This is a genomic window from Lentzea sp. NPDC004789, assembly GCF_053601075.1.
Genome location: NZ_JBSGBE010000019.1, coordinates 1 through 55,890 on the forward strand (window position 1 = coordinate 1; position 55,890 = coordinate 55,890).

The 55,890-nt window shown below is 70.5% G+C and carries 55 protein-coding genes (1 of these 55 only partly in view); 25 read left to right on the plus strand and 30 right to left on the minus strand.

The genetic code is table 11. From position 1 onward, the window contains the following. Window positions 1-522: 522 nt before the first annotated feature. The 3 genes from ACWEIJ_RS34345 to ACWEIJ_RS34355 form a co-directional block, all read right to left on the minus strand. Complete coding sequence (locus tag ACWEIJ_RS34345) at window positions 523-825, minus strand: iron-sulfur cluster biosynthesis protein (protein WP_449841406.1); 303 nt, start codon at window positions 823-825, stop codon at window positions 523-525. Between the two features lie 82 nt (window positions 826-907). Beyond that, window positions 908-1,552: a hypothetical protein gene (locus ACWEIJ_RS34350; protein ID WP_449841407.1), complete on the minus strand. Its 645-nt coding sequence runs from the start codon at window positions 1,550-1,552 to the stop codon at window positions 908-910. Window positions 1,553-1,651: 99 nt separating this feature from the next. Next, window positions 1,652-2,611: a zinc-binding alcohol dehydrogenase family protein gene (locus ACWEIJ_RS34355; RefSeq protein ID WP_449841408.1), complete on the minus strand. Its 960-nt coding sequence runs from the start codon at window positions 2,609-2,611 to the stop codon at window positions 1,652-1,654. A gap of 23 nt (window positions 2,612-2,634) precedes the next feature. Between ACWEIJ_RS34355 and ACWEIJ_RS34360 the strand changes: the two genes are divergently transcribed. The 4 genes from ACWEIJ_RS34360 to ACWEIJ_RS34375 are packed head-to-tail and all read left to right on the plus strand — an operon-like array spanning window position 2,635 to window position 6,603. Beyond that, the gene (locus ACWEIJ_RS34360) at window positions 2,635-3,336 is read left to right on the plus strand and encodes a VIT1/CCC1 transporter family protein (RefSeq protein ID WP_449841409.1); all 702 of its coding nucleotides are present in this window, start codon (window positions 2,635-2,637) and stop codon (window positions 3,334-3,336) included. A 24-nt stretch (window positions 3,337-3,360) separates the two neighbouring features. Then, entirely contained in the window at window positions 3,361-3,603 is a 243-nt protein-coding gene (locus ACWEIJ_RS34365) for a hypothetical protein (protein ID WP_449841410.1), read from the plus strand. Between the two features lie 7 nt (window positions 3,604-3,610). Then, the gene (locus ACWEIJ_RS34370) at window positions 3,611-4,288 is read left to right on the plus strand and encodes an HAD family hydrolase (RefSeq protein WP_449841411.1); all 678 of its coding nucleotides are present in this window, start codon (window positions 3,611-3,613) and stop codon (window positions 4,286-4,288) included. Beyond that, window positions 4,285-6,603, plus strand: coding sequence for a glycoside hydrolase family 65 protein (locus tag ACWEIJ_RS34375; protein WP_449841412.1), 2,319 nt, complete (start codon window positions 4,285-4,287; stop codon window positions 6,601-6,603). Before ACWEIJ_RS34370 ends, ACWEIJ_RS34375 begins: the two co-directional genes overlap by 4 nt. Here the strand turns inward: ACWEIJ_RS34375 and ACWEIJ_RS34380 are convergent. From ACWEIJ_RS34380 to ACWEIJ_RS34390, 3 genes are all read right to left on the minus strand, one after another. Next, the gene (locus tag ACWEIJ_RS34380; protein WP_449841413.1) at window positions 6,600-6,932 is read right to left on the minus strand and encodes a hypothetical protein; all 333 of its coding nucleotides are present in this window, start codon (window positions 6,930-6,932) and stop codon (window positions 6,600-6,602) included. The two genes, ACWEIJ_RS34375 and ACWEIJ_RS34380, sit on opposite strands and share 4 nt — an antisense overlap. Window positions 6,933-6,934: 2 nt before the next feature. Beyond that, window positions 6,935-7,633 carry an SDR family NAD(P)-dependent oxidoreductase gene (locus ACWEIJ_RS34385; protein ID WP_449841414.1) on the minus strand — a complete coding sequence of 233 codons (699 nt, stop codon included), beginning with the start codon at window positions 7,631-7,633 and terminating at the stop codon, window positions 6,935-6,937. 106 nt (window positions 7,634-7,739) lie between these two features. Beyond that, window positions 7,740-8,672 carry a LysR family transcriptional regulator gene (locus ACWEIJ_RS34390; protein ID WP_449841415.1) on the minus strand — a complete coding sequence of 311 codons (933 nt, stop codon included), beginning with the start codon at window positions 8,670-8,672 and terminating at the stop codon, window positions 7,740-7,742. 75 nt (window positions 8,673-8,747) lie between these two features. On the opposite strand from ACWEIJ_RS34390, the gene ACWEIJ_RS34395 reads away from it, so the two are divergent. After that, entirely contained in the window at window positions 8,748-9,038 is a 291-nt protein-coding gene (locus ACWEIJ_RS34395; RefSeq protein ID WP_449841416.1) for a muconolactone Delta-isomerase family protein, read from the plus strand. Between the two features lie 188 nt (window positions 9,039-9,226). On the opposite strand, the gene ACWEIJ_RS34400 is transcribed toward ACWEIJ_RS34395, so the two are convergent. Beyond that, entirely contained in the window at window positions 9,227-10,198 is a 972-nt protein-coding gene (locus ACWEIJ_RS34400) for an alcohol dehydrogenase catalytic domain-containing protein (RefSeq protein ID WP_449841417.1), read from the minus strand. Between the two features lie 134 nt (window positions 10,199-10,332). On the opposite strand from ACWEIJ_RS34400, the gene ACWEIJ_RS34405 reads away from it, so the two are divergent. The 4 genes from ACWEIJ_RS34405 (at window position 10,333) to ACWEIJ_RS34420 (ending at window position 14,603) form a co-directional block, all read left to right on the plus strand. Beyond that, entirely contained in the window at window positions 10,333-11,448 is a 1,116-nt protein-coding gene (locus ACWEIJ_RS34405) for a beta-1,3-glucanase family protein (protein WP_449841418.1), read from the plus strand. Window positions 11,449-11,549: 101 nt separating this feature from the next. Then, complete coding sequence (locus ACWEIJ_RS34410) at window positions 11,550-12,203, plus strand: response regulator transcription factor (protein WP_449841586.1); 654 nt, start codon at window positions 11,550-11,552, stop codon at window positions 12,201-12,203. Beyond that, window positions 12,200-13,516: a HAMP domain-containing sensor histidine kinase gene (locus ACWEIJ_RS34415; RefSeq protein WP_449841419.1), complete on the plus strand. Its 1,317-nt coding sequence runs from the start codon at window positions 12,200-12,202 to the stop codon at window positions 13,514-13,516. The genes ACWEIJ_RS34410 and ACWEIJ_RS34415 overlap by 4 nt, the downstream gene beginning before the upstream one ends. Before the next feature lie 52 nt (window positions 13,517-13,568). Next, a complete protein-coding gene (locus ACWEIJ_RS34420; RefSeq protein ID WP_449841420.1) occupies window positions 13,569-14,603 on the plus strand; it encodes an NAD-dependent epimerase/dehydratase family protein in 1,035 nt (344 codons plus the stop codon). Here ACWEIJ_RS34420 and ACWEIJ_RS34425 read toward each other — a convergent pair. After that, window positions 14,589-15,755, minus strand: a complete 1,167-nt coding sequence (locus ACWEIJ_RS34425) for a hypothetical protein (RefSeq protein WP_449841421.1) — start codon at window positions 15,753-15,755, stop codon at window positions 14,589-14,591. The two genes, ACWEIJ_RS34420 and ACWEIJ_RS34425, sit on opposite strands and share 15 nt — an antisense overlap. A 121-nt stretch (window positions 15,756-15,876) precedes the next feature. Between ACWEIJ_RS34425 and ACWEIJ_RS34430 the strand changes: the two genes are divergently transcribed. The 4 genes from ACWEIJ_RS34430 to ACWEIJ_RS34445 all read left to right on the plus strand — a co-directional run bounded on the left by ACWEIJ_RS34430 (window position 15,877) and on the right by ACWEIJ_RS34445 (window position 18,908). Continuing rightward, window positions 15,877-16,515 carry a glycosyltransferase family 2 protein gene (locus tag ACWEIJ_RS34430; RefSeq protein ID WP_449841422.1) on the plus strand — a complete coding sequence of 213 codons (639 nt, stop codon included), beginning with the start codon at window positions 15,877-15,879 and terminating at the stop codon, window positions 16,513-16,515. Beyond that, entirely contained in the window at window positions 16,512-17,168 is a 657-nt protein-coding gene (locus tag ACWEIJ_RS34435) for a TIGR04282 family arsenosugar biosynthesis glycosyltransferase (RefSeq protein WP_449841423.1), read from the plus strand. Before ACWEIJ_RS34430 ends, ACWEIJ_RS34435 begins: the two co-directional genes overlap by 4 nt. Window positions 17,169-17,277: 109 nt before the next feature. Beyond that, entirely contained in the window at window positions 17,278-17,874 is a 597-nt protein-coding gene (locus tag ACWEIJ_RS34440) for a class I SAM-dependent methyltransferase (RefSeq protein WP_449841424.1), read from the plus strand. Continuing rightward, window positions 17,871-18,908: a molybdopterin-dependent oxidoreductase gene (locus ACWEIJ_RS34445; RefSeq protein WP_449841425.1), complete on the plus strand. Its 1,038-nt coding sequence runs from the start codon at window positions 17,871-17,873 to the stop codon at window positions 18,906-18,908. The genes ACWEIJ_RS34440 and ACWEIJ_RS34445 overlap by 4 nt, the downstream gene beginning before the upstream one ends. A 380-nt stretch (window positions 18,909-19,288) precedes the next feature. Here ACWEIJ_RS34445 and ACWEIJ_RS34450 read toward each other — a convergent pair whose 3' ends face one another. Next, window positions 19,289-20,104 carry a hypothetical protein gene (locus ACWEIJ_RS34450; protein ID WP_449841426.1) on the minus strand — a complete coding sequence of 272 codons (816 nt, stop codon included), beginning with the start codon at window positions 20,102-20,104 and terminating at the stop codon, window positions 19,289-19,291. Beyond that, window positions 20,104-20,964: an ABC transporter ATP-binding protein gene (locus tag ACWEIJ_RS34455; RefSeq protein ID WP_449841427.1), complete on the minus strand. Its 861-nt coding sequence runs from the start codon at window positions 20,962-20,964 to the stop codon at window positions 20,104-20,106. The genes ACWEIJ_RS34450 and ACWEIJ_RS34455 overlap by 1 nt, the downstream gene beginning before the upstream one ends. Window positions 20,965-21,063: 99 nt before the next feature. Between ACWEIJ_RS34455 and ACWEIJ_RS34460 the strand changes: the two genes are divergently transcribed. Further along, on the plus strand, window positions 21,064-22,119 hold the full coding sequence (locus ACWEIJ_RS34460) for a sensor histidine kinase (protein WP_449841428.1): 1,056 nt from the start codon (window positions 21,064-21,066) through the stop codon (window positions 22,117-22,119). Further along, a complete protein-coding gene (locus tag ACWEIJ_RS34465; RefSeq protein WP_355440565.1) occupies window positions 22,116-22,760 on the plus strand; it encodes a response regulator transcription factor in 645 nt (214 codons plus the stop codon). The genes ACWEIJ_RS34460 and ACWEIJ_RS34465 overlap by 4 nt, the downstream gene beginning before the upstream one ends. On the opposite strand, the gene ACWEIJ_RS34470 is transcribed toward ACWEIJ_RS34465, so the two are convergent. Both ACWEIJ_RS34470 and ACWEIJ_RS34475 read right to left on the minus strand, forming a co-directional pair. Next, a complete protein-coding gene (locus ACWEIJ_RS34470; RefSeq protein ID WP_449841429.1) occupies window positions 22,746-23,366 on the minus strand; it encodes a DJ-1/PfpI family protein in 621 nt (206 codons plus the stop codon). The two genes, ACWEIJ_RS34465 and ACWEIJ_RS34470, sit on opposite strands and share 15 nt — an antisense overlap. Further along, entirely contained in the window at window positions 23,366-24,328 is a 963-nt protein-coding gene (locus ACWEIJ_RS34475; protein ID WP_449841430.1) for a GlxA family transcriptional regulator, read from the minus strand. Before ACWEIJ_RS34475 ends, ACWEIJ_RS34470 begins: the two co-directional genes overlap by 1 nt. Before the next feature lie 109 nt (window positions 24,329-24,437). Here ACWEIJ_RS34475 and ACWEIJ_RS34480 point away from each other — a divergent pair, with 109 nt between their 5' ends. Next, window positions 24,438-25,436 carry a GDSL-type esterase/lipase family protein gene (locus ACWEIJ_RS34480; RefSeq protein ID WP_449841431.1) on the plus strand — a complete coding sequence of 333 codons (999 nt, stop codon included), beginning with the start codon at window positions 24,438-24,440 and terminating at the stop codon, window positions 25,434-25,436. On the opposite strand, the gene ACWEIJ_RS34485 is transcribed toward ACWEIJ_RS34480, so the two are convergent. The 4 genes from ACWEIJ_RS34485 to ACWEIJ_RS34500 form a co-directional block, all read right to left on the minus strand. After that, window positions 25,420-26,415: a carboxylesterase family protein gene (locus ACWEIJ_RS34485; protein WP_449841432.1), complete on the minus strand. Its 996-nt coding sequence runs from the start codon at window positions 26,413-26,415 to the stop codon at window positions 25,420-25,422. The two genes, ACWEIJ_RS34480 and ACWEIJ_RS34485, sit on opposite strands and share 17 nt — an antisense overlap. Before the next feature lie 37 nt (window positions 26,416-26,452). After that, entirely contained in the window at window positions 26,453-28,876 is a 2,424-nt protein-coding gene (locus ACWEIJ_RS34490) for a hypothetical protein (RefSeq protein ID WP_449841433.1), read from the minus strand. Between the two features lie 119 nt (window positions 28,877-28,995). Further along, entirely contained in the window at window positions 28,996-29,673 is a 678-nt protein-coding gene (locus ACWEIJ_RS34495; protein WP_449841434.1) for a hypothetical protein, read from the minus strand. Beyond that, window positions 29,673-30,044 (minus strand): YchJ family protein, encoded by a 372-nt coding sequence (locus tag ACWEIJ_RS34500; protein WP_449841435.1) that lies wholly within the window; start codon window positions 30,042-30,044, stop codon window positions 29,673-29,675. The genes ACWEIJ_RS34495 and ACWEIJ_RS34500 overlap by 1 nt, the downstream gene beginning before the upstream one ends. Before the next feature lie 90 nt (window positions 30,045-30,134). On the opposite strand from ACWEIJ_RS34500, the gene ACWEIJ_RS34505 reads away from it, so the two are divergent. Both ACWEIJ_RS34505 and ACWEIJ_RS34510 read left to right on the plus strand, forming a co-directional pair. Further along, complete coding sequence (locus ACWEIJ_RS34505; RefSeq protein WP_449841436.1) at window positions 30,135-30,686, plus strand: DivIVA domain-containing protein; 552 nt, start codon at window positions 30,135-30,137, stop codon at window positions 30,684-30,686. A 295-nt stretch (window positions 30,687-30,981) separates the two neighbouring features. Next, a complete protein-coding gene (locus ACWEIJ_RS34510; protein ID WP_449841437.1) occupies window positions 30,982-31,620 on the plus strand; it encodes an MHYT domain-containing protein in 639 nt (212 codons plus the stop codon). A gap of 22 nt (window positions 31,621-31,642) precedes the next feature. Here ACWEIJ_RS34510 and ACWEIJ_RS34515 read toward each other — a convergent pair whose 3' ends face one another. Further along, on the minus strand, window positions 31,643-34,123 hold the full coding sequence (locus tag ACWEIJ_RS34515) for a DNA gyrase/topoisomerase IV subunit A (protein WP_449841438.1): 2,481 nt from the start codon (window positions 34,121-34,123) through the stop codon (window positions 31,643-31,645). A 22-nt stretch (window positions 34,124-34,145) separates the two neighbouring features. Continuing rightward, entirely contained in the window at window positions 34,146-36,197 is a 2,052-nt protein-coding gene (locus tag ACWEIJ_RS34520; protein ID WP_449841439.1) for a DNA gyrase/topoisomerase IV subunit B, read from the minus strand. A 456-nt stretch (window positions 36,198-36,653) separates the two neighbouring features. Here ACWEIJ_RS34520 and ACWEIJ_RS34525 point away from each other — a divergent pair, with 456 nt between their 5' ends. The 4 genes from ACWEIJ_RS34525 to ACWEIJ_RS34540 are packed head-to-tail and all read left to right on the plus strand — an operon-like array spanning window position 36,654 to window position 41,223. After that, entirely contained in the window at window positions 36,654-36,869 is a 216-nt protein-coding gene (locus ACWEIJ_RS34525; RefSeq protein WP_449841440.1) for a hypothetical protein, read from the plus strand. 30 nt (window positions 36,870-36,899) lie between these two features. Further along, window positions 36,900-38,498: a DUF4331 domain-containing protein gene (locus ACWEIJ_RS34530; RefSeq protein ID WP_449841441.1), complete on the plus strand. Its 1,599-nt coding sequence runs from the start codon at window positions 36,900-36,902 to the stop codon at window positions 38,496-38,498. Window positions 38,499-38,506: 8 nt separating this feature from the next. Further along, window positions 38,507-39,793 carry a tetratricopeptide repeat protein gene (locus ACWEIJ_RS34535; protein ID WP_449841442.1) on the plus strand — a complete coding sequence of 429 codons (1,287 nt, stop codon included), beginning with the start codon at window positions 38,507-38,509 and terminating at the stop codon, window positions 39,791-39,793. Next, window positions 39,790-41,223 (plus strand): nickel/cobalt transporter, encoded by a 1,434-nt coding sequence (locus ACWEIJ_RS34540; RefSeq protein WP_449841443.1) that lies wholly within the window; start codon window positions 39,790-39,792, stop codon window positions 41,221-41,223. Before ACWEIJ_RS34535 ends, ACWEIJ_RS34540 begins: the two co-directional genes overlap by 4 nt. 65 nt (window positions 41,224-41,288) lie before the next feature. On the opposite strand, the gene ACWEIJ_RS34545 is transcribed toward ACWEIJ_RS34540, so the two are convergent. The 3 genes from ACWEIJ_RS34545 to ACWEIJ_RS34555 all read right to left on the minus strand — a co-directional run bounded on the left by ACWEIJ_RS34545 (window position 41,289) and on the right by ACWEIJ_RS34555 (window position 44,420). Next, window positions 41,289-42,053: an anti-sigma factor family protein gene (locus ACWEIJ_RS34545; RefSeq protein ID WP_449841444.1), complete on the minus strand. Its 765-nt coding sequence runs from the start codon at window positions 42,051-42,053 to the stop codon at window positions 41,289-41,291. A 172-nt stretch (window positions 42,054-42,225) separates the two neighbouring features. Beyond that, window positions 42,226-42,963, minus strand: a complete 738-nt coding sequence (locus ACWEIJ_RS34550; protein WP_449841445.1) for a lipopolysaccharide core heptose(II) kinase RfaY — start codon at window positions 42,961-42,963, stop codon at window positions 42,226-42,228. A gap of 29 nt (window positions 42,964-42,992) precedes the next feature. Continuing rightward, window positions 42,993-44,420: a carboxylesterase/lipase family protein gene (locus ACWEIJ_RS34555; protein WP_449841446.1), complete on the minus strand. Its 1,428-nt coding sequence runs from the start codon at window positions 44,418-44,420 to the stop codon at window positions 42,993-42,995. 110 nt (window positions 44,421-44,530) lie between these two features. On the opposite strand from ACWEIJ_RS34555, the gene ACWEIJ_RS34560 reads away from it, so the two are divergent. Continuing rightward, window positions 44,531-45,643: an MFS transporter gene (locus tag ACWEIJ_RS34560; protein ID WP_449841447.1), complete on the plus strand. Its 1,113-nt coding sequence runs from the start codon at window positions 44,531-44,533 to the stop codon at window positions 45,641-45,643. A gap of 5 nt (window positions 45,644-45,648) precedes the next feature. Next, window positions 45,649-45,864: a hypothetical protein gene (locus ACWEIJ_RS34565; protein WP_449841448.1), complete on the plus strand. Its 216-nt coding sequence runs from the start codon at window positions 45,649-45,651 to the stop codon at window positions 45,862-45,864. Here the strand turns inward: ACWEIJ_RS34565 and ACWEIJ_RS34570 are convergent. The 9 genes from ACWEIJ_RS34570 to ACWEIJ_RS34610 form a co-directional block, all read right to left on the minus strand. Then, window positions 45,858-46,871: an MFS transporter gene (locus ACWEIJ_RS34570; protein WP_449841449.1), complete on the minus strand. Its 1,014-nt coding sequence runs from the start codon at window positions 46,869-46,871 to the stop codon at window positions 45,858-45,860. The two genes, ACWEIJ_RS34565 and ACWEIJ_RS34570, sit on opposite strands and share 7 nt — an antisense overlap. A 154-nt stretch (window positions 46,872-47,025) precedes the next feature. Next, entirely contained in the window at window positions 47,026-48,360 is a 1,335-nt protein-coding gene (locus ACWEIJ_RS34575; RefSeq protein ID WP_449841450.1) for a cellulose binding domain-containing protein, read from the minus strand. A gap of 144 nt (window positions 48,361-48,504) precedes the next feature. Next, complete coding sequence (locus ACWEIJ_RS34580; RefSeq protein WP_449841451.1) at window positions 48,505-48,813, minus strand: hypothetical protein; 309 nt, start codon at window positions 48,811-48,813, stop codon at window positions 48,505-48,507. A gap of 4 nt (window positions 48,814-48,817) precedes the next feature. Further along, on the minus strand, window positions 48,818-50,071 hold the full coding sequence (locus ACWEIJ_RS34585) for a choice-of-anchor P family protein (protein WP_449841452.1): 1,254 nt from the start codon (window positions 50,069-50,071) through the stop codon (window positions 48,818-48,820). Further along, window positions 50,068-50,721 carry an ABC transporter ATP-binding protein gene (locus ACWEIJ_RS34590; RefSeq protein ID WP_449841453.1) on the minus strand — a complete coding sequence of 218 codons (654 nt, stop codon included), beginning with the start codon at window positions 50,719-50,721 and terminating at the stop codon, window positions 50,068-50,070. The genes ACWEIJ_RS34585 and ACWEIJ_RS34590 overlap by 4 nt, the downstream gene beginning before the upstream one ends. Further along, window positions 50,718-51,410 carry an ABC transporter ATP-binding protein gene (locus ACWEIJ_RS34595; protein ID WP_449841454.1) on the minus strand — a complete coding sequence of 231 codons (693 nt, stop codon included), beginning with the start codon at window positions 51,408-51,410 and terminating at the stop codon, window positions 50,718-50,720. Before ACWEIJ_RS34595 ends, ACWEIJ_RS34590 begins: the two co-directional genes overlap by 4 nt. Next, complete coding sequence (locus ACWEIJ_RS34600) at window positions 51,407-53,224, minus strand: branched-chain amino acid ABC transporter permease (protein ID WP_449841455.1); 1,818 nt, start codon at window positions 53,222-53,224, stop codon at window positions 51,407-51,409. Before ACWEIJ_RS34600 ends, ACWEIJ_RS34595 begins: the two co-directional genes overlap by 4 nt. Before the next feature lie 61 nt (window positions 53,225-53,285). Further along, window positions 53,286-54,686 carry an ABC transporter substrate-binding protein gene (locus tag ACWEIJ_RS34605; protein WP_449841456.1) on the minus strand — a complete coding sequence of 467 codons (1,401 nt, stop codon included), beginning with the start codon at window positions 54,684-54,686 and terminating at the stop codon, window positions 53,286-53,288. 175 nt (window positions 54,687-54,861) lie between these two features. Then, window positions 54,862-55,620, minus strand: a complete 759-nt coding sequence (locus tag ACWEIJ_RS34610; protein WP_449841457.1) for an SGNH/GDSL hydrolase family protein — start codon at window positions 55,618-55,620, stop codon at window positions 54,862-54,864. A gap of 127 nt (window positions 55,621-55,747) precedes the next feature. Here ACWEIJ_RS34610 and ACWEIJ_RS34615 point away from each other — a divergent pair, with 127 nt between their 5' ends. Then, window positions 55,748-55,890: the 5' portion of a DUF4142 domain-containing protein gene (locus tag ACWEIJ_RS34615; RefSeq protein WP_449841458.1), read on the plus strand. The gene runs 757 nt beyond the window's last position; 143 of the gene's 900 nt are visible here — the first part of the coding sequence; the start codon lies at window positions 55,748-55,750; its stop codon lies off the right edge, out of view.

Here is a 55,890-nt window from a genome sequence, read left to right on the forward strand (position 1 = left end):
TTCAGCCCGGCTTTTGAAGGCCGACCAGCACCTCGCAAGGGCCCCGAAGTCAAGCCCCAATCGCTATCGTCGCGAAGCGGCGATGACGCAACCAACACCCGTCACCGCCCTAGAACGCAACCACCCCGGCGGAATGCGGTGAGCAGCCCAGCCAGGATCCGGCAAAGCGCCGTTGCCAGCCGACGACGTGGTGGGCCGACCGCAGAGCTGCAGCAACAGGCAGATCGCCCCGCCCGGCCGCAGAGCCGTCATCGGCCAGCCGCAATCACGGCATCACTCGACCCGGCCGGCCCAACCGCGCGCTCCCAGCAGGCTAACCTCGGCCGCGCGAACGATCAGCCCGGCCCGGCCAGCCCAACCATGCGAGCGATCGGCCGGACCCAGCCGAACCGCACGACCAGTCGGCCCGGCCAGCCCACCGCGCGAGCGAGCGGCCCGGCCAGCCCAATCGCGCGAACGGTCAGCCCGACCGGCCCAAATCACGCGAGCGATCAACCCGACCCAGCCCAACCGCGCGAACCGTCAGCCCTCCGGGTCCTGGCGGGCGATGGCGAAGGCCGGGTTGCCCTCCGAGTCCTCGCGCACGTCGAGGACCTTGTCCTCCAGGTAGTGGGCCGCGGCCGGTTCCATGATGACCTTGGCGCCCGCGGGTGCCGCCACCACCTCGTCGCCGTCGACGGGCTCCGCCAGGGACAGTTCGAGGGCGGCTTGGCTGTTGTTGTCGGTGGCCAGGGCGAAGCGCAGGCCGACGCCGTCGTTGGGGGCGGCTGACTGTGAGGTCAGCTCGTTGATGACCTCGGCAGCCATCGGCGTCACTTCGAGCATGTCGGCCCCTTCAGGCAGGAAACAAGAAACTCGTCCGGTGTTCCCTGCCCGACCGAGCTTCAACCACCTTTCGGCGAAGTGTCTAGGCGACGCGGTGTGCTGGGCGGGGTGCCTCGCTGCGGACGTGGCCGCACGTCGAGCAGACGCGCTGGACCGGGATCAGGTCGGCGACCAGGCGCCACGAGTCGGCGAACGACGGGGGCTGCTGGCCGGGCAGCAGCAGGCTGTCGAGTGCTTCCACGCGGCGACGGCCCTTCTCGCGGCTGCGTTCCACCGGGTCTCGGCGGTGGGCCAGGGCGCGGGACTCGGCTCGGGCACGCTCGCCCTCGCTGGTCAGGGCGGTTCGGGAACGCCGCGAGTTCACCAGCGCGTTGCGGCGGTTCACGCGGAACCACTCGCCCAGCGACATGCCGGTTAAAGGTGGGCGGGCGAGGCGGGCGCCGTCGTCGGTCCACACCATCATCCGCGCGCGCAGGAACTCGTGCGCCACCTGCGCGCGCGAGCGGGGGCGGCCCTGGCGGGTGCCGTCGGGGCGTTTGTCGATCGCGACCAGGACGGCGTCGACGCTCCAGCCCACCTTGAACCACGGCTCCAGCGTGCGGCGCACCCACCGGCGGTCGGCGTCGGGCCACGAGGCGCGCGTGCACAGCGACTCGACGGCGATGTCCACGTCGGCGTCGGTGGAAGGCACCACGCGGCCCGGCCAGCGACGGGGATCGATCTGCATCTTGGACCTACCTCCTACACCACAGACGAACATCTGTTCGACATGGTGCCACGGAGGTCTGACAAAAATGGAACATCTGGCCTCTGAGCAGGCAGAACATCACGTGACAAGCACTGCCGCACCCGTCACGCGGCCCGCGCGGAGGTCCGACAGGGCCAGGTTCGCCGAACGAAGCGGATACGGCTGCACGGCCACCGACAACCGGTGCGAGGCGCAGAACGACAGGAACTCGGCGGCGTCGGCGCGGGTGTTCGCGGTGACCGATCGGACCTGCCGCTCCTGGAAGAGGTGCCGCTGGTAGTTCAGCACCGGCACATCGGACAGGTGGATCCCGGCGATCGCCAGCGTCCCGCCCCGGTCGAGCGCCTCCAGGCAAGCCGGCACCAGCGTCCCCACCGGCGCGAACAGCACTGCCGAGTCCAGCAGCACCGGAGGCACCTCGGCCGACGCCGACGACGCACCCAGCGACAACGCCAATGCCCGCGCCGAAGCGGACCGGGTCACCACGTGCACCTCGTACCCGCGAGCGACGGCGACCTGCAACGCCAGATGCGCGGACCCGCCGAACCCGTAGATCCCCAACCGTCCGCCGTCGGGAACCTCGGCCCGCTGCAACGCCCGGTACCCGATGATCCCGGCGCACAACAACGGCGCCAAAGCCTCCGACGAATACCCGGAAGGCAGCCTTAATGCATAAGGAGCCGGAACGACCGCATAAGACGCATAACCGCCGTCAGCGTCCCACCCGGTGTACAACGACGACGGACAAAGGTTCTCGGAACCGCGCAAGCAGAACCGGCAAACCCCGCAGGTGTGCCGCAACCAGGCGATTCCGACCCGCTCACCAACGCGGAAATCCCCCGCCGCGACCACCACCTCACCCACGACCTGATGTCCGGGCACGACCGACAGCCGGTGCACGGGCAGATCCCCGTCCACCACGTGCAGGTCGGTCCGGCACACCCCGCAGGCGAGCACCCGCACCAGCAGCTCACCCGGCGCGGGCGACGGCACCGGCACGTCGGCCAGACGCAGCGGCGTGGTCTGCCACGAAAGCACGATCTCCAGGTTAGCCTGCGGAAATGAGCCACCACGAGCCCCACGACGAGGTCACCGGCGACCGGATGAACTGGCTGCGCGCGGGAGTCCTCGGCGCGAACGACGGCATCGTCTCCACCGCGAGCCTCGTCGTGGGCGTCGCGGGCGCCACCACCGACAAGGCGCAGATCCTCGTCGCCGGTCTCGCCGGCCTGTTCGCCGGCGCGATGTCCATGGCCAGCGGCGAGTACGTCTCGGTGAGCAGCCAGCGCGACGCCGAACGCGCCCTGCTGGCCAAGGAACGCCAGGAGCTCAGGGACATGCCGGATGAGGAGCTCGAAGAGCTCAAGGAGATCTACGAGCAGAAGGGACTCGACGAGGCGACCGCGCTGAAGGTCGCCAAGCAGCTCACGGAACACGACGCCCTGGCCGCCCACGCCGAGGCCGAGCTGCACATCGACCCGGACGAACTCACCAACCCGTGGGGCGCCGCCATCGCGAGCTTCATCTCGTTCACGATCGGCGCGCTGCTCCCGCTGGCGGCGATCATCCTCAGCAGCACCACCCTGCGCGTCCCGGTCACGGTCGTCGCGGCCGTGCTCACCCTCGCGCTCACCGGCTTCGTCAGCGCCAGGCTGAGCGGCGCGCCGAGGCAGCGTGCGATCATCCGCAACGTCGTGGGTGGACTGATCGCCATGGGTGTCACCTACGCCATCGGCGCGTTGGTCGGCCAAAGCATCGGATAGCGCCGAACTGGGTATTGCCACCGCATGAGTGAAGAACGCGGCGCATACGTCTCCCAGGACACCGACGACTTCGAGGCCCTGGACGAGGACAACATCAAGCACGACCCTCTGGAGACCGAGCCGGAGGAGGGCTGGGCCGAGTCGAACCGGTACGGGATGACCGAGTACGAGCAGGCCCACCCGCGTCCGCTCGATGAACGGCTCGCGGAAGAGCGCCCGGAAGAACGCGCAGAAGAGCGCGGCGAGGACGACGAGACGGGTGCATGATCGAAGCATGAGCCTCGGCATCCCGGAGAAGATCACGGCGTTGCTGTTCGACCTCGACGGCGTGCTCACGAGCACGGCGGTCCTGCACCGCAAGGCGTGGAAGCAGACGTTCGAGGGCATGGGCCAGCCGTTCAGCGAGCAGGACTACCTGGCCTACGTGGACGGCAAGCCGCGCTACGACGGTGTCCGCAGCTTCCTGGCCTCGCGCGGCCTCACGCCGCCGGAGGACGAGATCCGCCGCATCGGCGACCGGAAGAACGACCTGGTCAACCGGATCATCGACGAGGAGGGCATCACGCCCTACCCCGGTTCCGTGCGCTACCTGCAGGCGGTGCGCCAGGCCGGCATCCCCATCGGGGTGGTCACGTCGTCGGCCAACGCGATGCGCGTGCTGCGCGCGGGCAACCTGCTCGACTACGTGGACGCGCTGGTGGACGGCAACGTCATCACCGCGTCGAACCTGCGGGGCAAGCCCGCCCCCGACTCGTTCCTCGAAGGCGCCAGAAGGCTGAAGACGCCACCGGAGCAGGCCGCCGTGTTCGAGGACGCGCTCGCGGGCGTGAAGGCGGGGCACGACGGCGGTTTCGGGTTCGTCGTCGGCGTGGACCGCGGCCACCAGGCGGACGCGCTCAAGACCAACGGCGCCGACGTGGTCGTCGACGAGCTGGACGAGCTGCTGTCATGAGCTACACGATCGAACCGTGGGCGCTGCGCTGGCAGGGCCTCGCCGTGGACCAGCTGCACCGGACCGAGTCGACGTTCGCGCTGGCCAACGGGCACATCGGCCTGCGCGGCACGCTGGACGAGGGCGAACCGCGCGGTCTGCCCGGCACGTACCTCAACGGCTACTACGAGGAACACCAGCTGCCGTACGGGGAAGCGGGCTACGGCTATCCCGAGGCCGGCCAGACCGTCGTCAACGTGACCGACGGCAAGATCATCCGGCTGCTGGTCGAGGACGAGCCGCTGGACATGCGCTACGGCAACGCGATCGAGCACGAGCGCGTCCTCGACTTCCGCTCCGGCACGCTGCGCCGCCGCACGGTCTGGGAGTCACCGACCGGCCGCCGCGTGATCGTGCGCAGCGAACGGCTCGTGTCGTTCACCCAGCGCGCGGTCGCCGCGATCCGCTACGAGGTCGAGCCGATGGACGACGTGCAGCTCGTCGTCCAGTCCGACCTGCTCGCCAACGAGCCGACCATCCACCGCACCAACGATCCCCGCGTCGCCGCCGCGCTGGACGCCCCGCTGGTGAACGACTTCACGATGGCCGAGAAGTCGCGGGCCGTGCTGTGCCACCACACCAAGGTGTCCGGTCTGCGGATGGCCGCGGCGATGGACCACGAGATCGACGTCGACGGCGGTCTCGACATCCGCACGGAGATCCGCGCCGAGGCCGACCTCGCGAGGTTCACCGCGGCCGTGGACGTCAAGGCGGGCAGCTGCCTCAAGCTCACCAAGTACCTCGGCTACGGCTGGTCCGGCAAGCGCTCCACACCGGCGTTGCGCGCCCAGGTCGAGGCGGCGCTCTCCGGTGCCTGCCAGACCGGCTGGGAGGGCCTGCTGCAGGAGCAGAGGGCGTTCCTGGACGACTTCTGGCAGGTCGCCGACATCGAGATCGAGGGCGACGACGAGCTGCAGCAGGCGATCCGGTTCGCGCTGTTCCACATCCTGCAGGCCGGTGCCCGCGGCGAAACCCGTGCCATTCCGGGCAAGGGTCTCACCGGACCGGGCTACGACGGGCACGCGTTCTGGGACACCGAGATGTTCGTGCTCCCGGTCCTCACCTACACGCTGCCCGACGCCGCCCGCGACGCGCTGCGCTGGCGTCACTCCACTTTGGACAAAGCCCGCGACCGCGCGAAGGTGCTGGGGCTCAAGGGAGCCGCGTTCCCGTGGCGGTCGATCAACGGCGCCGAGTGCAGCGCGTACTGGCCGGCGGGCACGGCCGCGTTCCACGTCTCCGGCGACGTCGCGTACGCCACCCAGCAGTACCTCAACGCCACCGGCGACGAGTGCTTCGACCGCGACCAGGCCACCGAGATCCTCGTGGAGACCGCACGGCTGTGGATGTCGCTCGGACACCACGACCAGCACGACGGGTTCCGCATCGACGGTGTCACGGGCCCGGACGAGTACTCGGCGATCGTCGACAACAACGTCTACACCAACCTGATCGCCCAGCAGAACCTGCGCGCCGCCGCCGACGCCGCGGAACGCAACCCCGGTGATGCCGCGGAAGAGGAGATCGCCGCGTGGCGGAGGGCTGCCGACGCGATGGCGATCCCGTACGACGAGATGCTGCAGGTGCATCCGCAGGCGGACAACTTCACCAAGCACGCGGAGTGGGACTTCGAGAACACCCCGCCGGAGAAGTACCCGCTGCTGCTGCACTTCCCGTACTTCGACCTCTACCGGCGGCAGGTCGTGAAGCAGGCGGACCTCGTGCTCGCCATGCACGTGCGCGGTGACGCGTTCACGAAGGACCAGAAGGCCCGCAACTTCGCCTACTACGAGGCGCGGACCGTGCGCGACTCGTCGTTGTCGGCGGGTACGCAGGCCGTGCTGGCGGCCGAGGTCGGCCACCTGGGCCTCGCGTTCGACTACCTCGTCGAGGCCGCCTACACCGATCTCCACGACCTGCACGACAACGTCAACAACGGCCTGCACATGGCCTCGCTGGCGGGGGCGTGGATGGCGCTGGTGGCAGGCTTCGGCGGCATGCGGGACCACGGCGGTGAACTGACCTTCGCGCCGCGCCTGCCGGAGTCGCTCACGCGGTTCTCGTTCCGGATGTGCTTCCGCGGCACCAGGATCTCCGTGGACGTGACCGGATCCGAGGCCACCTACCGGATCGTGGACGGCACCGAGCTGAAGACCAGGCACCACGGCGAGCCGATCACGATCACCGCGGACGCGCCCGTGACCGTGCCGATCCCGGCGGCTCCCGAGCTCGAACGACCGAAGTCGCCGTTCGGCCGGGAGCCGCGCCGGCACTAGGTCAGGCGGGAGACCTGGTAGTGCGCTATCAGGTCTCCCTTGACGATCACGCTCAGCTTCACGTTGATCGCCGGCCGGTCGGCGAACGAGAATTCGACGTCCAGATAACCGAGGACCAGATCGTCGGCGAGCTGTCGTGTTTCCACGACCTCGTACTCTGCTTTCATCCCGATGGGCTGGGAATCGTAGTACTCGGCGACGGCGTTCCGGCCGACCCCGTACGGGTGCAGGCCCTGGAAGATCGCGTCCTCGGTGAAGTTCGCGGCCACGCGCTCGGGTTCGTGCGCGTCCACGGCGTCCTTCCACCGGTCCATCACGGTCTTGATCATGATCAGTGCCCCGCGCTCTGGCCGCCGTCGACGTGCAGGATCTCGCCCGTCACGAAGCCGGCCTGTTCCAGGAAGGTGATCGCGTCGACGACGTCGGAGATCTCGCCGATCCGCCCGACCGGGTGCAGCCCGGCCAGCGCCTCGTGGGTCTCCGGTGCGTGCATCGGCGTGCGGATGATGCCGAGCGCGACCGTGTTGAACCGGATGTTCCGCGTCGCGTACTCGACGGCGAGCGACCTGGTGACGGCGTTCAGACCGCCCTTGGTCAGCGACGCGAGCGCGGACGGCACCGCGGACAACGCGTGGTCGACGAGCGTCGTCGACACGTTGACCACGTGGCCGCCGTCGTCCATGGCGGCGACCGCGCTGCGCGTGATGTCGAAGAACCCGACCAGGTTCGTGCCGATCACGGCGGCGAAGTCCTCGTCGGTGTACTCGGTGAACGGCTTGGCGACGAAGATCCCGGCGTTGTTGACCAGCGTGTCGACCCGGCCGAACCGCGCAAGCGCTTCCTCCACCACCCGTGCGCCCTCGCCGGGCCGCGCGAGATCGGCGCGGACCGTCAGCACCTCTGGATCGTCCGAGGGCTCGACGGAGCGCGACACCGCCACGACCGAGTAGCCGAGCTTCCGGAAGGCGGGCACGAGTGCCGCGCCGATTCCCTGAGAAGCACCCGTGACGACAGCAACCTTGTTCGTCATTTCCGACTCGCTTTCAAAGGAGAAGAAGTGGAACTGACAGCCACAACGGCCCGCACTTCCGCCGCATTTCGCGGAATTGCGACCTGTTTTCTCCTTCGTGGAAGGCTCAGCCTCCCACCGCACGCCAGGGGTCGTCCGCGGGCAGCCAGACGCCGTCGCGGTGCAGGCCGAGATCGCCGACGTCCCGCGTGATGGCCTCGGCGGCCGCCAGCACGGCCGTCCGCACCTCGTCGGCGCGACGGACGAGCGACCACGTCCAGAGCGGCTCCGGGTCGACGACCGGCCGTTGCACGAGATCCGGTGGCAGGGGCGAGGTCTGGCCCTTCGGCGAGTTCAGCACCGGTGTCGTGCACGACCGCACGTGGTCGAAGAACGCGGGCCCGGTGATCGCGCCGTTGTGGATGCGCACGACCCGTGCACCTGTGTCCCCGGCGAACTCCTGGGCGTAGGAGTTCCACGACTGCCACGACGTGACGTCGTCGTCCACCAGCACGGCGATGTCCTCGGCGCGCACCGGACTCGTGTCGGTGCCGACCGACACCGCGTAGAGCCGGTCGGCGCCGAGCAGCCGCGCGGCCAGGCCGAGCTCGGCGACGTCGGCCCCGCGGATCCAGCAGACCGCCAGGTCGAGGCTGCCGTCCGCGACCCGCGCGGCCTGCGCGTGCGACGGCACGACCCACGCGTCGACGTAGAGCTGCGCGACCCCGGCCGTGCGCGCGGTGAGGTCCGGCGGCAGCCAGTTCACGTACCCGATCCGCACGGGCTGCGACCCGGACAACTGCTGCGCGTGGCGTTGCAGCTCGTCGGCCCGCTCCAGCAACGCGCGCACCTCCGGCACCAGCGCGGCACCGGCGGCGGTGAGGGCGACGGTGCGCCGGTCGCGGGCGAACAGCGGCACGCCGAGGTCGCGTTCGAGGGCCTTGATCTGCTGCGACAACGACGGTCCGGCGATCAGCAGGCGCGCCGCGGCCCGGCCGAAGTGCAGCTCTTCGGCGACCGCGAGGAAGTACCGGAGCTGGCGCAGTTCCACGCCCCGCATCCTAGGAGGCTGAGCCTCCCACGCAGGAGAAAGCCGGTCGTGGCCACCGCGGCGCGCCGGTCGGACGATGGGCGCATGAGAGAGTTCATCGTCGAGATCACCACCGAGCTCCCCGACGGCACGAGCCAGTCCGAAGTGGACCGCCTGCGGGCACGGGAAGCCGTCCGGGCGAAGGAGCTCGCGGCGAGCGGTCACCTGGTCCGGTTGTGGCGGCCGATCGGCGAGATGCGCAGCATCGGCCTGTGGCGGGCCGACGACGAGGACGACCTCCACGCGAACGTCCTCGGCACGCTCCCGCTGAGCCCGTGGATGACCTTCCACGTCACCGCCGTCCAGTCCCACCCGAACGATCCGGGCCGTTCGTGAGCGTGCGGGCCGGGGCCGCGCCGTGCATGCGGTGGGCATCGCGCTGCCCGCGCTCGTCGACGGAACCGCCTTGCTCGGCGTGGTCCTCTTCGGCGGCACGTTCCTCGGCATCGCCAGTCCGCTGCTCGCCGCCCCGTTGCTGCACCACGGCTACGACCGGGCCCTGCTGCTGGCCGCGGCGATCGTCCTCACAGCTGCAGCACCACTTTCACGTCTCCCGGCCGCTGCTCGAACGCCTCCGCACAGGACTCCAGCGGCACTCGCCGAGTGATCATCCCGGACAGCCAGGCGTCGTCCGCGCGGTCGAGCACGGCGGCGGCCTCCCGGTAGTGCCGCACGTTGGCGTTGACCGTCCCGAACACGATCCCGTTGCGCAGCACCAGATCCCGGTTCGCCTGGCCGAGGTCGACCGGAACGACCTCGGTGGACGGCACCCCGGTCAGGCACACCAGGTCCCGCCCGAGCAACCGGGCCACGAGCCGGGGTGCCCCGGTCGCCTCGATCACGACCGGGTGATCGGGCAGCTCGCGGTGGTAGGTGGCGCCGAGCGACTCCACCAGCTCGGGCTTCGGGCCGTCCGCCGCGAGGTCGAACACGTGGACGTCGAGCCCTCGCTGCACGCCGATCAACGCCGCCAGCAGCCCGATCGGGCCGGCCCCAGTCACGAGCACGCTCTCGAACGGGACCAGGGCGAGCCGATCCAGCCGCTCCCAGGCCTTGACGACCACCGAAGCCGGTTCCACGAGCACACCCGTCGACGAGCTGACGCCCACGGCGTACTCGGACGGGACCGTCCACAACGTCGAGCCGTAGCCGTCGATCCCGGTGATACCGCGCTCGGTGTATTGCCCGTTCCGGCACATGTCGAACTCCCCGCGCGCACACGCCACGCACGGCACCGGGTCCGGCCGCCGCACCACCCCCGCCACCAGCGACCCCGGCTCGAAGCCCGGCCCGCTGATCACCCGTCCCAGCGACTCGTGTCCGATCACGAGCTTCCCGCCCGTGCCGAACTCGCCGCGCACGATCTCGCGGTCCGTCCCGCAGATCCCGATGGCCAGACCCTCGACCAGCAGCTCACCTGGTCCCGGCTCCGGATCGGGCAGTTCGGTCAACGACAAAGAGCCGGGTCGTGCAAGATCCACCGTCAACGCGCGCATGAGAACCATTCTTGACATATCGACACGATCACGCTGACCATGGGAGCGCTCTCACGACCCTGTCTCAGTGAGGAGATAGTCCGATGCGCAAGCTCCTGCTGCTCGCGACATCGGCCCTACTTGGGCTGACAACGATGTCTGCACCAGTGCACGCGGCACCACCGAACCTGCTCCCGCTCACCGTCACGAACAACTCCGGCCGTGGCGACGCCGTCTTCCTGTACGTCACCGGCGAGATGAACGGCAGGCTCGGGTACGTCAACGCGAACGGTCAGTTCACCGCCTGGTCCGGCGGGGCGGTCCCGCCCGTCCCCGCGCCGGACGTCTCGATCCCCGGCCCGGCCAACGGCGGCAGCCGGACCCTGCAGATTCCGATCAACCTCGCGGGCGGCCGGCTCTACATGTCCTTCCGGGACAAGCTGAAGTTCGGTCTGGTGCCGGGCGGGCTGGTGCAGCCGGCGCCGTGGGCCGCCGGTGACCCGAACCGCGACATCCTGTTCGACTGGAGCGAGTTCACCTACAACGGCGGCGGGTTGTGGCTGAACAGCTCGCAGGTCGACATGTTCGCCGTCCCGCACGCGGTCGAGGCGACGTCCCAGGCGGGCACCACGAAGAAGACCGGCCAGCTGGTCGCCGGAGGACGCAACCGCGTCTTCGACCAGCACCAGCAGCTCGGCGGCGACTGGGCGCGGTTGATCTACACCCGGAGTGACGGCACCCGCCTGCGCGTGCTGAACCCCAGCAAGGGCCTCGACGCGGGCGTGTTCTCCAGCTCGTACTTCTCCAGCTACGTCAGCAGCACCTGGGCGACCTACCAGAACACGCCGCTCACCGTGGTGCCGTACCAGAACGAGCCGAACCGCAAGTTCACCGGCCGCACCAGCGGTGGCGTGCTGCGCTTCACCGACACGGCGGGCCAGCAGGTCGCGTCGTTCGAGCAGCCGTCGACGCGGGACGTCTTCAACTGCGACGGCCGGCTCGCCGCGCCGAACAACGACGTCGGCGCGATCTCCCGGTCGCTGTGCGCCGCGCTGAACCGCTCGACGCTCGGGTTCATCCACACCCAGCCGACGTACGACGCGAGCCAGTTCTACACGCGGTCGACCACCAACCACTACTCGCGGATCGTGCACGCCAACATGGTCGACGGCAAGGCGTACGGGTTCGCGTTCGACGACGTCGGCGCGTTCGAGTCGCTTGTTCACGAACCGAACCCGCGTTCGGCCAAAGTCACGCTGACAGCATTCTGAACCGAAGCTTTCTTGCTTTTGATCGACTTTCGCTCCACTGTGATGAGACGCCGTCGCCGCGGCTCTCACACAGTGGAGTCGTTGTGTGCGTACAGGTCCTGATGGTCGAAGACGACGAGCGAATCCGGCAGGCGTTGAGCCTCGCCTTGTCGGACGAGGATTTCACCGTTGACGAGGCCGGTTCGGGGGAAGAGGCGTTACGGCGTTTGGAGACGGAGTCGTTCGACGTGATGCTGCTCGACCTCACGCTGCCCGGCATGGACGGCCTGGAGGTCGTGCGAACCCTCAGATCCCGCGGTGACCTGCCGATAATCGTCGTGACCGCTCGCACCGACGCCCGTGACGTGATCGCCGGGCTGGAGGCGGGCGCGGACGACTACGTCACGAAACCGTTGATGGCGAGTGTTCTCGCGGCCCGGATCCGCGCGTTGTTGCGCCGGCGCGGACCCGGCCGGGAAGCCGTTCGGATCGGTGATCTGGAAATCCGTCCGCAGGAAGGACTCGTGCACCGAGCGGGCGAACGCGTTCACCTCACCAGAACCGAATTCCGGCTGCTGCTCGAACTCGCTGGTGCGGGCGGACGAATCGTCACCAGGGAACAGTTGCTGCAAAAGGTTTGGGGATATGACTACTTCGGTGACACCCGACTGCTCGACGTGCACATAAGGAGACTGCGCCGCAAGATAGAGGCGAACCCGGACGAGCCGGCGTTGCTGCTCACGGTGCGCGGCACCGGGTACCGGATCCGCTCGTGAGACTCACGCTGCGCTGCCGGGTGACGCTGTCGTTCGGCTTCGGCCTGCTGGTCGTGACGAGCGTGCTGGCGTTCGCGACCTGGAACCTCGCCTCGGGGTACATGTTGCGCCAACGGGAGGCCAGCGCTACGCGGCAGGCCGAGGTGAACGTGCGGCTGGTGGAGAAGTCGCTGTCCTCGCCGGGACTGGACGAGCTGCTGACCGGGCTCACCACCGGCCCCGACTCGTCGATCCTGGTGCTCACCCCGACGGGGCTGGTGTCGGCGGGCCGCGAGGTCGAGCCGTCCGAGCTGCCGGCGGAGCTCGTGGCACATCCACCCGGCCAGGAGCGGATCACCGTGGAAGGGCTGTCCGTCATCGCCGTGACGCTGCCGGTGGCGGGCAACGCCGTCTACGTGGAGCTGTTCCCGTTGCAGCAGCTGGACCGGACGTTCGGGTTCCTCAGCGCGGTGCTGATCGCGGGCACGATCGGGTCGGCGCTGCTCGGGGCCGCGCTGGGCTCGTGGGCGTCGAAGCGGGCGCTGAAACCGCTGGCGGAACTGAGCTCCGCCGCGGGCAGGATCGCGGGCGGCGATCTCGGGGCCCGGCTGCCCGACCAGGACGACCCGGACCTGGCCGCGCTGGCGGCGAAGTTCAACTCGACGGCGCACGCGTTGGAGCAACGGGCGTTGCGGGACGCCCGGTTCGCCTCGGACGTGTCGCACGAGCTGCGGTCGCCGTTGACGACGATGGTCAACGCGGGCGCGGTGCTGCGGCGCCGGCGAGAGCACCTGCCGGGCACCGCCGGGACCGCGCTGGAGCTGCTCACCTCCGAGGTCGACCGGTTCGCGCGGATGGTCGTGGACCTGCTGGAGATCTCCCGCGCCGACCAGACCGACGACCCGCCGCCGGAGGAGATCGCGCTGGACGCGTTGGTGCGCAACGTGATCGCGACCCGCACCGAGGTGCCGATGGACCTCGAACCCGCGGTGGTGCGCGGTGACCGGCGGCGGCTGGACCGGGTGCTGACGAACCTGCTGGACAACGCCGAGCGGCACGCGGGCGGAGCGGTGCTGGTGTCGGTGCGAAGCCGGGGCCGGGCGGTGCGGCTGGAGGTGGAGGACGCCGGGCCCGGGGTGCCGCCGGAGTTGCGGGAGCAGATCTTCGAGCGGTTCGCGCGCGGCGTGATGGCGGGCAGCAGGGGTGACGACACGGGCAGCGGGCTCGGGCTCGCGCTGGTCCGCGAGCACGTGCACCGGCTGGGCGGGCGGGTGTGGGTCGAGGACCGCTCGCCGCGCGGTTCGCGGTTCGTCGTGGAGCTTACGGAGTTCTGACGTCATCGGCTCGGGGAGCGTCGGGGGTCGTTTGCGGCCCTACGGTCGTGCCATGCGAGTACTGATCACCGGCGGGGCCGGGTTCATCGGGTCGCACGTCGCGGACGAGCTGGCCGGCCAGGGGCACGAGTGCGTGCTGCTCGACGCGCTGCTGCCCGAGGCGCACGGCTCTGTTCCGTCGCTGGACCACGAACTGGTGGTCGGCGACGTCACGTCTCCCGAGGTCCTGCGACCACTTCTGTCCACTGTGGACGCCGTGTGCCACCAGGCCGCGATGGTCGGGCACGGCGTCGATCCGTTCGACGCGCCTTCGTACGCCCGGCACAACGACCTGGGCACGGCGGTGCTGCTGGCCGAGATGCACCGGGCGGGGGTGTCGCGGCTGGTGCTGGCGTCGTCGATGGTCGTCTACGGCGAGGGGCGGTACCGGTGCCTGTCGCACGGCGTCGTGCGGGCGGAACGGTCCGCCGCCGATCTGGCCCAGGGCCTCTACGAGCCGCGCTGCTTCTGCGGTGACTTCCTGGTGCCCGAACTGGTGCCCGAGGACGCGCCGCTGGACCCGCGCAGCACCTACGCCGCCACGAAGCTGGCGCAGGAGCACCTGGCCGCCGCGTGGGCCAGGCAGACCGGCGGCAGCGTGTGGGCGTTGCGGTACCACAACGTCTACGGCCCGCGGATGCCGCGCGACACCCCGTACGCCGGGGTCGCGTCGATCTTCCGGTCGGCCCTGCAGAACGGTGACGCGCCGCGGGTGATGGAGGACGGGCGGCAGCGGCGGGACTTCGTGCACGTCACCGACGTGGCGCGGGCCAACTTCCTGGCATTGTCCTCGCCCCGGCCCGGTTTCGAGGCGGTGAACGTCTGCTCCGGCTCACCGCACACGATCGGCGAGCTGGCGTTCGCGCTGGCCGAGGCGTGCGACGGGCCGACGCCGTCGATCGTGGGCGGCGCGCGGCCGGGCGACGTGCGGCACGTGGTCGCGTCCCCCGCGAAGGCGTTGGACGTGCTGGGTTTCGAGGCCCGGGTCGGGTTCACCGAGGGTGTGCGGGAGTTCGCGTTCTCCGCGCAGCGCTCACCAGTTCGTTAGCACGAGGTGGTTCACCGCCAGTGCCGTGACGGCCTGGGCGGTGAGCCACCTCCTCCGGTGGCCGAGCTTCGCCGTGCCGGCGAGGAGCCAGATCGCGAACGGCAGCCAGATCCGCTCGGTCTCGGCCTTGCTCAGGCCGGACAGGTCCGCGGCGAGGATCGCGAGCCCGGCCGCGACGATCCACTTGTCCTTGCGCAGTCCCCTGATCCCGGCCGGGCCGATGACCAGTGCGAGCGCCGCCAGGTTCGCCCAGACCCAGTACCAGTACGGCCTGGTGGCGCCGATGCCCTGGTAGTAGCGGATCTTCACGAGCTCGTAGCCGTCGAGCCACCAGAAACCGGCCAGTGCGAACGCGGCGACGACGGCGAGCGCGCCCGCGACCGCCCAGCCGATCCTCCTGCCCACCGCGACGATCGCGAGCGGGGCGAGCAGCACCAGGCCGTACGACAGGAACACGCACCAGCCCAGCACGACGCCGCCCAGCAGCGGCCACCTGGTCAGCAGGTAGATCCCGACGGCCGCGACGCCCAGGAACATGCCGTCCGCCGACGCCCCCACCCACACCGCGCCGGGGAACAGCACGAGGAACGGCAGCACCGCGTTGTCGTTGATGGCCTTGGGAACCGCTACCACGGCGAGTGCCCCGATCAGGACGCAGAAGATCGACGCGGCCGCCCCTCCGCCGAGCCCGATGCGGTCCAGCGCGACGAACGTGAGCAACGCGCCCGGCGGGTGCCCGGAGACGTGCGTGGTCCACGAGTCCGGCTGGAAGTCCGGGATGCGCGCGGCGAACCCCCGCAGCATCGCCGGGATGTCCGTGACGCCCGGTACCTCGTGCAGGTACTCGTCCTCGGTGGTGAGCCGGGTGACGAACCGGTCCCAGCCGTCGATCATCGCCAGCGAGAAGGTGAACGCCGTCGCGGTCGCGTAGGCGATCGGCAGCGCCCAGCGGTGCTGTGCCAGCTCTGGTCCCTTGGCGATCACGAGGAACGCGATCAGGACGGCCGCGGGCGTGCCGGGACCGACGTGGGGCTGCCAGTTGCCGAAGAGCGGGGCTGCGGCGGCGTAGATGAGGTTCTGGTCGTGGGCGTTGATGACCAGCCCGGCGATGACGGCCGCGGCGACGAGCAGACCGGCGATGACTAGACGCACCGCGCCCAACCTAGGGGGTCGCGCGGGTGCGCGCAGGCCACGCAAGACAATCGTAAGAACTCTTTCGTGCGTCACAATTCCGTAAGCACCACAACACTTTCCGATGGTCCAGGGTGGACGCATGGATGTCGTGTTGCCCTGCCTGGACGAGGCCGCCGCACTGCCCGCGGTCCTCGCCTCCCTGCCTTCCGGCTACCGCGCGATCGTCGTGGACAACGGTTCTGTCGACGGTTCGCCCGCGGTCGCCGCCTCTCATGGTGCCCTCGTGGTGCACGAATCTCGCCGCGGCTACGGCGCCGCCGTGCACACCGGCCTGCTCGCGGCCACCTCGGAGCTGGTGGCGTTCGCCGACGCCGACGGTTCGCTGGACCTGGGCGAGCTGCCCGCGATGGCCGCGCTGCTGGCCGATGCCGATCTGGTGGTGGGCCGGCGCATGCCGGTGTCCCCTGGTGTGTGGCCTTGGCACGCGCGTGCGGGCAACGCCGTGATCGCCGCACTCCTGCGCCGCCGCGGTCTGGCCGTGCACGACATCGCGCCGTTGCGGGTGTGTCGGCGTGAGGCGTTGCTGGCACTGGACGTGCGCGACCGCGCGTTCGGCTATCCGCTGGAACTGCTGGTGCGCGCGGCGGAGGCGGGGTGGCGGGTGCGCGAGGTCGCCGTGACGTACGGCCCGCGGGCGGCCGGGACGCGGTCCAAGGTCTCGGGCTCGGTGCGCGGCACGCTGCGGGCGGCGCGGGACATGGCGGGGGTGCTGCGATGAGGTTCTGCCTGCTGATCATGGCCAAGTCCCCGGTCCCCGGCGCGGTCAAGACGCGCCTGTGCCCGCCGTTGTCGCCGGAGGAGGCGGCGGAGGTGGCGGCGGCCGCACTGCTCGACACGCTGTCGGCCGCGGTGTCGGCGCCGGGCGCGGTACCGGTGGTGGCGCTGGCCGGGGAGGTGCGGCGCCCGGACGTGCGGGACGCGCTGGCCGAGTGCGTGGTGATTCCGCAGCGGGGCCTGGCGTTCGCGGACCGGCTGGCCAACGCGCACGCGGACGTCGCGCGGTTCGGGATGCCGGTGCTGCAGATCGGGATGGACACGCCGCAGGTGACGCCGTCGCTGCTGGCGTCGTGCGCGGAGTTCGAGGAGGCGGCGCTCGGGTTCGCGCTGGACGGAGGGTGGTGGGCGCTGGGGTTGCGAGACCCGCTGGGGGCCGAGGTGCTGCGGGACGTGCCGATGTCGCGCGCGGACACGGGCGTTCGGACGCTGGCGGCGTTGCGCGGCCTGAAGGTGCGGGGTGTGGGGGTGCGGGTGGAGTCTCTGCCGATGCTGTCCGATGTGGACACGATGGCCGACGCCCGCGCCGTCGCCGCGCAGGCACCGGCGAGCCGGTTCGCCACGGCGCTCGCGGACATCGCGGCGGTGACCCGATGAAGTCCGCCCCGCACGCTCGCGCAGGGGTCCCCTCCGGAGGGGTCCCCTGGTTCCATTCTCCCAGCCGGCACCGACAATTTTCGGCTGTCACCCACCCGGCGGTGCCGCGATGATGTTCGACCAGGCCCTCCAGGGCCACCCCAGCTGGCTCGACCTGCCCTCCGGCCCCCGCGAGCTCTCCGTCGCCCGCTGGCAGGCCGACGCCACCGGCGGCGACGCCGTCCTGCTCGACGCCTGCACCGGCCCCACCCTCGACGTCGGCTGCGGTCCCGGCCGCCTCGTCGCCGCCCTGCTGAGCCGCGGCGTCCAGGCGCTCGGCGTCGACGTCTCCGCCGAGGCGATCCGGCGCACCACCGCCCGCGGCGGCACCGCGATCCGGCGCGACGTGTTCGACCCGCTGCCCGGCGAGGGACGCTGGCACCACGTGCTGCTGGCCGACGGCAACATCGGCATCGGTGGCGACCCGGCGGCACTCCTGCGCCGCGTGCGGCAACTGCTCAAACCCAGCGGCACCGTCGTCGCCGAGGTGGAACAGCCGGGGTCCGGGCTGACGACGGGCCGGGCCCGGGTGCGGACGCGCGGCTCGCTCGGCCGGTGGTTCCCGTGGGCCTGCAGCGACGCGGAGTCCCTGCCGGCCGACGGGTTCTTCCTGCTGTGGCAACGGGAAAGCGCCGGGCGCTGGTTCGCGTGCTGGGAGAAGCTGTGAGATTCCGGTCCCCCGCCCACCACACGGGCGTCACGAGCCGCGTCGGCACGTGGCTCGGCATCACGTTCGGGTTGTGCTTCGTCACCGGGCTCGCGAGCCACGGGGTGCAGCACGACTGGCCGTGGCCGACCCGGCCCGTCGACCTCTACCGCGTCACGCAAGGGGTGCACGTCATCTCCGGGGTCGCGTCGATCCCGTTGCTGCTGGCCAAGTTGTGGACCGTCTACCCCAAGCTGTTCGAACGGCCGCTCGTGAAGTCCGTGCCGCACGCGCTGGAGCGGGGCTCGATCCTCGTGCTGGTCGCGGCGTCGTTCTTCGAGCTGACCACGGGGTTGTTCAACGCCGCGCAGAACTACCCGTGGTCGTTCTACTTCCCCACCACCCACTACGCGGTGGCGTACATCGCGATCGGCGCGCTGCTGGTCCACATCGCCGTCAAGATCCCCCTCGTCCGGCGCTCACTCGAACCGCGGTCCGAGGAGACGACCGTCCTGTCCCGCCGGGCCTTCCTGCGCACCACCGCGCTCACCACCGGAGTCGCGGTCGTCGCCACGGCCGGTGTCACGGTGCCGTGGCTGCGCGACATCTCGGTGCTGGCGTGGCGTTCGAACAAGGCGTTGCCGGTCAACCGGACGGCGAAAGCCGCGAACATCGTGGTGCCTCCGGACTGGCGGCTGAAGGCCGGCGCGAGGACCTACTCGCTGGCGGAGCTCAACGCCCTGCCGCAGACCACCGTCGAGCTGCCGATCGCGTGCGTCGAGGGGTGGAGCCAGAACGCGACGTGGACCGGCGTCCGGGTCGCCGATCTCGTCGGAGGAGGCGACATCAGGGTCGAGTCGCTGGAGAAGGACGGGCTGTACCGGGCGACCACGCTGCCCGAGGCGTTCGCGCAGGACCCGCTGACGCTGCTCGCCCTGAGGCTGAACGGTGAGGAGCTCAGCCCAGACCACGGCTACCCGTGCCGGATCATCGCCCCGAACCGGCCAGGCGTGTTGCAGACGAAGTGGGTCACGTCGCTGGAGGTGCGGGGATGAAGGACCGCACTCGGCTCGCGGGCGGGGCCCACGTCAGCGGAAGCACTGTCGCGAGGGCCGCACTCGGTGCGGCGGGCGTGGCGCTGGGCGCGTGGGGCGCCTGGCTGCTGCTCCCCCAGGTCACCGTCGAACTGCTGGTCTGGCTGGCCGGCGGCGTGGTGCTGCACGACTTCCTGATCGCCCCGCTGGTCGGCGCGTCCGGCTTCGTCGTCAAACGAGCGTCCATCGGCATCGGGCTCGTCACCACCGGCGTCGTCGCGATCCTCGCGGTCCCGTTGCTGTGGCGGCGGTACGGCGGCCCGGTCAACCCGGGGCTGCACGACCGCGACTACCCCACCGGAGTCGCGGTCGTGCTCGGCGTCGTCTGGGCCGCCGTGGCCCTATACGAGGTCGCGGCGCACCTTCAGCAACGTCGCCGCGCCGACGAAGAACACCACGTAGCCGGCCAGGAACAGGGCCGCGGTGGTGCCGCTGAGCGAGGTCAGCACGCCGGGGGCGCCGGATCCGCCGACGGCACCGGCCAGGTTGCCCGCGGAACCACCGGGCAGGACGTCGGTCAGCGACTCGACCGGCCCGAGCAGGGAACCGACGCCGCGCAACAGGTTCTCGGTGACGATCGCCCACATCAGGCCGAGGCCGACGGCCAGCGCGGGACCCTTGGTGACCACGCCGAGGAACACGCCGAACCCCGTCCACATGGCGGCGATCAGCAGTGACGCGCCGAGAGCCTCGAAGACGTCGACACCCGGCAGGCTCCAGTCCCAGCCCTCCACCGACGCCACCGTCACGGCCGCGCCCAGGTCGACGACGAACGTCAGCGCCACCAGCACCACCACGATGATAGCCAGCGCGCCGAGCGTGCCGGCCATCGCCGACACCCGGCGCGGACCGGCGGTCAGCGTGGTCTTCCAGGTGCCCCAGCCGTAACCGCTGCCCACCGCCAGCGCGGCCAGCACCAGGATGATCGCGCCGCCGAACATCGGCAGGCCGCGCACGACGGCCGCGCCGACGTTCTCCGGCTGCATCGCGCTGATCAGCTGCTGCCCGGACATGGCCCGTGTGTTCGTGCCGCCGTTGAGCGCCAGGTAGTTGAACACGTAGCCGAACGTCAGCGTCATCACCAGCCAGACGCCGATCAGCACCCACGTCGCCGGCCACTTCCACAACCGCAGCAGCTCCGCCTTCACGCTGCCCATCACGCCGCTCCCGTCATCTCGAAGAAGACCTCTTCCAACGTCCGGCGCAGCGGCCGGACCTCCTGCACGTCCACGTCGGCGTGGACCAGCGCGCGCACCAGCGCTCCCGCGTCCGACTCGCGCACGTGCAGCACGTCGCCGTGCCGCGAGCTGCCCTCGATCAGCACGTGCGCCTTCTCGATCGGGTCGGCGCGGACCAGCAGCACGCTGTCGCCGCGCAGCTGTTCGACCGTGCTCTCGGCGACCAGCCGGCCCTGCGAGATCACGCCGACCCGGTCGCAGATCTCCTCGACCTCGCCGAGCAGGTGGCTCGACAGCAGCACCGTCTGCCCCTGGGCGGCCAACGCGCGCACCAGGTCGCGCATGTCGGCCATGCCCGCCGGGTCGAGGCCGTTGGTCGGCTCGTCCAGGATCAGCAGCTCCGGCCGGCCGAGCAGCGCGGCGGCGACCCCGAGCCGTTGCTTCATGCCGAGCGAGTAGCGGCGGAACTTCTCCCCCGCGGCGGCCACCAGGTCGACCTGCTCCAGGGCGGCCTCCACCTCAGTCCTGCCCGCGCCCCGGCGAGCGGCCTGCACGCGCAGGTTGTCGCGGCCGGACAGGTAGGGGTAGAAACCCGGTCCCTCGATCAGCGACCCGACCTTGAGCAACGCCCCGGGGGTGCCCGGTGCCTCACCTAGCACCGTCGCGGTGCCGCTGGTGGGCCGCACGAGCCCCAGCAGCATGCGGATCGTGGTCGTCTTGCCCGCGCCGTTGGGACCGAGGAACCCGTAGACCTCGCCCCGCCGCACGGACAGACTGACCTCGTCCACCACGGCGCGGTCGCCGTAGCGCTTCGTCAGCTTCTCCGTCGTCACGATCATGGGTCCAACAGTGGTCCCGCGAGCGCCGGGAGTCGTCCGCTCCGGAGCGTCATGAAGATACGCACATCTGCGTACGCCGGCGGTCGTATCGTCGGCACCATGCGGTTCAGGATCAAGTGGCAGGACATCGCGCTGACGGTGGCGCTGCTGTTCTTCGGCCTCGTGGGCACGCGGTTCGCCGCACGCCTGCAGGGCGCGGCTCCCCTCGACGTCCTCGCCCTCCTGCTCGTCGCGGTGGCGGCCGGGGGTCTGCTGTTCCGCTCGGTCCGTCCGCTGTGGACGTTCGGGCTGACCACCGCCGCCATCGCGGTGTACCTGGCGCTGGGCTACCCGTTCGGGCCGATCCTGCTGAGCGGGGTGGCCGCGACGTACGCCGTGGCCCTGTACTCGTCGCTCGAACTGGCCGCCGGGTGCGCGGTGCTGTACGCGCTGGCGATCCTGCCGTGGTGGCACGACTCGGTGACCTCGTGGATCACCTGGGCGGCGGGCTGGATCCTGCTGCCGGCCGCGGCGGGCGTGCTGATGAAGCTGCGCCGACGGTCCCTTGTGGACGCTCGGGAGCACGCCGTGGTGTCCGAACGGCTGCGGCTCGCCCAGGAGGTCCACGACGTCGTGGGCCACGGGCTGTCGGTGATCGCGATGCAGGCGGGCGTCGCTTTGTACGTGCTCGACAAGGATCCGGCGAAGGCGCGCGCCTCGTTGGAGGCCATCCGCGACACGTCGAAGGAAGCGCTCGACGGGCTGCGGTCCGAACTGGACACCCTGCGCGGCTCGGCACCGCTGCGGCCGGCGATCTCGCTCGCCGACATCCCGGCACTGGCCTCGCGCATGGGCGAGGCCGGGCTGGTGGTCTCGGTCGAGGTCGACGCGCCGGACCTGCCGGACAACGTTCAGCTGGCCGTGTACCGGATCGTGCAGGAGTCGCTGACCAACGTGCTGCGCCACTCCTCCCCCGGCGTCACGGCGTCGGTGCGCGTGTACTCGGTCAGACGCGAGCTGGTCGTCGAGGTGGCCGACACCGGCACGCCCGGCCCGTTCGCCGAGGGCCACGGCATCACCGGCATGCGCTCGCGGGCCGAGGCGCTGAACGGCACGCTCGAAGTCGACGTGACCCGCGGTTTCCGGGTGACCGCCCGGATACCGTTGCCCTCATGATTCGCGTGGTGGTGGCCGACGACCAGCCGCTGGTCCGGATGGGACTGCGGACGTTGATCGAGACCGAGGACGGCGTCGGGTTCGCCGGTGAGGCCGCCGACGGGCGCGAGGCGCTGGCGCTGATCCAGTCGGTGAAGCCCGACGTGGTGTTCCTGGACATCCGGATGCCGCTGATGGACGGCCTGGAGGTGCTGCGCCGCGTCTCGGCCGACCCGTCCTGCGCCGACGTCCGGATCGTCATGCTGACGACGTTCGACCTCGACGAGTACGTGTTCGAGGCGCTGCGCACCGGCGCGTCCGGGTTCCTGGTGAAGGACTCCGATCCGACGGACCTGCTGCGCGCGGTGCACGTCGTCGCCGACGGCGGTTCGCTGCTCTCGCCGTCGGTCACGCGCCGGGTGATCGACCGGTTCGCCTCCGGTGCGTCGGCGCGGCCCGTGCCGCACCTGGACAAGCTGACCGAACGCGAGCGGGAGATCATGCGGCACGTGGCGTCCGGCGCGTCCAACGACGAGATCGCGGCCCGGCTGGTGATCTCGCCCGCGACGGTGCGGACGCACGTGTCGCGGGCGATGGTGAAGCTGGGCGCACGCGACCGCGCCCAGCTCGTGGTGTTCGCCGTGCAGTCAGGCCTGACGTGAGTCGAACACCGCCTTGAGGCCCTGCGCGATCTCCGGCGGGATCGAGTCGTAGGCGCGCGGCGGCTGCGGGTCGTACTCGATGGCGGCCTGCAGGGTCTGCGCCACCACCTCCCCGAACTCGGCCTCGACCAGCCGCAACGCCATGTCGATGCCCGCGGACACGCCCGCGCCGGTGACGATCTTGCCGTCGAACACCACCCGGTCCGTCGACACCTCGACGCCGCGAACGGAGAGGTCCTCGCGCGCGGCCCAGTGCGTGGTCGCCCTCGTCACCAGGCCGGCCTCGGCGAGCAGCGTCGACCCGGTGCACACCGACGTCGTCCACTTCGTCGTCGGGTGCACGGCCCGCAGCCACTCGACCACGCCACCGGAGTCCTTCAGCAGCTCGCGCCAGTACCCGGAGCCCGGCACCACCACGATGTCGGTCGACCTGAGCGTGTCGAACGTGTCGGTCGGCATCACGACCAAGCCGTTGTCGGACTTCACCGGTGCCGGCGACGCGGCCACGAACCGCGTGGACACGGCCGGCACCGAGCCGAGCACCTCGAACGGCCCGACGAAGTCGAGCGCGGTCATGTTCGGGTAGAGCACGAAAGTCGCGTCCATCAGGCAACCCCGGTGGTCCGGAAACGGGCGCGGTAGCTGCCCGGCGACACGCCGAGCACGCGCAGGAAGGCCCGGCGCAGGGTCTCGGCCGAGCCGAACCCCGCCTCGCGGGCGACGAGGTCCAGCGGGTCACCGGTGCTCGCCAGCCGGTCGGCCGCGGCCTCGACGCGAGCCCGTTCGACGTACTGGGCGGGCGAGACGCCGACGTTGCGGGAGAAGACGCGGGCGAAGTGCCGCACGCTCATCATCGCCTTGCGCGCCATCACCGGCACCGTCCACTCGCGCGTCGGGTCGGCGTGGATGTCGTCGAGCAACGCCCGCAGCGAGTCGTCCGACACCGGCTTCGACCGCGTGTGCACGCTGAACTGCGACTGGCCGCCCGAGCGCTGCAGGAAGACGACCAGGTACTGCGCGATCCGGCGGGCGAGCGCCGGTCCGTGGTCCTGCTCGACCATCGCGAGCGCCAGGTCGATGCCCGCCGTCACCCCCGCCGACGTGGCGACCTGCCCGTCGCACACGAAGATCGCGTCCGGCTCGACCTCGACCCCGCGGTTCGCGAGCTCGCCGGTGAACGCCCAGTGCGTCGTGGCGCGCCGCCCTTCGAGCAACCCCGCCCCGGCCAGCACCACGGCGCCCGTGCAGACGCCCGCGACCCGCCGCGACCGCAGCGCGAGCCGCCGCAGGTTCGAGGTGAGCACCGCGTCCGTCGCGGCCTCGTCGTACCCCCAGCCGCCGACGACCAGCAGCGTGTCGACGTCCCGGTCGAGCGTGCGCAGGTCCGCCCCGGCCTCGATCCGCACCCCCGCGGTGGCGGTGAACGGCACGCCCCCGAGCGTCGCCAGGGTGACCCGGTACCTCTCCTGGCCGTGGTTCGCCGCCTGGAACACCTCGATCGGTCCCGCCAGATCCAGCAACGCCGTGCGGTCGTAACCGACCACGACTATTTCCCTCAGATTCCCCACACCTCCACTTTCCTCATCACGGCTGGTGGCGGCAACGACTTATCCCCCTCGCATTCGGCCACCGCACAGCGGCGAACAGCACGGCGCGGCGTCGGTAAACTGGTGTCCGATGCGGAGAGTCCTGCCCCTCGCGGTGATCGGCCTGCTCGCGATCCTGCTGGTCGTGAGCGACCACCCGTTCCCGCCGCCGTCGGCACCGGACCGCGAGTCCAGGACCGCGGTCGTGGCGCTCGGCGACAGCACGATGTCCGGCGAGGGCGCGGGCAGCTACGAACCCGGCACCGACGGCGAGGACGGCGGCAACTGGTGCCACCGATCCCGCGTGGCGTCGATCATGAAGGCTCGGATCCAGGCCGACCAGAAGATCAACCTGGCCTGTTCGGGCGCGAACTCCGACAAGCTGCGCAACGAACAGCTGCCGCAGCTGCGCAGGATCGCCGGGCAGAACCGGGTCGTCGCGATCGTGGTGGCCATCGGCGCGAACGACGACCCGCACTTCGCGGAGGTCCTCAACAAGTGCTTCGAGGCGTGGGGCAAGCGCGGCGACTGCACGTCGTCCGTGGCGACGGAGTGGTCGAAGCGCGTGCGCCGGATGGTGCCCAAGGTCGAGAACACGCTCAACGCCATCCGCCAGACCATGCGCGACTCCGGTTACCTCGACTCCGCCTACCAGCTGGTGGTCCAGTCGTACGCGGCGCCGGTGTCGCCGAAGATGGCGCGCTCGCTGCAGAACCTGTCCGGGTGCCCGTTGCGCACCAGCGACCTGGAGTGGGTGGTCGAGGACGCGGTGCCGGAGCTGTCGAACGGCCTGCGCACCGCCGCGGGCAAGGTCAACGCCCGCTTCCTCGACCTGTCCCGCGCCGGGGAGGGCCACGAGGCGTGCGCCGGCAGGCCGGAGACCGAGTGGTTCACCCGGCTGACCGTCGACTGGGCCGGCCTGAAGAACGAGAAGCGCTCGTCGCACGCGCTGCAGGAGTCGTTCCACCCCAACGCTCTCGGCCACGAGCAGTTCGGCCGCTGCCTCACCGAGTTCCTGGCGGCAGACAAGCGCGACGGCGCGTGCGTGCCGCGGCTGGACGGCTCGCTCGGCCTCACCACGGAAAGCTGACGAACCTCGTCGTGCGCGCCTCGTGCCAGTCCAGGATCGCGAGGTAGACCCCGTCGGGCCACGACTCGACCTCACCTTCGGGCCCCCACCAGCGGACTTCGTCGCGCGGCCAGCCGGGATCGCCGGTGCGCGCGAACCTCGCCCAGGCCTCGGCGATGTCCCCGCGCAGCGCGGCCGGGACGTCGGCGCCGTGGTGAGCGGGCGGGCGCGAGTAGATCGACCGGAAGGCGTTGGCGCGCTTGGCCAGGTGCGTGGTGGGCCGGCGGAAGACCTCGGCCTCCTCGCCGGCGGTGTGGCACACCAGCAGGTCCACGTCGAACGGCCCGTTGAGCGGCACGTCCGGCAAGGTGTCGCCGTCCACGATCGGCTGGTACAGCACGACGTCCGGCTGCGGGTTCGCCGCGACCTCGCGCGCGAACCCGGGGCTGAAGAACCGTCCGGGCACGCTGTGCGCGATCGCCCGGTGGAACAGGCCCTTCGCGGCGGGCATGACCATCAGGCACGCCACGGCCTGCGCGCCGGAGGACTGCCCGGCGACCGTGACGTTGCCGGGATCGCCGCCGTACCTGGCGATGTTGCGCTGGATCCACCGCAGCGCGGACACGACGTCGAGCAGGCCGCGGTTGTGCGGAAAGCCTTCCACGGCACCGAAACCGTCGACGGCGAGCCGGAAGTTGCAGCTCACGAACACGATGCCGTGCCCGGCCAGCACGTCGCCCGCGTACTCGGGCTGTGCCGACGAGCCGACGGTGTTCGCGCCGCCGTGGATGAACAGCAGCACCGGCGCCGGACCGTCCACTGCGGACCAGACGTTCAGCGTGTGCGAGTCGCCGAACTCGCCCGTCGGCTCGCCGTCGCAGTCCACCGGCGGGTGGAAGCGCGACGAGCCGACGGCGGGTTCGGCGTACCGGATGCCCAGGTGAGGGCTCACCCGCGCACCGCGCTCACCCTCGCACCGCACCACGGCAGACCGGCGCACCGAACCACCGTCCGGCGTGCCCGACACCCAAGCCCGCTCAAGCCTCCACCGTCATCTGGTACGACGGCAGCACCCGCAGGTTCGCCGCCGCCCGTTCCAGCTGCGAGAGCACGCTCGGCCGCATGGCCGCGATCTCCTGGTCCGCCGCGGCACCGGCCATCTCCTGCAGCATCACCTGCTGCGGGTGATCGCCCTCGGCCTCGGCGACCGCCAGCACGCGGAAAGCCGTGCCGGGCGGGAAGATCACGCGTTCCTCGGTGGCCACGGCGACGCGGTCCGCCACCTCGACCCGGCGGCCGGTGACCGACCACACCAGGTACTCGGTGGCGCCCTCCACCCGCTGCGTCGGGTTCGCGACGGCGTCGAGCAGCCCGTGCTCCACCAGCACGTCACCGCTGCGGTAGCGGCGCGGGCCGGTCGGGCCGCTCTGGCCCCACACCACCGCGACACCGCCGTGCAGCGGCAGGCGGTTCAGGCCCGACACGATGCACGCGACGTACGGGCGCAGGCGGCCGAGCCGGCCCATGCGCAGCGTTTCGACGACCACCTCCTCGTCCTGCGACACGCACGCCAGCAGGGCCGTCAGGTCGGTGACCATGGCCTCGAACGCCGCCGGGTCCTCCTCGGCGTCCGGACGCTGCGCGAGCAGGCGGCAGACGGTCGCCGCGTGCACGCCGTAGCGCTCGCCCAGTGCCCGGCGGACGGCGTCGCGTTCCAGTTCCGTGCTGCTGTGGTCGGGCAGCACGGTCTCGCGCTCGCCCTCGCTCTGGGCCGGCACCTCCCAGGACGCGAGCGGCTGCGCCGGCAGCGGGCCGTCCACGCGGAACCGCACGGCCGCCGCGTCCGGGTCGGACGACGGGAACGCCGCCTCCTCGGCCTCGGCCAGCACGTGCGCGCTCACGGTCACGGTCGCGGCCTCGGACGCGGCCATCGAGGCGTACGCGGGCTCCTCCTCGACCGGGGTGACCGGGGAGAAGAACCCCGTGCCGGCCGAGTCGCGGGACGACAGGGCCTGCGCGGCCGCACCGAGCGCGGCGGCGACCGCGGAGGGGCTGCCCCCCTGAGCGCCGAACGACGCCGTGGGCGGCTCCGGTGCGGCGTGCGCGGGTGCGGCGTGCTGCGGTGCCGGTGGCGGCGGTGGGGTCACCTTGGCGTCGCAGAACACGACCCGCAGCAGCTTGCGCACCTCGGGCTCAAGGCGTTCCACGAGAGCAGCGCCATGCACCGCGACCGCACCAGGCGTCGTGCGCCCAGGCGTGCCCACGGTCAGACGTGCCCACTCCGGGTCAACGGGCTGAGAGCGCACCTCGGCCGCGTTGTACGGCTCGTCGTGCTCACGCACCCACAGGCCGGACGGCACGACCTCCAGCACAACGCCGTCGCCGAGAGAGAACACACCGGGCGACACCTCGGCGAGTCCCTGCACGGGCGCGCGATAGCCGGACACCGCCGGCACGGCCTCGTGCGGCGAGCACAGCACCTCGGTCACGAACGGGCGCCACGTCTGCTGCCCGCGCGGGTCGACCGCGACCACCGCGGGCCCGCCGGTGCGCAGGTTGCCCACCGGCAGACCGGTGAACATCGCGATCGGCTCGCCCAGCTGGTCGGCGACCAGCCGTCCGAGAGCGGTGTCGATGCCGTACGGCACGAGCCGCACGCGCGACCGGGCCGCCTGGGGCAGCGCGGTCAGCAGGCGGCAGACCTCGTCGGTCGGGATCGCCGACTGGCCGGGGCCACCGACTACGACGGTCAGCACGTTGTCGCGGCACGGCAGCGCCACGATCGGGCGCGCGTCCTGGGCGGCCGGGTCGAACGGCGGCTGCTGCGCGCGCAGCCACAGCCCGGCCGGGATGGGCTCGGAGATGCCGATCTCGCCCGTCGGCCACGGCGAGTTCGGGTCCATCGCCTCCCACTGCGGCACCGGGAAACGGCGCCCGAACGGCATCGGCGACGCGTTGGGCTGGAACCGCACCCAGCTGCCGTAGCCCTGGGCGCCGACGACGAACGCGGCACCGGGCACGGTGGTCAGCACGCCGTCCGGCGCCACGACCTCGGCCTGCAGCTGCTCGGCGAGCCACTGCGCGGGCGCGGTGGGCCGCATGGTGCCCGCGTGCGACACGGCGAGCCGGATCGGGCCGCGACCGCTCAGCGCGGTCACGACGTGCGGCCAGAAGGTGCTCTGGTCGCCGCTGGGGAAGTCGACCACGACCACGGTGCGGCCCCGGTCGACGGGAAGGGTCCTCGCGAGGCCGGAGGCGGCCTGGCCGGGCCCCTCCGGTGCGGAGACGACGAGCGTCGCGCCGACGAAGTTCGCCGCGAACGGCGTTCGTTGCGGCAATGGCTCCGGCGGCGGCGCTGCTGCCGGTGGCTGCTCGACGGGTGGCAGAACCGTGTTCTGAGTCTCGCCCGAACTCTGGGTCTGCGTTAGCTGGTCGCCGTGGGCGGCGGCACGTCGGCCCATCAAGCGCCTGATCACCTCCGTGCCATCCCGTTCACTCGCCCTTTCGGCTTAACCGGGCAACGGTCGTGCACGCTATCAAGACACGGCGCACTCGCGTCACCCAGTCGGGTTATTTGATCTCATCCGATCGAGACCCACACGGCGCGCGCTCTTCCACACACTCCGTGAGGACCGATGATCGCGGACGCCGAGTATGCCTTGCGCCCGTCCTGGCCAAGTTCCCACGCGAGGAGCACGTGGTCCACCTCCAGCCGGACGGGCTGCTCCACCTGGGCGACGAAGGTGCCCAGCACGAACGCCGGACCGCCGTCCGGGGCCACCGGTTGCGCCGACGGGCAGTCGAGCGCGGCCCAGACGATCTCCGGCAGCACGTTCACACCGTCGCTCGGCAGCACGCCGGTCGGCCGCCACAGGCCGGCCCACTCCGGCCGCCCGTCCAGCGGGCCGAGCAGGGCCGCGACGCCGTCCTCCCGGCCGGGCCCGCACCCGAAGCACGTCGGGAACGGGTGCTTGTCGCGCCACGGCACCTTCGCGGCGGCCTCCCGCGCCTCGTCGTGCGTCGGCGCGGCGGGAACGTCGAGGTCGAGCACGGCGGGCTCGGCGGAGGCGATCAGCGTCTCGCCGTCGAACAGCTCACCGCCGCGGACCTCCAGCTCGCGGTCCAGCGGCACCGGCTTGCGCAATCGGACACTCACCGCCGCCGAGTCGACGTGCGCGGCGAGCAGGCCCGCCGAGTAGCCGCCGTTGCCCATCCCGGGCGGGCCGTTGAACCGGCTGCCGACCGTCACGGTGGTCATCACAGGGCCTCCGCGTAGACCCACTGGCCGTTCTCGCGGACGAACCGGCTCCGCTCGTGCACGACGCCCCCGACGTAGTGCGCGCGGAACTCGACGACACCCTCGTTCTGGAGCAGTCCGCCGTTCTCCGTTGCCAGAATTTCGAGCTTCAGCCAGCGGTCGCCCGCGTCGGTTCCGGCGCTCGCTGGGCGGTGCTTCGCGGCCCACGTGCGCAGCAGGTAGTCCTCATCGGACACGGCGAAAGCGCTGTAACGCGACCGCATCAGCTGCTCGGCCGTGGCCGCGGTGCGGGCTCCGGAGTGCAGCGCACCGCAACAGTCCACATAGGACTCGCCGGTACCGCAGGGGCACAGTTTGTTGTTCACGCACACATTGTGCCTGGTGAACCCGTTAGAACCGATGCCCCACCTCGTACGTACACCTTGTCAAGACTGACTCGCGGGAGGCAGAGGAGACGGCACGTGAGTGTGGACAGCAGGACTGAGCTCGTACCGCTGCGCACGTGGTTCGGGCTGCGGTGGCGCGGCTACGACCGCGACGAGGTGGACGACTACGTCGCCGAGCTCGAGGCCGAACTGCGCCTCGTCACCGCGGACCGCGACGCGTCGGAGGCCCGCGCCGAGGCGCTGGCCAGCAGGTTGATGGCGGTTCAGGAGGAGAACGCGGCGCTGCAGGACGGCCTGCACCGCATCTGCCTGACCCCGATCGACCCGAAGGGCCTGCCGGAACGGCTCGCCCGCATGGTCGCACTGGCCGAGGAAGAACGCCGGGACGTCGTCAGGGACGCGCAGCTCAAGGCGTTGATGATCGTCGGAGAGGCCGAGCAGCGCGCCCGCGTGCTCGACGAGGAGGCGGCGCGCAAGCGCGAGGAGATCCGCGAGGACTTCCGGCTCGCCATGTCGGCACGCCGGGCAGAGGCCATGCGCGCCCTCGCGGAACTGCGCAACGTCGCCCTCGACGAGGCGGAGCGCATTATCGCGGAAGCGAAGGTGCAGAGCGCCAGAATCGACTAGACAATTCCGCGGGCAGCCCGCCCGTGATTCGGCCTGGCTCCGTAATTTCGTTTGAACACAGCCGGACCGGAATACCCGAAGAATCCCGGCCAGACCTTCACATATTCGTTTTCCCTATTCACCCGCAAAGACCTTGCACCCCATAGTTTCGGAATGTTTTTATTCCGCAATGGACATGGGGACGGTCACTCCTATCACGGCGTACCTGGTCGCGTGCCTCGGTTCGGCACTCGGTCTGCTGTCGAGCGAACGCGCACGGAACGCCACCGGGGGATCACGGAAATGGTGGTTGGCGGTGGCCGCCGCGTCAATCGGCGGCCTCGGCATCTGGGGAATGCACTTCACCGCGATGCTCGGCACGTGGATGGGGGTGAAGGTCGCCTATGACATCACCACCACGTTGTTGAGCATGGTGGTCGCGATCATCGTCGTCGGCCTCGGGCTTTTCCTGACGCTGCGCCACGACGGCGACGAACGCTTCTGGCCGCTCGCGGCCGGCGGCCTCGTCACGGGCCTCGGCGTCGCCGCGATGCACTACACCGGCATGTCCGGCATCGTGATGAACGCCGACGTGACCTACAGCCCGGTCGTCGTGGCGGTGTCCGTCCTGATCGCCGTGGTCGCCGCGACCGCGGCGCTGTGGTTCACGAGGAACGTGAGCGGCCCGCTCGCCGTCCTCGGCGCCTCGCTGGTGATGGGACTCGCCGTCACCGGCATGCACTACACCGGCATGCACGCCATGAACATCAAGGTCAGACAGGGCGCGCCGATCCTCACCGACAACTCGGAGGACCTGATCACCACGCTGATCATCAGCGGCGTCGGCTTCAGCGTGATCATCGTGTTCCTGCTCGCCCTCACGACCTCCGACGAGGAGCGCGGCGCGGAGGCCGAGGTGCTCGACCGCGTGCTGCGCCGGGCCGAGTCGCGCTGACCCGGCCCGGCGCAACCCGCCGCTAGTCCCGTTCGACCAGGTGCCCGATGACCTCCGGCCCGGGATGCGCGTGGCCCGAGCCGTCCCGCCGGTGGTCGACCTCCGGCAGCTCGACCGGCGAACCCTTCCGGTCCGCACCGGCCGGCCTGCTGCCGATCCACGCCAGCACCAGCTGCGACTCGCCCTTGAGGAACCGCTGCGACCGGACACCACCGGTCGCGCGGCCCTTCGCCGGGTACTCGCTGAACGGCGTGACCTTGACGCTCTGCCCGGACGACGTCACGACCATGGGCTCACCGTGCTCGTCGTCGTCCGTGCGGATCGCCCCGAAGAACACCACGTGCGCGTCACCGCTGAGGTTGATGCCCGCCATGCCGCCGCCCTTGAGACCCTGCGGCCGCACCAGCTTCGCGTCGTAACGCAACAACGACGAATCGGAACTGACGAACGCCAGCGTCTCGCTGCCGTCCGTGAGCCACGTGCACCCGACGACCTCGTCGCCGTCCTTGAGCGTGATGACCTCGAATTCGTCCGACCGCACCGGCCACTCCGGCACGCACACCTTCACCGTGCCGAGCTTCGTACCGAGCGCGACACCCGGCGAGTCCCCTGCCTCCAGCGGCACGATGCCGATGACCTTCTCACCCTTGTCGAGCGGCACCAGCTCACTCGCCGCCATGCCGCCGCTGAGCGACACCGTGCCGTGCTGCTCGGGCAACACCGGCAGCGGCAGCACGTCGGTCTTGAACGCGCGACCCAGGTTCGTGATCAGGACGACCTGACCACGCGCCGTGGAGTGCACCACCGCCGACACGGCGTCGTGCTTCACCCGCCCGGCCCGGCGCTTGCCCTCCGACACCTCCTCCGACTCCGCCGCGGTACGCGCGACGAGCCCGGTGGCGCTGAGGATGACCTGGCACGGGTCGTCGGCGACCTCCAGCGGACCGGCGGGCTTGGACGCCGCCAGCACCTCCTTGAGGTCACCGTCGATCAAACTGGTCCGCCGGTCGCCGCCGAGCTCCTTCGCCACCTCCGCGAGCTCGGACGACACCAGCTTCTTCAGCACGCTCTCGTCCTCGAGGATCGCGGTCAGCTCGGCGATCTCCTTGGTGAGCTTGTCCTGCTCACCCTCCAGTTCGAGCTTGTCGTACTTGGTGAGGCGGCGCAGCGGCGTGTCGAGGATGTAGGAGGCCTGGATCTCCGACAGCTTGAACTGCTTCATCAGGCCGTCCTTGGCCGCCGCCGCGTTCTCGCTGCCCCGGATCAGGCGGATGACCTTGTCGATGTCGAGCAGGGCCTTCAACAGACCCTCGACCAGGTGCAGGCGCTCCTCGCGCTTGCGGCGGCGGAACCTGGTGCGCCGCGTGACGACCTCGTAGCGGTGCTGGAGGAACACCTCCAGCAGCTCCTTGAGCCCGAGCGTCTGCGGCTGCCCGTCCACCAGCACCAGGTTGTTGATGCCGAACGACTGCTCCATCGGCGTCAACCGGTAGAGGTCCGCGAGCAGCGCCTGCGGGTTCACCCCCACCTTGCACTCGATGACGAGCCGGATGCCGTTCTCGCGGTCGGTGAGGTCCTTGACGTCCGCGATACCGGTGAGCCGCTTGGACTTGTTGACCTCGTCGGTGATCTTCTCGACGATCCGCTCGGCCCCCACGCCGTACGGCAGCTGCGTGACCGTGATCGCCTGCCGCCCCCGGCTGCCTTCCAGGGGACCGATCTCGACCTTCGCCCGCATCCTGACCACACCGCGGCCCGTCTCGTAGGCCTTCCGCACCTCGTCGAGGCCGAGCAGGATGCCACCGGTCGGCAGGTCGGGCCCCGGCACGAACTCCATGAGCTTGTCGAGGCTCGCGTCCGGGTGCGAGATCAGCCAGCGCGCCGCCCCGATCACCTCGCGGAGGTTGTGCGGGATCATGTTCGTGGCCATGCCGACCGCGATGCCGGACGTACCGTTGACCAGCAGGTTCGGGAACGCCGCCGGAAGAACGCTCGGCTCCTGCAGCGAACCGTCGTAGTTCGGCCGGAAGTCGACCGTCTCCTCGTTGAGCTCACCGACGAGCTGCATGGCGACCGGGGACATACGGCACTCGGTGTACCTCGCCGCCGCCGGCCCGTCGTCAGGGGAACCGAAGTTGCCGTGCCCGTCGATGAGCGGCTCGTTGAGGCTGAAGTCCTGCGCGAGCCGAACCAACGCGTCGTAGATCGCCGTGTCACCGTGCGGGTGGTACTTGCCCATGCAGTCGCCCGTCACACGGGCGGACTTCACGTACGCGTGGTTCGGCCGGTAACCCTGCTCGTGCATCGAGTACAGGATGCGGCGGTGCACCGGCTTGAGGCCGTCCCGCGCGTCCGGCAGCGCCCGCGAGTGGATGACCGAGTACGCGTACTCCAGGTACGAGTCCTCGATCTCCGTCTTCAGCGAGTTGTCGAGCACCTGGGCGCCGGCCCGGTCGAACGCGGCCGGGTCGACCTTGGTCGTGGGTCCCTTGCGGCGTGCCACTTCTTGACTCTTTCTGTGAGGCTTAGAGGTCGATGGCCGACTGGTCGACCCGTGCGGCGGACTCGACGAGCCAGTTGCGGCGCGGCTCGACCTTCTCGCCCATCAACAGTTCCAGCGCGGTCTCGGCGGCGTCGACGTCGTCCATCGTGATGCGCCGGACGCTTCGGGTGGCGGGGTTCATCGTGGTCTCCCACAACTCGTCCGCGTCCATCTCGCCCAGACCCTTGAACCGCGGCACCGGCGTGACGACCTGCTTGCCCGCCTTCTCCAGCTGCGCGACCTTCTGCTCCATCTCGCGCTGCGTGAAGGTGAAGTGCGTCTCGGCGTTGCGGCCGCGGGTCATCACCTTGTGCAACGGCGGCATCGCGGCGTACAGCCGCCCGTCCTCGATCACCGGCCGCATGTACTTGGCGAACAACGTGATCAGCAACGTGCGGATGTGGCTGCCGTCGACGTCCGCGTCGGCCATCAGGATGACGCGGCCGTACCGCATCTGCCCGATGTCGAACGTGCGGCCGGTGCCGGCGCCCAGGACCTGGACGATGGAGGCGATCTCGGCGTTGCGCAGGGTGTCGGCGAGCGAGGCCTTCTGGACGTTGAGAATCTTGCCGCGCAAGGGAAGCAGCGCCTGGTACTCGGAAACGCGAGCCATTCTCGCACTCCCGAGGGCGCTGTCGCCTTCCACGAGAAAAAGCTCGCTGCGCGAAACACCGGTGGTCCGGCAGTCCACCAGTTTGGCGGGCATGGCCGCACCTTCGAGCGCCGTCTTGCGCCGGGCCGCGTCCTTCTGCTGCTTCTGCGTGAGCCGGACGCGCGAGGCGTCGACGACCTTCTGCAGCACGGTCTTGGCCTCGACCTTGGTCTTGCGGTCCTCGGTCCACGCGCGCACCTGGGCGTCGACGATGCCCTGCAGCACCTTGGTGATGCCCGCGGTGGACAGCTCGTCCTTGGTCTGCGAGGTGAACTGCGGCTCGGGGATGCGGACGTGGATGACGGCCGTCATGCCCTCCAGCACGTCGTCGAGGGTCGGCGGGTCCTCCTTGGGCTTCAGCAGGCCGCGCGTCTTGGAGATCGCGTCCTGGATCGCCTTCAGCACCGCGCGGTCGAAGCCGCGGCGGTGGGTGCCGCCGTGCATGTTGCGGATGGTGTTGGTGAAGCACTCGACGGTGCGCTCGTAGCCGGTGCCCCAGCGCAGTGCGACTTCGATCTCGGCCTGACGCTCCACTTTGGACCGCATCACGCCGTTCTCGTCGGCGGCGTTCTCGTAGTAGGTGCCCTTGCCGGTGATCACGAGGGTGCCCGAGACGGCGCGGTCGCCCGAGGGCGCCAGGAAGTCGACCATGTCGGTCAGGCCGTTCGGGTAGTGGAAGACCTCCTCGGAGATGGAGTCCTCCAGCGCGGTCCGCAGCACGTAGGTCACGCCGGGCACCAGGAAGGCGGTGTTGCGCAGCTTCATGCGGACGGCTTCGACGTCGAGGGCCGCGCCGTTCTCGAAGTAGCGGGCGTCGTGCCAGTAGCGGGTCGAGGTGCCGGTGGACTCGTTGCGCTTCATCTTGCCGGTGACGCGCAGGCCGGCCTGGCGGGTGAACTTCGCCTTCGGGCCCGGGCCGTCGAACACGCCGGGCACGCCGTGGGCGAACGACATCTCGTGCACCTTGCCGCCACGCCGCACCGTGACGTCGTAGCGCAGGGAGAGGGCGTTGACGGCGGAGGCGCCGACGCCGTGCAGGCCGCCGGAGGTCTTGTAACCGGAACCGCCGAACTTGCCGCCGGCGTGCAGCTTGGTCAGCACCAGTTCCACACCGGACAGACCGGACTTGGCGTGCACGTCGGTCGGGATGCCGCGGCCGTCGTCGTCGACCTGGACGCTGCCGTCGGCGTGCAGCGTGACCACGATCCTCGTGGCGTGACCTGCGACGCCTTCGTCGGTGGAGTTGTCGACGATCTCGCTGAAGAGGTGGTTGATGCCCCGGCTGTCGGTCGACCCGATGTACATGCCTGGCCGCTTGCGGACGGCCTCCAGACCTTCCAGATGCGTGAGGTCGTCGGCCCCGTACAGGGTCTCTGCGGTCACGGGTATTTCTCCCTGGTTGTGTGCGGACTGTCAGCAGGGTATCTGCACGGACCGACAATTTTTCGCAGGACGCCCGTCACCGACGTGGAATCCGCCCTGAACGACGCGTCGCGAAGCCCTCCCGCGAGCACCTCACCCCTCACCACAACCCTGCTGACCTGCGAAGGCGGCGGAAACCGCCCCAAACGACACCGGCCCGGCCAACGGGTTGGCACAGGTCACACGCCCGAGCGCGCCTCAAGGCCGGGTACCCGAGCACGTGCGGGGCCAACCGGACGCCGGGATCAGGGCCATCTGATCGTCCACTGTGGACACGAGGAGTCCCCCGGCGGCGAACCGGGCCGAGGTTGCGCGCGTGACCTGGTCGAGACCTAGCCGCAATTGACCCGTGAACCGTGATGAACACCCGCACGTATGCCCCGATGTCGGAAGCGGAGCGAGGGACGGGGTGATGGCATGCGGCACGGTGTGGACTCGGGTCTTCCCCGGCAGACCGCGCACGGCCCGTCCCGCTTCGAGGTCGAGCGCACGCCGCAGAGCGCGGCGGAGGCGTCCATCCGGCCCAACGCGGCCGCGCCCGGCATCCGCTACTTCACCCGAGCGAGGTGGACCAGCCACACCAGCCCTTCCCGCCATGCCAGCGCACCGTCGCTGCTGATGCACAGCGCCTGAAGCCTCATTTCTCCGAAAGGTTGTCCAGAGATGTCATCACCGCACGTCCTCAGCGGTCGGCGCGGCCAGGTGGCTGCGGCCGCGCTGGTGGCCGCCACACTGCTGAACGCGGCGCTGTTCGGTTCGAACGGTGCCACCGCCTCATCGCACCGCGAAGCACCGCTGATCGCGGGTGATCCTGCCGTCGACAACACGGACCTCTACGCGTTCGTCAGCCCCGACAACAAGGACACCGTCACGCTGGTCGGCAACTGGTCCGGTTTCCAGGAGCCCAACGGTGGGCCCAACTTCTACCCGTGGGCCGAGGACGCGCAGTACGACTTCAACGTCGACAACGACGGCGACGCCAAGCCGGACGTCACGTTGCGGTTCATGTTCCACAACGAGGACCGCCGCAAGAACTACACGTTCCTGTACACCAACGGCGTCGTGCACTCGCTGGACGACGAGAACCTGCTGTTCCGCCAGCGCTACGACCTGGAGGCGATCTACCAGAACGGCCAGCGGGTCAAGCTGGTCAACAACGCCCAGGTCGCCCCGTCGCCCAACGGCCCGGCGTCGATGCCGGACTTCAAGAAGCTGCGCGACCAGGCGATCGTGCAGATCCCCGGCGGCGGCAAGGTCTACGTCGGCCCGTCGGCCGACGCCTTCTTCGCCGACCTGCGGGTGTTCGACCTGCTCTACGGCGGCAACCTGAGCGAGGTCGGCCAGAACACGCTGCGCGGCTACAACGTCAACACCATCGCGATCCAGCTGCCCAAGCACGCGCTGGCGTTGAAGAACGACGTCCACCGCAACCCGAACATCGGCGTCTGGAGCGCCACGTCGCGCCGCTCGCTCAAGCTCTCGCCGGGCAAGGCGGAGGCGCAGGGCGACTTCGTGCAGGTCTCCCGCCTGGGCAACCCGCTGGTGAACGAGGTCGTGGCCCCCGCCGGCCTCAAGGACGCGTTCAACGGCCTGCGCCCCGACCAGGACGCCGGCGTGAAGGAGCTCGTCGACCGGGTGGTGAACCCGGAGCTGCCGAAGCTGATCGAGGGCATCTACAAGATCCCGGCGCCGAAGGGCAACCGCGACGACCTGGCCGAGATCTTCCTGACCGGTGTCACCAAGAAGCTCAACGGGCCGATCCAGGCGGACCTGAACTCGCAGGTCAACAACGCCGACGTCGACCAGCGGCGGTTCCGCGCGTCGGAGATGCTGCGGCTGAACCTGATGATCGACCCGAACCCGAAGCCGAACCGCCTCGGCGTGCTCGGCGGTGACACGCAGGGCTTCCCGAACGGCCGTCGCCTCGCCGACGACGTGGTGGACATCGCCATCCAGGCGATGGAGGGCGCCGCGGCGTCCGGCAAGCTCGTCGACGCGCTCGCCACCGGTGACAAGGTCGACGCGCCCGACCAGGCGCCCGAGGCGTACTTCCCGTACGTGGCACTGCCGCACAACGGCATGGCCGTCAACAGCAACGGCAACACCGCGACCGTCGCGGTGAACCCGGTCAGCAGCATCTCCAACCTCGACCCGATGGCGATGACCACCGCGGTGGGCTCCGCGCTCGTCTTCGGCGGCGGCTTCTTCCTGTGGCGCAAGCGCCAGCAGCAGATCCGCAAGTACGGGTCGCACTCGAAGTGAAGTACCAAGTGCGGCAAGCGGTCGCGGTGGGTCTCCTGGCCACCGCGGCGCTTGCCTACCTCGCCGCCTCCGGTCCTGCCGACAGCAGGGCCGGAGGCGCGCAACCTGAACCGGTTCCCGTGGTCGCGCAGCAGAACGAGATGCACCGCGTGGTGCACCAGCTGCAGCAACGACTGCACGGACTGCCCGAGGACAAGGCGTCCTGGGCCAGGCTCGGTGCGTCCTATGTGGAACTCGCGCGCGTGACGGCCGACCCGGCCTACTACGCGAAGGCCGAGGGCGCGCTGAAGAACGCGGGCGACACCGGCCTCGCCGCCGTCGGCATGGGCACGCTCGCCAACGCCCGCCACGACTTCCACGCGGCCCGCGACTGGGCCCAGAAGGCGATCGCCGCACTGCCCTCCTCCGCGGAGGCCTACGGCGTGCTGGCCGACGCGTTGACGCAGCTGGGCGACGACGCGGGCGCCCAGGACGCGGTGCAGAAGATGCTGGACCTCAAGCCGAACACCGCGTCGTTCGCCCGCGCTTCCTACCACTTCGAGCTCCACGGCGACGTCGACGGCGCCCGTGACGCGATGACGCGCGCCCTGACCGCCGCCTCGACCCCAGAAGAGATCGCGTTCTGCCACTACCGGCTGGGTGAACTCGCGTTCGACCACAACCGGCTCGACGAGGCCGCCCAGCACTACGAGCAGGGGCTGGCGGCGAGAGGAGACGACATGGCTCTCACCCAGGGCAAGGCGAAGGTCGCGGCGGCACGGGGCGACGTCCCGGTCGCGCTCGACACCTACCGCAAGCTCGTGAACCGCGCTCCCCTGCCGCAGTACCTGCAGGAGTACGCGGAGCTGCTGGAGGCGAACGGCAAGGCGGAGGAGGCGGCGCGGGAGTACGACGTGCTGTCCGAGCAGCAGCGGTTGATGGAGTCGCAGGGTGCCTCCGACGACCTGGCCGCCGCGCTCGTGGCCGCCGACCGCGGTGACGGCATGCAGGCGCTGCGCCGGGCGGAGGCCGAGTGGAGCCGCCGGCAGAGCGTGTTCGTGGCCGACGCGATGGCGTGGGCGCTGCACGTGAACGGCCGGGACGCCGAGGCGCTCGCCTACTCGGACCGGGCCAACGCGCTGGGCTGGCAGAACGCCACGTTCTCCTACCACCGCGGCATGATCCTCGCCGCGCTCGGCCGGGTCGCCGAGGCGCAGGAGGCGCTGGTGCAGGCGTTGCGGCTGAACGCGAACTTCTCCCCGCTGCAGTCGCTGAAGGCCGGCCGCAAGCTCGCCGAGCTGCGAGGCGGCCGGTGAGCCTGTCGGGCTGGGTGGTGCGGCCCCTTCTCGTCGTCGCCCTGCTGCTGGCGGGTTTCTTCCTGATCAACGGCAAGGCGTCCGCGCACCCGCTCGGCAACTTCACCGTCAACCACTACCACGGGCTGCACCTGCACCCGGACCGCATCGACCTCAGATCCGTGGTCGACGTGGCGGAGATCCCGACGCTGCAGGAGAACCTGAAGGCCCGCGACGCGAAGCAGTGGTGCGACGAGGTGGCGAGAACGGACCGGTCCACAGTGGACGGCCGGCAGATCACCTGGACGCTCTCCAGCTCGACCAAGGAACACCCCAAAGGCCAGGCGGATCTCAACACGACCCGCCTGGTCTGCGAGTTCACCGCCAAAGTCGACCTGGACCGGCCCGCCAGGCTGGAGTTCCACGACGAGTCGAACACCGACCGGATCGGCTGGCGGGAGATCACCGCGGCCGGCACCGGCATCAGGCTCACGGACTCGAACGTCCCGACCGAGAGCATCAGCGACGAGCTGCGGACCTACCCGGAGGACCTGCTCAGCAACCCGCTGGACGTCCGGTCCGTCGCCTTCACGGCCTCCCCCGGCAGCGGGTCGGAGCCGAAGAAGGCCTCCGGTTCCCCCATCCAGACGTTGAGCGTCACCGCGTCCGCCCTGAACGACATCCTGGGCAGCGCCGAGCTCACGCCATGGCTGGGGTTTCTTGCTGTGCTGCTGTCGCTGCTGCTCGGCGCGTCGCACGCGGCGTTGCCCGGTCACGGCAAGACGCTGATCGCCGCCTATCTCGCCGGACGTCAGGGCACGCCGAAGGACGCGCTCGTCGTCGGCGCCTCCGTCACCGCGACGCACACCGGTGGCGTGCTGGTGCTCGGCCTGGTCATCAGCGCCTCCAGCGCGCTGGCCGGCGAGCAGGTGCTGCGCTGGCTGGGACTCGTCAGCGGTCTGCTGATCACGGTCATCGGCGTGATGCTGCTGCGCACGGCCCTGACCCGCGAACCCGCCCTCGCGGGCGCCCTCGTCGGCACCGGTCACGGACATGGGCACGGCCACGGACATGGGCACGGCCACGGACATGGGCACGGTCATGGCCACGGACATGGGCACGGAACCGGGCACGGTCACGGGTACAGCCGGGCAAGCCTCATCGGCATGGGCGCGGCCAACGGACTCGTCCCGTCGCCCTCGGCGCTCGTGGTGCTCCTCGGAGCGATGGCGCTGGGCCGGACGTGGTTCGGCGTCCTGCTGGTCCTCGGCTACGGCATCGGCATGGCCGGCACGCTCACCGCGGTCGGTCTGCTGCTGGTGAAAGCCCGTGAGCGGGTCGAGAAATTCCTGGACGGACGTGCCACCCGCACGCTCTCGCAATACGCACCTGTCGTCACCGCCGCCATGGTGATCGTGGTGGGAGCGTGGCTCACATTGCAGGCCGTCTGAATTACACCAATGTAAGAAGGGCCCGGATTCGGTCAGAATCCGGGCCCTTCGTCTGTTCGACGTTCTTACTGTCCCTGCAGGTTCGCCACCACGAACGCCTTGCCCTCCGCGTTCTCGACGGCGACCGACTTCACCTGGTCCGGCGGGACGCTGACCATGCCCCGCACCTTGGCTCCCTCGACCCTGCCCTTCTCGGTCGAGGTCCACGCGAAGGCCTCGGTCTTGGTGCCGTCCTGCTTGACCACGACCAGCTTGCACTTCTGCGCTGCCGGCAGACCGTTGATGTCGGCCGTGACCTGGTAGCGGTCCTGCGACGACGGCGCGATCTCCGCCACCATCTTGATCCCACCGGCCGTCGCCTCACCCGTGCGGGTCGAGGCCACGCTGGTTCCCGGTCCCTGGTTCTGCATGAACACTGCAGCGCCCCCGAACGCGACCACCGCGGCGACAGCCGCGGCGGCGAGGTAGCCCGGCCAGCGGCGGGGCTTGGCGTGCTGCGGTTCGGGGAAGTCCTCCACCGCCTGCGGACTGGCTCTCGGGCGCTGGTCGACCACCCGCGGCTGCGGGATGACCGACTCCTGCCTGATCTGCCGCAGCGTGCGCTGCAGCAGCAGGTCCGAAGGCTTGGGCAGGTCGGCTTCGAGCTCGTGCAGGAAAACCTCACGGGGCACCTCGTCGAGCACCATGCGGATCCGATGGAAGTCGGCGACCTGCGCACGGCAGGACGGACAGCCCCTCAGGTGCTGCTCCACGCCATGACTCTCGTGCGCGTCCAGAACGCCGAGCGCGTAGCAGCCAAGGGTGACCGCGTCGTGCGCGCCAGCTGTCATACGACCTCCTCGTCGTCCCGATTCGACCCCCGCGGCGAAACGGTGTCACAAGGGAAAACGCGGAGATAGGAGTGGTTGGTTCAGCTCGCGAACGAGTTCATTCTGATTGCTCATAACAATGGCATTACGTAACCGCTCAACTACCGTTGAGGGGTGGCTTGAGCAGCGCTTTTCACTCGATCGGAGGACTCAAGGTGTCTCGAATGGCTACAGGCACGCTTCTTGACGAACCAGCGGCACCAGCCGCCAGGTAGTCGGTCCGGAACTGGTCGGCGAGCCAGCCCGCGAGCAGCTCGCGCCAGTTCCGGACCCGGTCGAGCAGTTCCGGCCGGAGGGTCCGGTCGTCCTCCCACTCCCGCCAGTCCGCGCTCGCGAGCCAGCCGATGCAGCCGGCGATGCGGTGGGTCCGCAGCAGGTTCAGGTCCGGCGTCGAGCCGTAGCCGGTCCAGAACGCCGGGGGCAGTGAGGTTCCGTGCAGGTAGAGGTGCTCCTCGAACGCCGCCAGCTCGTCGAGCGGGTTGCCCTGGCCGGGGTTGTCCCAGTCGATCAGCGTGGCCCGGCCGTTCCCGACGATGATGTTGTAGAGGTTCACGTCGTTGTGCAGCAGGCCGACGCGGTGGATCTTGCGGAACGCGGCGCCGATGCTGCGCCAGACCTCGTCGGACACCGGCAGCGCGTCCGCCAGCGTCTCGCCCTCGACGTACTCGACCAGCACGTCACCGCGGCCGTTGTGGGCCAGCACCTCCGGCGCACCCGGCACCACGAACTTCGGCAGGTCGCGCGCCACCTTCGGCTGCCGCAGCACCGCCTTGCGCCCGTCGGCCAGCGTCACGAGGTGCAGGACGTTGGTGAGCCCGTCTCCTTCCAGGGGTTCGATGCGGACCGCGGTCTCCAGCAGCCGGAACAACACCCACCTCCAGCGGCAACGGTAGCCAACGGCTACCAGAGATCGCAGTGGTGGTCGGCCGCCGCGACCTCCCGGGTGGCGAAGATCCGGACGTCCTGGCGCTCCCAGCCGGGGCGTCCGGTCCGCGCGAACCTGGTCCACACCCGCACCATCTCGGCGGAGAGCCGCTGCTGGTCGCCGTGCAGCTCGACACCGGCGTACCGGGTGAGGAACGGCAGCTCCGAGCCGTGGTAGGCGCCGTAGGGGAACTCCGGCAGGCCGGGGAAGATCATCGGCGGTTCCGGTTCGGCGAACTCGTAACCGTACGCGTTCGTCTGGCTCCTCAGCTCGTTCGTCGTGCACGCGGACGTCATGGCGGTGAGCGCGGCCGACAGCGGTACGCGCTCGTCACCACCTCGCGGCGGGAAGGCGGCGAGGATCCGCTGCGCCTTCGCGGCACCGAACCCCTGGATGAGGGCCTGTTCGTAGCCGGTGGCGTCCAGCTTCGGGTAGGCCACTGCCACGAACACCGTCAGCTCGTCGCGCGCGGTGCCGGCGAGCACGGGGATCTGGTGGAAGTGCCCCTGCCGCAGTGCGGTGACCGGGTTCTCCGGCAGGGCTTCCGTGCCGTAGGCGGGCTTCGAGAACAACGGGGTCAGCTTCTTGACCTCGGACACCGGAAGGCGGCGCAGGCAGGCGATGTCCGCGCAGCCGTGCGGCGCCTGCGCACCGGCCCGCTCGACGTCCTCGCGCGCGGCCCAGGGGTGCTGGACCTGGTTCTCGCCGGCCGGAAGGCCCAGCCGGCACGGTCCGCTCTGGATGATCGCGCGCTGGAACAGGCCTTCGGTCCGCGGCGAGGTGAGCTGCGCGCACGTCGACAGGCCGCCGGCGGACGCGCCGAACAGCGTGACGTTGTGCGGGTCTCCGCCGAACCGCCTGATGTTGCCGCGCACCCATTCGAGCGCCTTCTGCTGGTCCTTCAGCCCGAAGGCGCCGGAGCCCTCCAGGCCGGGGAAGCCGAAGTAGCCGAACGCGCCGAGCCGGTAGTTGATCGTGACGACGACGGAACCGTTGCGCGCCAACTGGTCCATGCCGTAGTCGGACCCGGCGCCGCTGGTGAAACCGCCTCCGTGCAGCCAGACGAGGACCGGCCGGTTCGTGGCGTTCAGCGGCGTGGTGACGTTGAGGTAGAGGCAGTCCTCCGCGTCACTGGACGGACTGCCGTCCTGGGCGCACCGCGGGCCGGGCCGGTCGGCTTCGAGGACGCCGTGCCACGGCCTGGCGGGCTGCGGGTCGCGCCAGCGGTTCTCCCCCGTTGGCGGTGCGGCGAAGGGAATGCCCTGGAAGGTGCGCTGGGCGTCGGTGATGGTTCCCGACACGAATCCGGTGTCGGTGCGGACGGTGGTTCCGGCGGCGTGAGCGGCGGGAACTGCGGTTGCGGCCAGGAGGACGGCCGAGATCAGGGTTGTGGTCGAACGCATGTCGACGGTCAACCTAGCGAGCCCGCGCAACCCCTTTTCGCCAACCGGACGACCTCAGTGGACGACGCCCACCGGTCGCGGAATCCGCCGTCCGGGCGCACCCTGATCGGATGGCGCGCCTCCTCACCCCGCGCTTCGCCCTGCTCACCGCCGCTGACCTGGGCTACTTCACCGCGATGGGCATCGCGGTCTACACCCTGCCACTGCACGTCACCGGCCCGCTGCACCACTCCAAGGCCGCCGCCGGTCTCGCGTTCGGTGCCTTCGCCGTCTCCGCGCTGCTGCTCCGCCCGTTCGCCGGCCGTCTCACCGACCGCATCGGCAGAAGGCCGCTCCTGCTCGGCGGCACCGCCCTCGCCGCCACCAGCCTCGCCCTCACCGCACTGGCCACGGACCTGCCCGCGGTCGTCGCCCTGCGACTCCTGCTGGGCGTCGCCGAAGCCGCGTTCTTCGTCGCCGGGTTCGCCGCCCTCGTCGACATCTCGCCACCTGACCGCCTCGGCGAGGCCCTCAGCCTCAACTCGCTGGGCCTCTACCTGGGACTCGCCGCGGGCCCACCGCTCGGCGAGTTCCTCACGCGGCACTCGTTCCCCACCGCCTGGCTCAGCGCCGCGGCCCTGTGCGCCGCCGCGACCGCGACCGCGGCGTTCATCGGCGAGACCGGCACCCCGACGACCACGAAGTCGAACCTGATCCACCGCCCGGCCGTCCCGCCGAGCATCGGACTCGGCACGGCACTGGCCGCGTGCGGCGGGTTCCTCGCGTTCGCCGCACTGCACGCGAGAGAGGAGGGATTCGGCAACACGAGTCTCCCGCTCGTCCTGTACGGCGTCACCGTGGTCGCGGCCAGAACGGCGTTCGCCAAGATCCCCGACCGCGTGCCACCGCTGCGGCTCGGTGCCGTCGCCCTGGGCATCATCACGGCGGGCATGGTCCTGGCCGCCCTCCCGCACACCCTCGCCCTCGGCAGCGTCGTGCTCGGCCTGGGCGTCACCTTCAGCACCCCGGCGTTCTTCGCCGCGGTGTTCGCCACCGCGCAACCGCACCAGCGCGGCGCCGCGTCCGGGACGGCCAGCGCGTTCATCGACCTCGGACTGGGCGGCGGCCCGATCCTGCTCGGCCTCACCGCGAACGGCGCCGGCATCGCGTTCGCGCTCGCCACGGGCGGCGCGGTGGCCGCGGCGGGCTGCCTGTGGACCCTGCGCCTCAACCGAGCACACTGAAACCCGTGCAGATCGGCGTCTTCACCGCGGGCGACCTGAAGCCCGCCGAGATGGTGGAGCTCGCGATCGCGGCCGAGGTGTTCGGCTGGTTCGGCCAGGAAATCGAGTACGGCCTGCCGCGCACGATCGAGCACTCCGAGACGCTGAAAGCGTTGTGGCCCAACAGGCCCTACGTCGTGCGGTTCGCCAGCCGCACCGAGCGGCGAGCACTTCCTCACTGACGCCAGATCACCAGCGCCACCACCAGAATCAGCACGCCGACCGCGAACGCCGCCCCGAACACCCACAGCCCGTAGATCGCGAACGCCACGAACTCGGACCCGATGGCCGCGACCGAGGTCACGGTGGCACGGGCCTCGGACTCGATCCGGTGCTGCAGCTCGGTCTCCACCTGCACCAGCACGAACCGGTACAGCCCGTAGAACAGTCCCAGCAGGACGATCGCCGCCGGGACCGCCAGCACCGCCGCCGCGATCAGCACCAGGCCCGACGCGAACAGCACCCAGCCGCGGAACGGCAACCGGCCGCCCAGCGCGGCACCGGCCGCGCCCAGCAGCGGCACGCCGGTCGTCGCGAGCGGCACCCACACCGTCGGCACGTGCCAGTCCTGGACCAGCAGCGTGAAGTACTCCTCGAACGCGTCGATCGCGTACACCAGTGCCACGGCGAGCACGGCACGTTTGATCGGCACGGCCTCGCGCAGACCGGTCCGCAAGGTGTCGAGGTAGCCGATGTCGTCGTCGGACGAGCCCCGCGGCGGCTCCGGGAACCGCAGCGCGATCACCGACGACGCCAGGCACATCGCGACCGACACCCAGCCGGCGAGGTCGTAGCCGCCGAGCGAGAACAGGAAGGTCGCCAGCACCGCGACCGGGACCTGGGCGATCAGGGTGATGGTGTCGACACGGGCGTTGAGCCGGCCGTACAGCTCGGCATCCCCGTTGGCCGCCAGCCCGTCGTAGAGCAGGGCCTCGAACGCGCCCGAGGTCAGCGTTCCGCCGAGGCCCCAGAGCACGAAACCGGCCGCGAAACCCCAGAAGGACGGGAACAACACCCAGGAGGCGTACGCACAGGCGTGCAACAACCCGGACGCGACCAGCGAGCTCCGCCGCGAGAACCGGTCGGCGACCGCACCGGACGGCACCTCGAACACGACCGCGGTCAGCGACCAGATCGCGAGCAGCACCGAGATGGACGCGTCCGACAGCCCGCTGTCGGCGAAGAGCAACGCGTACAGCGCGTAGATCGGGATGAGGTGCGAGCACCACGCCCACGCCGTCGCGGTCCGGGAAAGATCAGTTGAAGATCAATGTCGTCGGCGCATGGCACAAGGTTAAGCCGTCAGCGCCACCGATTAAATGGCGCTGACGGCTCGTGGTCGGTCAGAAACCGGCGGTGATGCGGGTGAACGCGAGGTCGGACTGCGCGATGCCCGAGCAGTTCGACGCCACCTGGCCGTCGCAGCCGCCGCGGTCGCGGTTGACGGACCAGAACGCGAGCCGGCCGAGACCGTTGGACTTCGCCCAGTCGCGAATGGCCGTCCAGGTCGCCGTCGTGGTCGTCTCGCGCTGGTCGGACAGGCCGTTCATGCCGGAGATGCCGACGTGCTTGAACGCCTCGGCGTCGCTCCAGCCGAAGGTCGACTTCAGCTTGTTCTTCAGCCCGGTGGCCGCGCCGATCGTGTCGGTCTGGATGTTCGAGCTGCCGAAGTCGAACGGCATGATCGTGAAGATGTCGATGTTCGCGCCGAGCGCCTTCGACTGGTCGATCAGGCGGGCGCCGTAGTAGTTCGGGCCGGTGGTGCCGGTGCCGAACGTGACGATCGTCTGGAGGCCGGGGTTGTTCTGCTTGACGATCTTCAGCGCGGTGATGATCCGGTCCTGGACCGTCGTGTTCTCGAACTCGTCGGAGTTCTCGATGTCGATGTCGATCGCCTTCAGCCCGTAGGTGTTGATCACCTGCTGGTAGGCGCCGGCCAGCGCCTCCGGCGTCGAGCAGTTCGGGCCCAGCTTGTTACCGCTCCAGCCGCCGAACGACGGCACGACGTCACCGCCGGCACCGCGGATGGCGTTGATCGTCTGCTGGTCGACGCCACCGGTCAGCGGCCGGGTGCCGTCCCACGCGGGCGAGCAGCCGCCGCCGGACAGGACGAACGCGAGGGTGAACCACTTGACACCGGTCGCGCTCATGACCTGCGTCGCGTTCTGCGGGTCGCCCCAGCCCAGGTACAGGTAGGGCGCGCCGCGGCCGGTGCCGGGCAACGGCGGGTTCGAGGTGGTGGTCGTCGTCGTGGTGGTCGTGGTGGTCGGCGGCTGCCCGCTGCCGTCGCACGACCCACCGTTGATCTTGCAGTTGGTCGGGCTGCCGCCGGAGCCGCGCACGGTGAAGCCGAAGCTCGCCGTGCCGCCGACCGGCACGTTGCCGTTCCAGGTGCTCTTCACCGTGATGTTCTGGCCGCTCGCGGTGTACGAACCGTCCCAGAGCGACGCGATCGCCTGCCCGCTGGGCAGCGTGAACTCGACGGTCCACGACGAGAGCGCGGACGCGCCACCGTTGGAGATCGTGTACTTCGCCTCGTAACCGGTGCCCCAGTCCGACGTCTTCGTGAACGCCGCCGTCACGCCCGTCGCGCCGCTCGCGGGAGCGGCCAGAACGCCGCCGACCACGGCTGTTATCGCCAGACCGATGGTCAGGAACTGCCAGCGAAACCTCTTCATGGTGCTCCTTCACGTGCAGGGGGAACGTGATGCGGAGCACGTTAACTGGTCTAAACCACTGGTTCAAGGGTGTGAAAGGACCAGGACTGGGAACTTTCCAGTGGAAACGTTCTCACCACGGGTCCGAACGGGACGGTCGAGCCGTCAGAGCTGGTCCACCCGCTCCGCCGCCCGCTCGTCGAGCAGCTGCAGCAACGCGTACGTGGCCTGCCGCTGCTCCTCGACCAGCTTGGTCAGCCACGACCCGAAGTACAGGAACCCGCCGACCCCGATCAGCCCCACCCCGAGCATCCCGCCCGAGACCACGTACGGGACCTGCTCCCACACGTACCCGGTGTGCGCGACGCCCCACCAGGCGAAGAGGATCGCCGCGATGCCCGCGGTCATCAGCATCGTGCCGACGAGTCCGAGTGCGCTGCGCATCCGTGCGCGGCGCCGGTCCTGGATGGTCATCGCTTCACCCGTTGCGCAGGTCGGGGACACCGGTCGGGTGTCCGGACGGACAGGGCGCGCCGCCGAGCAGGAACGTGCCGAACGAGCGCAGGCCGAAGGCGGACGCCGCCGCCACGCCGAGGCCGGCGAGGACCACCAGGGCGGGCACGCCGGGGAAGTCGAGCAGCGAGCGGGGTTTCGCGCGCACCGACGCCACCGGGGTCACGGCCTTGGGCGGCGCGGTCCCGGCCACCGGCGGCGTGCCGGGCAGCGGGGCCTGGACACCACCGGCCGGGGGCGGCGGCACGAGGGGTGCCTGCGGCGCGGGGGCGTCGGGCGGGGTCAGCGGCGCCGCGGCGGAAGCGTTCGCGACCGCCTCGGTGTCGCCGACGATCACCACCATCTTGCGCAGCGGGTTCAGCAGCGGCACGAGCTCCTTGGGCAGCAGCGGTGCCACTACGCCGTCCAGGATGCCGCCGAGGCCGAGCTTGGTGCGCAACGCCAGCACGTCGACGGTCAGCGTGAGGCCGCGGCTGGTCGACGTCACGCCCGTGCCCTCGGTCTTCGTGGCGGAGGTGGGCCAGGTCAGCGTGATGCCCAGTGGTTCCAACGCCTTCAGCAGGCCGTCCGGCGGCGCGGCCGGTGCCTTGACCGGGAACTTCTGGCCCAGCACGGTGAACTCGGCGATCGAGAACGTGCTGGTGCCGCTGCCCTTGCCGCCGTCGCTCACCGCCACCGACTCGAACTTCACCCCGGAGAGCACGACCAGACCGGCGAGCAGTGAGATCGTCTGCGCGGACGTCACGGCGGTGGAGCGGGCCTCGGTGGCCGACACGGCGCTGTTGCTGGTCGACGACAGGCCGTCCGCGGTGAGCAGGAACGGCACCTCCTGTCGAGCGCCCGCGTAGGACTCGGCCTTCGCGGCACCGGCGGTGGCCCGCATGCCGGGCTTCGACTCGTCCGCCGGACCACCGGGGTGCGCCGCGTTGGCCTGCACCGGATACGCGAAGCCGAGCAGCTGCGGCAGGCCGGTGCCGACGGCGGCGCCCGGCCACACCGAGCTCGCCAGCGAGCGGCCGATCGGGCCGGAGCCCAGCTCGGTCTGCGTGTAGGACAGGTGCACCTCGCCCTGCGGTTCCGCGGGCACCGGGATCAGGTCGGTGTGCAGCAGCACGGACACGGGCGCGGCGTGCGCCGAGAGCGTGAAGCCGCCGATCTCGGCCGCCCGCGCCGGTGCCGGCGACAGCAGTAGCAGCAGCACGACGAGCGCGTACCTCATGTCGTCCCTCCGAAGTAGACGGACGCCAGGTCGTCCTCGGCGGCGATCTCGCCGTGCGCCAGCACGACGACCTGGTCCGCGACGGCCGACGCGGTCTCGGCGAACTGCTCGACGATCAGCATCGTGACGCCGCCCGCGGCCAGTTCCCTCACCACGTCGTACAGCTCGGTGACGATCACCGGCGCCAGGCCCATCGACAGCTCGTCGATCACGATCACCGCCGGGTCGCTGATCAACGCGCGGGAGAACGCGAGCATCTGCTGCTCGCCGCCGGACATCGAGCCCGCGAGCTGCCGGTGCCGCACCTTGAGCTTCGGGAACCGCTCGTAGACCACGGCCGGATCACCGCGCATCAGCCGCAGGTTCTCGGCGACGGTGAGGTTCGGGAAGATCGCGCGGCCTTCCGGGATCGTGCACAGGCCCGCCCGCGCCAGCTCGTCCGCGGCGGCGTCGTTGACGTGCACCCCGCCCAGGTGCACATGCCCCGACGTGGCCCTCAACTGTCCACTCAGGACCTTCACGAGCGTCGACTTGCCGGCACCGTTCGGGCCGAGCAACGCCGTGACCGTGCCGCGCGGCACCGAGAGCGAGACGCCGCGCAGCACCTCGATCCGGCCGTACCCGGCGTGGACGTCCATCAGGTCGATCATCCGAGGTACGCCTCCCGGACACCCTCGTGCTCGCGGATCTCAGCCGGCGTGCCGGACGTCAGCAGGCTGCCCAGGTTCAGCACGTGCACGACGTCGCAGTAGCCCATCACGAGGTCCATGTCGTGCTCGACCAGCACCACCGAGCGCCCCTCCTCCACCAGTTCCCGCAGCAGCGCGCCGAACGCGTCGGTCTCGGCGCGGTCCAGGCCCGACGACGGCTCGTCGAGCAGCAGGAGGGACGGGTCGGTGGCGAGGGCGCGGGCCAGTTCCAGCAGCCGCGCCGCGCCGGTGGGCACGGTATCGGCCTGGTTGGCCGCGAACTCCGCGATGCCCACGCGTGCCAGCAATCCTGAGGCCAGCCGAGCGGGACGGCGCCGGCTTTCCAGCGCCACCACGACGTTCTCCCACACCGTGAGCGACCCGAACACCTCCAGCCGCTGGAACGTCCGCGCCACGCCCAGCCTGGACCGCTGGTGCGGCCCCTTCGCGGTGATGTCGGCGCCGTCGAGCAGCACCCGGCCCGCCGACGGCCGGCGCAGCCCGCTGATCACGTCGAACAACGTCGTCTTGCCCGCGCCGTTCGGCCCGATCAGCCCGGTCACGCCCGGCGAGACCGTCAGCGAGACGTCGTTGACCGCGGTCACCTCGCCGAAGCGGACCGTCACGCCCTCCACCCGCAACGTGCTCATGCGCGCCGCCAGGACCACGCCCGGAAGAACCAGCTGACCAGGCCGTTGGGGTCACGCGCGAGCCCGGCCGCCGCCACGCCGAGCAGCACGACCGCCGCGCCCGCGAACGCCGGGAAGCCGCTCTGCAGCACCGGGAGCAGCATCAGCAGCAGCCCGCCGAGTGCCGCGCCCGACACCGACGTGACGCCCGCGATCACCGCGAACAGCAGCAACGGCAGGTTGTTGAACAGCTGGAAGTCGCTCGCCGCAACGGTTTCCCGCAGCTGCGCGAACAACCCGCCGGCGAGCCCCGCGATGGCCGCCGACAGCGCGAACACGCCGACCCGGATCCAGCGCACGTTCACGCCGAGCGTCGCGCACGCCGCCGAGCTGTCCTTGACCGCGATCATCCGGCGCCCGAGCCGTCCGCGCCTGACGGCCAGCACACCGGCGCCGACCAGCGCGAACACCCCCGCGGCCAGGATCAGCTGTGCCGTCGGGGACGACACCGCCGGCGGCACCTGGAGACTGCCGCGCACGCCGAACGCGATCGGCGACTGCAGCACGAGCTTGTCCATCAGCTGCGCGAACCCGAGCGTGGCCAGCGCCAGGTACAGCCCGCTCACCCGCAACACCGTCAACGCGATCAGCGCGCCGATCGCCGCCGCCACCAGCGCCCCGGCCAGCAACGTCACCGGCGAGGAGGACCCCAGCCGCGCCACCGTCACCGCGCCCACGCCGACGAACGTGAACTGCCCCAGCGACACCACCCCGCCGTACCCGGTGAGCAGCACCATCGACAGCAGCACGATCCCGAACACCAGCGCCAGCGCGAGCTGCCCGGCCACCACCGAGTCCACCAGCAGCGCCAGCACGACCACCACCCCGAGGAACAGCCCCGCGCCCACCCCGGTCGTCACCGCGTTCGGCACCGCCACCCCGCGCGACCCCCGCACGCCACCGATCCGCAGCGGCGACTGCGGCATCGCGAGCAGCACGACGAACAGCAGCAACGCCGGAATCGCCGCCCGGAACGCGATCCAGAACGGTGAGGACGGCAGATACGCCACGGCGTACGACTGCACCAGACCGAGCCCCAAGGCGCCCACGAACGTCCACGGCAGACTGCGCAACCGCCCGACCAGCGCGGCGGTGTAGGCGGTGATCACGAGCAACGTCATCGTCACGTAGTCGAGCTGCACCACCGGCGTCAGCAGAATGCCGCCCAACGCCGCCAACGACGACCCGATCGCCCAGCTCAACGCCGACAACCGGTGCGGCCGCGTGCCGTACAGCGCGGCCAGCTCCGGCGCGTCCACGCACGCCCGCATCGCTAGCCCGGTCCGCGTCCGGTTCAGCAGCAGGTAGAGCCCGCCCGCGACGAGCACCGCGCACGCCAGCGTCACGAGGTCGTGGCCGCTGACGAACGACTGTCCGATGTGGACGCCGTACTGGTCGAGGAACGGCCGCACGGGCCGCGCCTGCGGCGGCCAGATCGCCTGGGCGGCACCGATCAGCCCGACCAGCACCCCGACCCCGGCGACGAGCGTGATGCCGACCGGCGCGCCCGCGAGCCTGCGCATCACGAACCGCTCGATCAGCAGCCCGAACAGCGGCGCGCACCCGCCGACCACGATCAGCAGCGCGAGCCACTGCGGGAGGCCGCGGTTCTCGGCGAGCTCCCAGTAGAGGAAGGCCATCACCATGCCGATGGCGCCGTGACCGACGTTGAACACCTTGGAGGTGCTGTAGGTCAGCACGAGGCCGCCGGCGACGACGGCGTACGCGCCGCCGGTGACCAGGCCGAAGATGGTGTAAGCGAGGAGCGCCGTCACGCGAGACCCCCGTACCCGCCGTCACTGCCGAAACCGAAGCCCCGACCCACCTGCCGCCCGGTCATCCGCCCACCCCCGTGTCGATCAGCGACCCGCACGAGTACCCCGAGGCAGGCGCCAACCGACTCCACGCCCCGCCCTTGAGCCGCACCAGCGACATGCACGCCGAGGTCCGCTTCCCGCCCACGTCCTGCGGCGCGACCATCCCCTCTGCGGTGAAGTCGTGCACCCCGCGGACCGCGTCGAGCATCGCCTTGCGGGTCAGCTGCGGCCCCACCTTCGCCGCCGTCGTCACGAACAACCGCGCCGCCGCCCACGCGAACATCCCGAAGTACGAGGGCGCCGCACCGGGTGCCACCCGCCCCAGCCACTGCTTGTACAACGCCACCTGGGCGTTGTTCTCCTCGAACAGGGCGCCGTTCGTGTAGACGACGGTGCCGTCGACGGCCGCGCCGCCCTGCCGGATGTACTGCGGGTCGTAGGCGGACGGGTCGGTGATGAACGCGTCCGGCGTGTACCCCTGCTGCCGCATGGCCTGCTGCAACCGGACCGCGTACTGCGCCGACCCGATCCAGTAGACGATCTTGGCGCCGGTCTCCTTGAGCTTCGCCACGTACGGCGCGTAGTTGACGTCGGTGATGTCGATGGCCTGCGAGTAGACGAACTTGATCCCGCGCGCCTCGGCCGCCTTCTGCATGCTCTTGGCGTTCTGCGCGCTCGCGTCGGCGTTGAGGTAGAGGTAGGCCGCGGCGCCGATCGAGCCGGGGAAGCTCGACTTCACCAGGTCCGGACCTGCCGACGACACCAGGTTCACCACGTTGGAGGCGACGCCGAAGCTCACCGGCGTGCGCTGGCGTTGCGCGGTCACGGTGGAGGCGCGCAGGTCGGGGATCCCGCATGCCGAGGCCGCGGGGCCGCCGCCCTGGTCGAACGCCGACATCGAGCCGACCAGCGCGAACGCCTGCTCACAGGCCTGCGAGGTGGCCTGCTGGTCACCGCCGCTGTCGGTGCGCGAGTCGAACGAGACGAGCTTCAGCTTGCGCCCGCACACCGAGCCCTGGGTGGCGTTGAAGTACTCGACGAACGCCTTGGTGGCCTGCTGCGCCGACTGGAAGATGCCCGGCACCGGGCCGCTGATGTCGGAGATGTTGGCGATGGTGATCTCGCCCGCGGTCACGCCCTTGTCCGTGGCGCCACCGGTGCCCTGGCACCCGCCCGCGATGCTGCCGGGCGGGTTCGGCTGCTGGTTGGGCTGCTGGGGGTTGGTGGCGCCGGGCTGACCCGCGGTGCCGTCGTTGCCGGGCACCCCGCCGTCCTCGCCCGGCGCGGTGCCCTCCTGAGTCCCCGATCCGCCGCCCTGCGGCACGACGAGGGCCGCACGCTGCTCGGCGGTGAGCCTGCTTCCGCAGCCCGCGACCAGCGCGCAGACCACCAGAGCGATCAGCGCGACCCTGCGATGCATGCGGACGAACGCTAGGCCACTGCATCAATTCAGCCCAGGCCCGCTACCAGCGATTTCACCCAGGTGGCCGACACAAAATTTAGAACGCGTTCTATCTGCAAAGAAACCGCGCGAAAACCGTCACCAGACGGCAGTTGCGTCGTTAGACCACCTCGTGCCAAGTAACACGTTCTACCTAGGACGGCGGCAACAGCTCCGGCCGGCGCGCCCGGATGACGTCACCGGACGACTCCCCGCGCAGCCGCCGCATCACCCACGGCACGACGTGTTCGCGCGCCCACTTCCAGTCCTCGGCCCGGCGGACGCGACGGTCGACCAGCGGGGCCGCGCCGAGCACGGTCCGCTCCAGCGAGTGCGGCACGCCCAGGCCGTCGAGGACCGAAATGGCGACCTCGTTGTGCCCGAGCTCGTTGAGGTGCAGCCGGTCCTCGGACCACATGCGACGGTCACGCAGCTGCCGCATGGCCCACATGTCGACGAGCACGCACGAGTGTTCGGCCGCGATCGCGCGCACGTGCTCGTTGTAGATGGCCACGCGACCACGCATCTTGCGGAACACCGGGTCGTCCGCCCCGTCGACGCCCGTGAAGAGGATGACCTGGGCACCGGACCCCACCACACGCGCCACGGCGTTCCGGTACCGGCGCATCAACGCGTCGATGTCCACCTTCGGCCGCATGAGGTCGTTCCCGCCCGCATAGAGGGAGACGAGGTCCGGGTTCATCGCGAGAGCGGGCTCAAGCTGCTCGTCGAGCACCTGCAGCAGCAGCCGGCCGCGCACCGCCAGGTTGGCGTAGGTGAACTCCGGGTCGGCGACACCCAGGACGTCGGCGACGCGATCGGCCCATCCCCGCACACCATTGGGACGACCAGCGTCTTCGTCACCCACCCCCTCGGTGAACGAGTCCCCCAACGCCACAAAACGCTTGCTCATGCTCAGGACTTTAGGTCGCGGGTTCTCGCGACGGTTGCGCGGGGTTCGATAACGTTTCAATAACGCCGGGGTCTCGAACTGAGGCGGGTGCGCATTCCTGGCCGTAGTCCCGATCGTGCGACTCCCCATGGACTTGGCAACGCCGACGCGACTCCTCGTCGCGTTGGCCGGCTGTGTGCTGGCCGTGCTGCTCAACACCGGGAGCGCGATCGGCCAGCCCAGCACGCCGTCGACCCCAATCTCGACCCCGCCGCCCGGTAGTGGCGGGAA

Coding starts and splice junctions, on each gene's coding strand:
- ACWEIJ_RS34455 (WP_449841427.1), bottom strand. CDS start 20,964: ATGATCGTGACGACGGAGAAGCTGACGAAGCGCTACGGCGACCGCGCC.
- ACWEIJ_RS34350 (WP_449841407.1), bottom strand. CDS start 1,552: ATGCAGATCGATCCCCGTCGCTGGCCGGGCCGCGTGGTGCCTTCCACC.
- ACWEIJ_RS34345 (WP_449841406.1), bottom strand. CDS start 825: ATGCTCGAAGTGACGCCGATGGCTGCCGAGGTCATCAACGAGCTGACC.
- ACWEIJ_RS34400 (WP_449841417.1), bottom strand. CDS start 10,198: ATGCGCGCGTTGACGGTGGATCTTGCACGACCCGGCTCTTTGTCGTTG.
- ACWEIJ_RS34375 (WP_449841412.1), top strand. CDS start 4,285: ATGAGCTACACGATCGAACCGTGGGCGCTGCGCTGGCAGGGCCTCGCC.
- ACWEIJ_RS34470 (WP_449841429.1), bottom strand. CDS start 23,366: ATGGACGCGACTTTCGTGCTCTACCCGAACATGACCGCGCTCGACTTC.
- ACWEIJ_RS34440 (WP_449841424.1), top strand. CDS start 17,278: ATGATGTTCGACCAGGCCCTCCAGGGCCACCCCAGCTGGCTCGACCTG.
- ACWEIJ_RS34490 (WP_449841433.1), bottom strand. CDS start 28,876: ATGGGCCGACGTGCCGCCGCCCACGGCGACCAGCTAACGCAGACCCAG.
- ACWEIJ_RS34380 (WP_449841413.1), bottom strand. CDS start 6,932: ATGATCAAGACCGTGATGGACCGGTGGAAGGACGCCGTGGACGCGCAC.
- ACWEIJ_RS34585 (WP_449841452.1), bottom strand. CDS start 50,071: ATGAGGTACGCGCTCGTCGTGCTGCTGCTACTGCTGTCGCCGGCACCG.
- ACWEIJ_RS34370 (WP_449841411.1), top strand. CDS start 3,611: ATGAGCCTCGGCATCCCGGAGAAGATCACGGCGTTGCTGTTCGACCTC.
- ACWEIJ_RS34545 (WP_449841444.1), bottom strand. CDS start 42,053: ATGACAGCTGGCGCGCACGACGCGGTCACCCTTGGCTGCTACGCGCTC.
- ACWEIJ_RS34480 (WP_449841431.1), top strand. CDS start 24,438: ATGCGGAGAGTCCTGCCCCTCGCGGTGATCGGCCTGCTCGCGATCCTG.
- ACWEIJ_RS34420 (WP_449841420.1), top strand. CDS start 13,569: ATGCGAGTACTGATCACCGGCGGGGCCGGGTTCATCGGGTCGCACGTC.
- ACWEIJ_RS34465 (WP_355440565.1), top strand. CDS start 22,116: ATGATTCGCGTGGTGGTGGCCGACGACCAGCCGCTGGTCCGGATGGGA.
- ACWEIJ_RS34360 (WP_449841409.1), top strand. CDS start 2,635: ATGAGCCACCACGAGCCCCACGACGAGGTCACCGGCGACCGGATGAAC.
- ACWEIJ_RS34390 (WP_449841415.1), bottom strand. CDS start 8,672: ATGCGGGGCGTGGAACTGCGCCAGCTCCGGTACTTCCTCGCGGTCGCC.
- ACWEIJ_RS34430 (WP_449841422.1), top strand. CDS start 15,877: ATGGATGTCGTGTTGCCCTGCCTGGACGAGGCCGCCGCACTGCCCGCG.
- ACWEIJ_RS34365 (WP_449841410.1), top strand. CDS start 3,361: ATGAGTGAAGAACGCGGCGCATACGTCTCCCAGGACACCGACGACTTC.
- ACWEIJ_RS34410 (WP_449841586.1), top strand. CDS start 11,550: ATGGTCGAAGACGACGAGCGAATCCGGCAGGCGTTGAGCCTCGCCTTG.
- ACWEIJ_RS34575 (WP_449841450.1), bottom strand. CDS start 48,360: ATGAAGAGGTTTCGCTGGCAGTTCCTGACCATCGGTCTGGCGATAACA.
- ACWEIJ_RS34530 (WP_449841441.1), top strand. CDS start 36,900: ATGTCATCACCGCACGTCCTCAGCGGTCGGCGCGGCCAGGTGGCTGCG.
- ACWEIJ_RS34525 (WP_449841440.1), top strand. CDS start 36,654: ATGCGGCACGGTGTGGACTCGGGTCTTCCCCGGCAGACCGCGCACGGC.
- ACWEIJ_RS34450 (WP_449841426.1), bottom strand. CDS start 20,104: ATGGGCAGCGTGAAGGCGGAGCTGCTGCGGTTGTGGAAGTGGCCGGCG.
- ACWEIJ_RS34610 (WP_449841457.1), bottom strand. CDS start 55,620: ATGAGCAAGCGTTTTGTGGCGTTGGGGGACTCGTTCACCGAGGGGGTG.
- ACWEIJ_RS34590 (WP_449841453.1), bottom strand. CDS start 50,721: ATGATCGACCTGATGGACGTCCACGCCGGGTACGGCCGGATCGAGGTG.
- ACWEIJ_RS34595 (WP_449841454.1), bottom strand. CDS start 51,410: ATGAGCACGTTGCGGGTGGAGGGCGTGACGGTCCGCTTCGGCGAGGTG.
- ACWEIJ_RS34495 (WP_449841434.1), bottom strand. CDS start 29,673: ATGACCACCGTGACGGTCGGCAGCCGGTTCAACGGCCCGCCCGGGATG.
- ACWEIJ_RS34460 (WP_449841428.1), top strand. CDS start 21,064: ATGCGGTTCAGGATCAAGTGGCAGGACATCGCGCTGACGGTGGCGCTG.
- ACWEIJ_RS34405 (WP_449841418.1), top strand. CDS start 10,333: ATGTCTGCACCAGTGCACGCGGCACCACCGAACCTGCTCCCGCTCACC.
- ACWEIJ_RS34605 (WP_449841456.1), bottom strand. CDS start 54,686: ATGCATCGCAGGGTCGCGCTGATCGCTCTGGTGGTCTGCGCGCTGGTC.
- ACWEIJ_RS34395 (WP_449841416.1), top strand. CDS start 8,748: ATGAGAGAGTTCATCGTCGAGATCACCACCGAGCTCCCCGACGGCACG.
- ACWEIJ_RS34580 (WP_449841451.1), bottom strand. CDS start 48,813: ATGACCATCCAGGACCGGCGCCGCGCACGGATGCGCAGCGCACTCGGA.
- ACWEIJ_RS34435 (WP_449841423.1), top strand. CDS start 16,512: ATGAGGTTCTGCCTGCTGATCATGGCCAAGTCCCCGGTCCCCGGCGCG.
- ACWEIJ_RS34555 (WP_449841446.1), bottom strand. CDS start 44,420: ATGCGTTCGACCACAACCCTGATCTCGGCCGTCCTCCTGGCCGCAACC.
- ACWEIJ_RS34560 (WP_449841447.1), top strand. CDS start 44,531: ATGGCGCGCCTCCTCACCCCGCGCTTCGCCCTGCTCACCGCCGCTGAC.
- ACWEIJ_RS34385 (WP_449841414.1), bottom strand. CDS start 7,633: ATGACGAACAAGGTTGCTGTCGTCACGGGTGCTTCTCAGGGAATCGGC.